Annotated in this window: 56 protein-coding genes (1 of these 56 running past the window's edge); 30 read left to right on the forward strand and 26 right to left on the reverse strand. The window is 70.2% G+C overall.

The window, feature by feature from the left end; genetic code table 11:
• Window positions 1-257 precede the first annotated feature (257 nt).
• The 3 genes from EAT49_RS03035 to EAT49_RS03045 all read right to left on the reverse strand — a co-directional run bounded on the left by EAT49_RS03035 (window position 258) and on the right by EAT49_RS03045 (window position 2,192).
• Window positions 258-503, reverse strand: coding sequence for an HP1242/YdcH family protein (locus tag EAT49_RS03035; protein WP_123640830.1), 246 nt, complete (start codon window positions 501-503; stop codon window positions 258-260).
• 67 nt (window positions 504-570) lie between these two features.
• Window positions 571-1,458: a DMT family transporter gene (locus EAT49_RS03040; protein WP_123640831.1), complete on the reverse strand. Its 888-nt coding sequence runs from the start codon at window positions 1,456-1,458 to the stop codon at window positions 571-573.
• A complete protein-coding gene (locus EAT49_RS03045) occupies window positions 1,455-2,192 on the reverse strand; it encodes a glutamine amidotransferase (RefSeq protein WP_123640832.1) in 738 nt (245 codons plus the stop codon). The genes EAT49_RS03040 and EAT49_RS03045 overlap by 4 nt, the downstream gene beginning before the upstream one ends.
• Before the next feature lie 225 nt (window positions 2,193-2,417).
• On the opposite strand from EAT49_RS03045, the gene EAT49_RS03050 reads away from it, so the two are divergent.
• The gene (locus tag EAT49_RS03050; RefSeq protein ID WP_123640833.1) at window positions 2,418-3,167 is read left to right on the forward strand and encodes a YebC/PmpR family DNA-binding transcriptional regulator; all 750 of its coding nucleotides are present in this window, start codon (window positions 2,418-2,420) and stop codon (window positions 3,165-3,167) included.
• A gap of 3 nt (window positions 3,168-3,170) precedes the next feature.
• Here EAT49_RS03050 and EAT49_RS03055 read toward each other — a convergent pair whose 3' ends face one another.
• Window positions 3,171-4,280: a zinc ABC transporter substrate-binding protein gene (locus tag EAT49_RS03055; protein ID WP_123640834.1), complete on the reverse strand. Its 1,110-nt coding sequence runs from the start codon at window positions 4,278-4,280 to the stop codon at window positions 3,171-3,173.
• An 86-nt stretch (window positions 4,281-4,366) separates the two neighbouring features.
• On the opposite strand from EAT49_RS03055, the gene EAT49_RS03060 reads away from it, so the two are divergent.
• The 10 genes from EAT49_RS03060 to EAT49_RS03105 all read left to right on the forward strand — a co-directional run bounded on the left by EAT49_RS03060 (window position 4,367) and on the right by EAT49_RS03105 (window position 15,235).
• On the forward strand, window positions 4,367-4,867 hold the full coding sequence (locus tag EAT49_RS03060) for a Fur family transcriptional regulator (protein ID WP_123640835.1): 501 nt from the start codon (window positions 4,367-4,369) through the stop codon (window positions 4,865-4,867).
• Window positions 4,864-5,661: an ATP-binding cassette domain-containing protein gene (locus tag EAT49_RS03065; protein WP_123640836.1), complete on the forward strand. Its 798-nt coding sequence runs from the start codon at window positions 4,864-4,866 to the stop codon at window positions 5,659-5,661. The genes EAT49_RS03060 and EAT49_RS03065 overlap by 4 nt, the downstream gene beginning before the upstream one ends.
• Window positions 5,658-6,452, forward strand: coding sequence for a metal ABC transporter permease (locus tag EAT49_RS03070; RefSeq protein ID WP_123640837.1), 795 nt, complete (start codon window positions 5,658-5,660; stop codon window positions 6,450-6,452). Before EAT49_RS03065 ends, EAT49_RS03070 begins: the two co-directional genes overlap by 4 nt.
• Window positions 6,453-6,665: 213 nt before the next feature.
• Window positions 6,666-7,484 (forward strand): TIGR00282 family metallophosphoesterase, encoded by an 819-nt coding sequence (locus tag EAT49_RS03075; protein ID WP_123640838.1) that lies wholly within the window; start codon window positions 6,666-6,668, stop codon window positions 7,482-7,484.
• On the forward strand, window positions 7,481-8,425 hold the full coding sequence (locus EAT49_RS03080; protein WP_123640839.1) for a DMT family transporter: 945 nt from the start codon (window positions 7,481-7,483) through the stop codon (window positions 8,423-8,425). The genes EAT49_RS03075 and EAT49_RS03080 overlap by 4 nt, the downstream gene beginning before the upstream one ends.
• Window positions 8,422-10,203 (forward strand): SLC13 family permease, encoded by a 1,782-nt coding sequence (locus tag EAT49_RS03085; RefSeq protein ID WP_123640840.1) that lies wholly within the window; start codon window positions 8,422-8,424, stop codon window positions 10,201-10,203. Before EAT49_RS03080 ends, EAT49_RS03085 begins: the two co-directional genes overlap by 4 nt.
• Window positions 10,204-10,292: 89 nt before the next feature.
• Window positions 10,293-12,182, forward strand: coding sequence for a DNA primase (gene dnaG / locus EAT49_RS03090; protein ID WP_123640841.1), 1,890 nt, complete (start codon window positions 10,293-10,295; stop codon window positions 12,180-12,182).
• 113 nt (window positions 12,183-12,295) lie between these two features.
• On the forward strand, window positions 12,296-14,281 hold the full coding sequence (gene rpoD, locus EAT49_RS03095; RefSeq protein WP_123640842.1) for an RNA polymerase sigma factor RpoD: 1,986 nt from the start codon (window positions 12,296-12,298) through the stop codon (window positions 14,279-14,281).
• A gap of 90 nt (window positions 14,282-14,371) precedes the next feature.
• Entirely contained in the window at window positions 14,372-14,644 is a 273-nt protein-coding gene (locus EAT49_RS03100) for an HlyU family transcriptional regulator (protein ID WP_123640843.1), read from the forward strand.
• A gap of 39 nt (window positions 14,645-14,683) precedes the next feature.
• Complete coding sequence (locus EAT49_RS03105; protein ID WP_123640844.1) at window positions 14,684-15,235, forward strand: dihydrofolate reductase family protein; 552 nt, start codon at window positions 14,684-14,686, stop codon at window positions 15,233-15,235.
• A 21-nt stretch (window positions 15,236-15,256) separates the two neighbouring features.
• On the opposite strand, the gene EAT49_RS03110 is transcribed toward EAT49_RS03105, so the two are convergent.
• Window positions 15,257-15,460, reverse strand: coding sequence for a dodecin family protein (locus EAT49_RS03110; protein ID WP_123640845.1), 204 nt, complete (start codon window positions 15,458-15,460; stop codon window positions 15,257-15,259).
• A gap of 39 nt (window positions 15,461-15,499) precedes the next feature.
• Entirely contained in the window at window positions 15,500-15,718 is a 219-nt protein-coding gene (locus EAT49_RS03115) for a DUF378 domain-containing protein (RefSeq protein WP_123640846.1), read from the reverse strand.
• Window positions 15,719-15,955: 237 nt separating this feature from the next.
• Here EAT49_RS03115 and EAT49_RS03120 point away from each other — a divergent pair, with 237 nt between their 5' ends.
• The 4 genes from EAT49_RS03120 to ribD all read left to right on the forward strand — a co-directional run bounded on the left by EAT49_RS03120 (window position 15,956) and on the right by ribD (window position 18,426).
• Complete coding sequence (locus EAT49_RS03120) at window positions 15,956-16,225, forward strand: hypothetical protein (protein WP_123640847.1); 270 nt, start codon at window positions 15,956-15,958, stop codon at window positions 16,223-16,225.
• Window positions 16,226-16,261: 36 nt separating this feature from the next.
• Window positions 16,262-16,672: a secondary thiamine-phosphate synthase enzyme YjbQ gene (locus EAT49_RS03125; protein WP_123640848.1), complete on the forward strand. Its 411-nt coding sequence runs from the start codon at window positions 16,262-16,264 to the stop codon at window positions 16,670-16,672.
• 172 nt (window positions 16,673-16,844) lie between these two features.
• Complete coding sequence (nrdR, locus tag EAT49_RS03130) at window positions 16,845-17,312, forward strand: transcriptional regulator NrdR (protein WP_123640849.1); 468 nt, start codon at window positions 16,845-16,847, stop codon at window positions 17,310-17,312.
• Window positions 17,313-17,316: 4 nt separating this feature from the next.
• The gene (gene ribD / locus EAT49_RS03135) at window positions 17,317-18,426 is read left to right on the forward strand and encodes a bifunctional diaminohydroxyphosphoribosylaminopyrimidine deaminase/5-amino-6-(5-phosphoribosylamino)uracil reductase RibD (RefSeq protein WP_281274711.1); all 1,110 of its coding nucleotides are present in this window, start codon (window positions 17,317-17,319) and stop codon (window positions 18,424-18,426) included.
• A 120-nt stretch (window positions 18,427-18,546) separates the two neighbouring features.
• Here ribD and EAT49_RS03140 read toward each other — a convergent pair whose 3' ends face one another.
• The gene (locus EAT49_RS03140; protein ID WP_123640850.1) at window positions 18,547-19,284 is read right to left on the reverse strand and encodes a Bax inhibitor-1/YccA family protein; all 738 of its coding nucleotides are present in this window, start codon (window positions 19,282-19,284) and stop codon (window positions 18,547-18,549) included.
• Window positions 19,285-19,477: 193 nt separating this feature from the next.
• Here EAT49_RS03140 and EAT49_RS03145 point away from each other — a divergent pair, with 193 nt between their 5' ends.
• Window positions 19,478-20,590 carry a pyridoxal phosphate-dependent aminotransferase gene (locus EAT49_RS03145; protein WP_123640851.1) on the forward strand — a complete coding sequence of 371 codons (1,113 nt, stop codon included), beginning with the start codon at window positions 19,478-19,480 and terminating at the stop codon, window positions 20,588-20,590.
• A gap of 56 nt (window positions 20,591-20,646) precedes the next feature.
• Entirely contained in the window at window positions 20,647-20,862 is a 216-nt protein-coding gene (locus EAT49_RS03150; protein ID WP_123640852.1) for a hypothetical protein, read from the forward strand.
• Here the strand turns inward: EAT49_RS03150 and EAT49_RS03155 are convergent.
• A complete protein-coding gene (locus EAT49_RS03155; protein ID WP_123640853.1) occupies window positions 20,834-22,039 on the reverse strand; it encodes a pyridoxal-phosphate-dependent aminotransferase family protein in 1,206 nt (401 codons plus the stop codon). The two genes, EAT49_RS03150 and EAT49_RS03155, sit on opposite strands and share 29 nt — an antisense overlap.
• Window positions 22,040-22,186: 147 nt before the next feature.
• A complete protein-coding gene (locus EAT49_RS03160; protein WP_123640854.1) occupies window positions 22,187-22,804 on the reverse strand; it encodes an inner membrane-spanning protein YciB in 618 nt (205 codons plus the stop codon).
• 94 nt (window positions 22,805-22,898) lie between these two features.
• Here EAT49_RS03160 and EAT49_RS03165 point away from each other — a divergent pair, with 94 nt between their 5' ends.
• Window positions 22,899-23,393 (forward strand): MgtC/SapB family protein, encoded by a 495-nt coding sequence (locus tag EAT49_RS03165; RefSeq protein WP_246003748.1) that lies wholly within the window; start codon window positions 22,899-22,901, stop codon window positions 23,391-23,393.
• Here the strand turns inward: EAT49_RS03165 and ftsY are convergent.
• Window positions 23,390-24,472 carry a signal recognition particle-docking protein FtsY gene (gene ftsY / locus EAT49_RS03170; RefSeq protein WP_123640856.1) on the reverse strand — a complete coding sequence of 361 codons (1,083 nt, stop codon included), beginning with the start codon at window positions 24,470-24,472 and terminating at the stop codon, window positions 23,390-23,392. The two genes, EAT49_RS03165 and ftsY, sit on opposite strands and share 4 nt — an antisense overlap.
• 127 nt (window positions 24,473-24,599) lie before the next feature.
• Between ftsY and EAT49_RS03175 the strand changes: the two genes are divergently transcribed.
• Window positions 24,600-25,649 carry an alkane 1-monooxygenase gene (locus EAT49_RS03175; protein WP_342773815.1) on the forward strand — a complete coding sequence of 350 codons (1,050 nt, stop codon included), beginning with the start codon at window positions 24,600-24,602 and terminating at the stop codon, window positions 25,647-25,649.
• A gap of 47 nt (window positions 25,650-25,696) precedes the next feature.
• A complete protein-coding gene (locus EAT49_RS03180) occupies window positions 25,697-26,101 on the forward strand; it encodes a hypothetical protein (protein ID WP_123640858.1) in 405 nt (134 codons plus the stop codon).
• A gap of 10 nt (window positions 26,102-26,111) precedes the next feature.
• On the opposite strand, the gene xseA is transcribed toward EAT49_RS03180, so the two are convergent.
• Complete coding sequence (xseA, locus tag EAT49_RS03185) at window positions 26,112-27,656, reverse strand: exodeoxyribonuclease VII large subunit (protein ID WP_123640859.1); 1,545 nt, start codon at window positions 27,654-27,656, stop codon at window positions 26,112-26,114.
• A 77-nt stretch (window positions 27,657-27,733) separates the two neighbouring features.
• On the opposite strand from xseA, the gene purD reads away from it, so the two are divergent.
• Window positions 27,734-28,996: a phosphoribosylamine--glycine ligase gene (purD, locus tag EAT49_RS03190; RefSeq protein WP_123640860.1), complete on the forward strand. Its 1,263-nt coding sequence runs from the start codon at window positions 27,734-27,736 to the stop codon at window positions 28,994-28,996.
• 114 nt (window positions 28,997-29,110) lie between these two features.
• Here the strand turns inward: purD and EAT49_RS03195 are convergent, their stop codons facing one another.
• Window positions 29,111-29,464, reverse strand: coding sequence for a potassium channel family protein (locus tag EAT49_RS03195; protein WP_123640861.1), 354 nt, complete (start codon window positions 29,462-29,464; stop codon window positions 29,111-29,113).
• A gap of 61 nt (window positions 29,465-29,525) precedes the next feature.
• Window positions 29,526-30,044 (reverse strand): HdeD family acid-resistance protein, encoded by a 519-nt coding sequence (locus tag EAT49_RS03200; RefSeq protein WP_123640862.1) that lies wholly within the window; start codon window positions 30,042-30,044, stop codon window positions 29,526-29,528.
• Between the two features lie 304 nt (window positions 30,045-30,348).
• Between EAT49_RS03200 and EAT49_RS03205 the strand changes: the two genes are divergently transcribed.
• Both EAT49_RS03205 and cls read left to right on the forward strand, forming a co-directional pair.
• Window positions 30,349-30,837, forward strand: a complete 489-nt coding sequence (locus EAT49_RS03205) for a phage holin family protein (RefSeq protein ID WP_123640863.1) — start codon at window positions 30,349-30,351, stop codon at window positions 30,835-30,837.
• Window positions 30,838-30,895: 58 nt separating this feature from the next.
• Window positions 30,896-32,305 carry a cardiolipin synthase gene (gene cls, locus EAT49_RS03210; protein ID WP_123640864.1) on the forward strand — a complete coding sequence of 470 codons (1,410 nt, stop codon included), beginning with the start codon at window positions 30,896-30,898 and terminating at the stop codon, window positions 32,303-32,305.
• Window positions 32,306-32,309: 4 nt separating this feature from the next.
• Here cls and EAT49_RS03215 read toward each other — a convergent pair whose 3' ends face one another.
• From EAT49_RS03215 to EAT49_RS03245, 7 genes are all read right to left on the reverse strand, one after another.
• Window positions 32,310-33,989, reverse strand: a complete 1,680-nt coding sequence (locus EAT49_RS03215; protein ID WP_123640865.1) for an alpha/beta hydrolase — start codon at window positions 33,987-33,989, stop codon at window positions 32,310-32,312.
• A 244-nt stretch (window positions 33,990-34,233) separates the two neighbouring features.
• The gene (locus tag EAT49_RS03220; protein WP_123640866.1) at window positions 34,234-34,707 is read right to left on the reverse strand and encodes a hypothetical protein; all 474 of its coding nucleotides are present in this window, start codon (window positions 34,705-34,707) and stop codon (window positions 34,234-34,236) included.
• Between the two features lie 479 nt (window positions 34,708-35,186).
• Complete coding sequence (locus tag EAT49_RS03225) at window positions 35,187-35,696, reverse strand: CarD family transcriptional regulator (RefSeq protein ID WP_123640867.1); 510 nt, start codon at window positions 35,694-35,696, stop codon at window positions 35,187-35,189.
• A 191-nt stretch (window positions 35,697-35,887) separates the two neighbouring features.
• Window positions 35,888-36,223 (reverse strand): ferredoxin FdxA, encoded by a 336-nt coding sequence (gene fdxA / locus EAT49_RS03230; protein ID WP_123640868.1) that lies wholly within the window; start codon window positions 36,221-36,223, stop codon window positions 35,888-35,890.
• A 52-nt stretch (window positions 36,224-36,275) separates the two neighbouring features.
• On the reverse strand, window positions 36,276-36,668 hold the full coding sequence (locus EAT49_RS03235; RefSeq protein WP_123640869.1) for an RNA-binding S4 domain-containing protein: 393 nt from the start codon (window positions 36,666-36,668) through the stop codon (window positions 36,276-36,278).
• Window positions 36,669-36,675: 7 nt separating this feature from the next.
• Entirely contained in the window at window positions 36,676-39,576 is a 2,901-nt protein-coding gene (locus tag EAT49_RS03240) for a helicase-related protein (RefSeq protein WP_123640870.1), read from the reverse strand.
• A 36-nt stretch (window positions 39,577-39,612) separates the two neighbouring features.
• Complete coding sequence (locus EAT49_RS03245; protein WP_246003749.1) at window positions 39,613-40,161, reverse strand: tetratricopeptide repeat protein; 549 nt, start codon at window positions 40,159-40,161, stop codon at window positions 39,613-39,615.
• Between the two features lie 94 nt (window positions 40,162-40,255).
• Here EAT49_RS03245 and EAT49_RS03250 point away from each other — a divergent pair, with 94 nt between their 5' ends.
• The 7 genes from EAT49_RS03250 (at window position 40,256) to ptsP (ending at window position 48,821) form a co-directional block, all read left to right on the forward strand.
• On the forward strand, window positions 40,256-40,546 hold the full coding sequence (locus tag EAT49_RS03250) for an SCP2 sterol-binding domain-containing protein (protein ID WP_123640872.1): 291 nt from the start codon (window positions 40,256-40,258) through the stop codon (window positions 40,544-40,546).
• Window positions 40,527-41,483 carry an alpha/beta fold hydrolase gene (locus EAT49_RS03255; RefSeq protein ID WP_246003750.1) on the forward strand — a complete coding sequence of 319 codons (957 nt, stop codon included), beginning with the start codon at window positions 40,527-40,529 and terminating at the stop codon, window positions 41,481-41,483. Before EAT49_RS03250 ends, EAT49_RS03255 begins: the two co-directional genes overlap by 20 nt.
• A 74-nt stretch (window positions 41,484-41,557) precedes the next feature.
• On the forward strand, window positions 41,558-42,625 hold the full coding sequence (locus tag EAT49_RS03260; protein ID WP_123640874.1) for a ligase-associated DNA damage response exonuclease: 1,068 nt from the start codon (window positions 41,558-41,560) through the stop codon (window positions 42,623-42,625).
• A 3-nt stretch (window positions 42,626-42,628) separates the two neighbouring features.
• Window positions 42,629-44,218 (forward strand): ATP-dependent DNA ligase, encoded by a 1,590-nt coding sequence (locus tag EAT49_RS03265; protein ID WP_123640875.1) that lies wholly within the window; start codon window positions 42,629-42,631, stop codon window positions 44,216-44,218.
• 226 nt (window positions 44,219-44,444) lie between these two features.
• On the forward strand, window positions 44,445-45,689 hold the full coding sequence (locus tag EAT49_RS03270) for an aspartate kinase (protein ID WP_123640876.1): 1,245 nt from the start codon (window positions 44,445-44,447) through the stop codon (window positions 45,687-45,689).
• 147 nt (window positions 45,690-45,836) lie between these two features.
• Window positions 45,837-46,289, forward strand: a complete 453-nt coding sequence (locus EAT49_RS03275) for a hypothetical protein (RefSeq protein ID WP_123640877.1) — start codon at window positions 45,837-45,839, stop codon at window positions 46,287-46,289.
• A 279-nt stretch (window positions 46,290-46,568) separates the two neighbouring features.
• Window positions 46,569-48,821, forward strand: coding sequence for a phosphoenolpyruvate--protein phosphotransferase (gene ptsP / locus EAT49_RS03280; RefSeq protein ID WP_123640878.1), 2,253 nt, complete (start codon window positions 46,569-46,571; stop codon window positions 48,819-48,821).
• Between the two features lie 80 nt (window positions 48,822-48,901).
• Here ptsP and EAT49_RS03285 read toward each other — a convergent pair whose 3' ends face one another.
• The 6 genes in view from EAT49_RS03285 to EAT49_RS03310 are tightly spaced (at most 4 nt apart) and all read right to left on the reverse strand, a layout consistent with a single transcriptional unit that may run on beyond the window.
• Window positions 48,902-49,453, reverse strand: coding sequence for a sarcosine oxidase subunit gamma (locus EAT49_RS03285; protein ID WP_185020622.1), 552 nt, complete (start codon window positions 49,451-49,453; stop codon window positions 48,902-48,904).
• Window positions 49,446-52,358, reverse strand: a complete 2,913-nt coding sequence (locus EAT49_RS03290; RefSeq protein WP_123640880.1) for a sarcosine oxidase subunit alpha family protein — start codon at window positions 52,356-52,358, stop codon at window positions 49,446-49,448. Before EAT49_RS03290 ends, EAT49_RS03285 begins: the two co-directional genes overlap by 8 nt.
• Window positions 52,355-52,603: a sarcosine oxidase subunit delta gene (locus tag EAT49_RS03295; protein ID WP_123640881.1), complete on the reverse strand. Its 249-nt coding sequence runs from the start codon at window positions 52,601-52,603 to the stop codon at window positions 52,355-52,357. Before EAT49_RS03295 ends, EAT49_RS03290 begins: the two co-directional genes overlap by 4 nt.
• Before the next feature lie 4 nt (window positions 52,604-52,607).
• A complete protein-coding gene (locus EAT49_RS03300) occupies window positions 52,608-53,078 on the reverse strand; it encodes a hypothetical protein (RefSeq protein ID WP_123640882.1) in 471 nt (156 codons plus the stop codon).
• Window positions 53,075-53,572 carry a hypothetical protein gene (locus tag EAT49_RS03305; protein WP_123640883.1) on the reverse strand — a complete coding sequence of 166 codons (498 nt, stop codon included), beginning with the start codon at window positions 53,570-53,572 and terminating at the stop codon, window positions 53,075-53,077. Before EAT49_RS03305 ends, EAT49_RS03300 begins: the two co-directional genes overlap by 4 nt.
• Window positions 53,550-54,689, reverse strand: the 3' portion of a protein-coding gene (locus EAT49_RS03310) for a sarcosine oxidase subunit beta family protein (RefSeq protein WP_123640884.1). It continues 114 nt past the right edge of the window; the window shows 1,140 of its 1,254 coding nt (coding positions 115-1,254); the start codon falls outside the window, past its right edge; the stop codon is at window positions 53,550-53,552. The genes EAT49_RS03305 and EAT49_RS03310 overlap by 23 nt, the downstream gene beginning before the upstream one ends.

A 54,689-nucleotide genomic window follows, 5' to 3' on the forward strand; every position in this document is an offset into this window, starting at 1 on the left:
CGGCGGCATGGCGGCCACCCTCGCGGCGGGGCTGATGTTCGCCCTGCGCCCGCTCGCCGCCCGCCCGGCGCGCGTGCTGCGGGCGCGGGAGTAGAGGGGTTTCGGCGCCTGCGGCGCCGATCCGCGGGGGGGGGGGGGCCCCCCCCCCCCCCCCGCCCGCCCCCCCCCCCCCCCCGCCGCCCGGCCCGCCCCGGGGGGGGGGGGGGGGGGGGCCCCCCCCCCCCCCCGGGTCGCCGGGCGCAGCCCGGCGAAACACCTCAGGCCGGCGCCTCCGCCAGCATCGCCGCGATCTCGTCCTTGAGCCGCATCCGCTCCCGCCGCATCTCGGTCATGTGCTGGTCCGAGGTGGGCTCCACGTCCGTCTCCGCCCGGTGCACCGCGCGGTTGATCTCGTGATAGCGGTCCGAGAGCGTGGCGAAATGGGCGTTCGTCTCCTTCAGGCGGCGCATCTCCTCGATCTTGGACGGGAACTCCTCCGCCAGTTCGTGCGGGGTGTGCGACATGTCTCTCTCCTCTCGGGGTTCTTTCGCTCACCCTCGCATCCCGCGCGGCACCGCTCCTTGACCGGGATCAAATCGCCGGGGGTGACCGTCCCGACGTCACCCGCGCCCGCGCCTCGCGCCAGGTGAGGGCAAGAACCGCGCCCATGATCACCGCACCGCCCGCAAGGACCCAAGGGTCCACCGGCTCGGCAAAGAGCAGGACCCCGAGGATCACCGCCCAGACGAGCTGCAGGAAGGTCACGGGCTGCGTCGCCGTCAGCGGCGCCGCAGCGAAGGCGCGCGTCATCGCGTAATGCCCCGCGCTCGCAAAGACCGCGACCGCGGAAAGCCAGGCCAGATCCGCCCTTCCCGGGGTGACCCATGCGACCGCCGCCAGCGGCGCCAGCCCGATCGTGACCGTCACCGACAGGACGGCCACGATCACCAGCGCGGGCACCTCTCCCGACAGCCTCTTGGCGAGCATGTAGCTCGCCGCGAAGAAGAGCGCGGTGACCAGCATCGCCCCGTGCCCGGGATCGAGCGCCCGCACCCCCGGACGCAGGATCAGCAGCGCGCCCAGAAGCGCCACGACCACGGCGATCAACCGCCGCCGCGGCAGCCCCTCCCCCATCAGCAGCGCCGCGCCGAAGGTGACGAGGACCGGCGTCAGGTAGTTCATCGCCGTGACCTCGGCGATGGTGATCCGCGTCATGGCGTAGAACCAGCAGGCCACCGCCACCGTGTGCAACGTGCCCCTCAGCGCGAAGAGCCGCGCCTGCCGGGCGGTGATCCCCGCCCGCCGCACCGCGCCGATGGCGGGCAGAAAGAACACGAGCCCCATCAGGTAGCGCAGGAACGCCGCCTGGGGCGCGGGGATATCGTCGCCCACATGCTTGACGATGGCGGTGACCGCCACGAAGCACAGCCCCGTCAGCGCCATCCACAGGATGCCCGCGACGGGGCGGCCCACGGTCATCCGTAGCGTTCGACGAAGCGCGCGAGGATGCGCTCGGGCACCTCCACCCGGGCCGCGCGGCACATGGCGATCAGGTCCTCCGCCGTCTCGGGCGGGAAATAGCCGCGGTCCTTGTAGATACGGATGCGCGTCTCGAAGCCCGCCGCATCCGCCTCGGGATGGAACTGCGTGGCATAGACGTGGCGTCCCGCCCGCATCATCTGCACCGGGCAGGCATCCGAGGCGACGAGATGCACCGCGCCCCTCGGCAGCGCCTGCACGGCCTCCTTGTGGCCGACGAAGGCCTCCCACTCCGCGGGCAGCCCCGCCAGCAGCGGATCGGACGTCCCCTCCTCCGTCAGCCGGCAGGCGGAGGTCCCCACCGCCTCGCCATAGCGCGCCTTCGACACCTCTCCTCCCAGCGCATGGGCCAGAATGCCGATCCCGTAGCAGCAGCCCAGAAAGGGATGATCACGCTCCAGGATCTCGGGCATCAGCCCCAGACAGGTGGCCTCGATCAGCGCCTCTGCCGGGCTCTTCGCTCCGGGCGGATCGCTGACACAGCCGGGCCCGCCGCCGACGATCACCCCCGCCGTATCGGCAAGCCTCAGCCCCTCCGGCAACGGTTCGGTATCGAGCCGCACCCGGATGGTGTCCGCCTCCCTGAGCCCCCCCTTGGCGAGGATCGCGGCAAACTCGTCGTCCGCCGCCTCCCGTTCGGGCCGCAGCTGCAGGATCAGGAAGGGCTTCGGCATCGGGCTCTGGCTTTGGCGGAGGCCTCCCGGACTTAGCCAAGCCCGCCCGCACAGGCAACGCCCCCGAGCGCAGCCCTCGGGTGGGTGCGCGAACCACCTCCCCCGCCCGCTCCGTTCCGGCCGGACCGGGCCCGGAAAAGCGCGCCCGTCCTCTCGAACCCACCGGTTGCCCCCGCCCCGGACGCTGGCCTATATGCGCTCCGATCAAGTGACGAGGGACCGACCATGGCCGGCCATTCCAAATGGGCGAACATCCAGCACCGCAAGGGGCGGCAGGACGCCGCGCGCTCCAAGCTCTTCTCGAAGCTCTCCAAGGAGATCACCGTCGCGGCCAAGATGGGCGATCCGGACCCCGACAAGAACCCCCGCCTGCGCATGGCCGTGAAGGAGGCCAAGGCCTCCTCGGTGCCGAAGGACGTGATCGAACGCGCGATCAAGAAGGCCATGGGCGGCGACGCCGAGACCTATGAGGAGATCCGCTACGAGGGCTACGGTCCCGGGGGCGTGGCGGTGATCGTCGAGGCGATGACCGACAACCGCAACCGGACCGCCTCCACGGTGCGCTCGACCTTCGGCAAGAACGGCGGCAACCTGGGCGAAACCGGGTCGGTGGGGTTCATGTTCGAGCGCAAGGGCCAGGTGATCTATCCGGCCGGCGCGGGTTCGGCCGACGACGTCATGATGGCCGCCATCGAGGCCGGCGCCGAGGACGTGGAATCGGGCGAGGACGGCCACGTCATCTGGTGCGCCGACAACGATCTCGGAGAGGTCTCCTCCGCCCTCGAAGCGCAGTTGGGCGAATCGGAGACGACGAAGCTGGTGTGGCGCCCCGTCACCACCGCCGAGGTCGATCTCGAGGGTCTTACGAAGCTGATGAAGCTCGTGGAGGCGCTCGAGGATGACGACGACATCCAGAGCGTCACCACCAACTTCGAGGCCTCCGACGATGTCATGGAGGCCTATGCCGGCGCCTGATCCTCAGGCGCCGGAAAGGCAGTCCGACATGGCGCGGGCCATGCTGCGCAGCAATTCGGGATAGAAGTCCGGTCCCGGCGCGATCTCGGACCCCAGCGGATCGACGATCGCCACGCGCACCTCGTCTCCCAGGATCGCGGGAACGATGGAGCCGTCGAACTGCGGTTCGATGAAGGCGCAGACCAGCCCCGCCTCGGCAAGCCCGTCCCGCAGCTCCAGGGCGCGTCTGGCGCTCGGGTCGGACGCGTCCGAGGCAGCTACCGCGCCGAGGGCCGGGATATCGAAGGCCTCCTCGAAATAGCCATAGGCGTCGTGAAAGACGACGTATGCCCGCCCCCGGACCGGCGCAAGCAGCGCCTCGGCCTCCGCCCGGGCCGCCTCGATCTCGGCCACCGCGGCCTCGGCATTGGCCGCATAGAGCGCCGCGTTCTCCGGATCGGCCGCGCTCAGCTCCTCCGAGATGGCCGCCGCCCAGACCGCGGCATTGGCAGGGGAGAGCCAGCCATGGGGATCGACCCCGCCGGCATGGTCATGCCCGTGGTCGTGAGAATGATCTTCATGCCCGGCGTCCTCGTGGCCGTGGTCGTCGTGCGCGTGATCCTCCTGCCCGGCCTGCTCATGAGCATGATCGTCATGCCCGTGTTCCTCGTCGCCATGATCCGCGTGGCCGTGGTCGCCGTGCGCCGCCTCACCGTGGCCATGGTCGTCGCCATGGGAATGGCCCCCCGCCGCCCCGCCGAAGAGCGCCTCTTCCCGCATGTCGAGATGCAGCGTGCCGGGCGCCTCCATCAGCTCCAGCTTCACCGCCCCGGGCGCCAGCGCCTCGGCGGCTTCCTCCACGGCGGGCGCAAGGCCCATGCCCACGCTGAACACGAACTCCGCCTCGGACAGGGCCCGCGCCTGCGAAGGTCTGAGCGACACACCATGGGGCGACACGCCGGGTTCGAGCAGCAGATCCGGCGTTCCTGCGCCCTGCATGACCCGGGCGACGAGGCTGTGGACCGGGGCGATATCCGCGATCACCCGCGGGGCGTCGGCAGCAGCGGAAAGCGGCAGGGCGAAGGTACCGGCCAGCAGGACGGCGCGGAGGACGGCAAGTCGGGAACGGCGCATTCTCGATCCATGTTATAATGTAACAGACCGCAGCTTGCTAATCGCCATGTGATAACATATCAACCCCGAAACGACCGGAGAGCCGCATGGACGCCATCGGATTCCAGCGCCACGACCACCAGAGCTGCATTTCCGGCGCCGTCGCCGCCGCCGATGCCCGCTGCGCCGAGGCGGGACTGAACCTCACGCCCGTGCGCCGCCGCGTGCTCGAGATCCTGCTCGAGCGCCACCGCGCGCTCGGCGCCTACGAGGTGCTGGAGGTGCTGCGGCAGGAAGGTCTCGGCGCGCAGCCGCCCGTCGCCTACCGGGCGCTCGAGTTCCTGACCACGAACGGCTTCGCACACAGGATCGAGCGGCTTTCGGCCTTCGTCGCCTGCGCCCATCCCCACGAGGACCATGTGCCGGCCTTCCTGATCTGCCGCAGCTGCGACCGCGTGGCCGAGGCCACCGCCGACCCGATGAAAGGCCTCCTTGGAGAGGCCGCGCGGGCCACCGGCTTCACCGTGGAACGCGCCGTGGTCGAGGCCGAGGGCCTCTGCCCCTCCTGCCTCGCCGCAGGCGGCAGCCCGGGCGCGGCGCCCGCGTGACCTCCCCGGCCCCGCTCATCGACATCCGGGAGCTGTCTCTCCGCCTCGGCGGCAAGCCGGTGCTGTCGGGCATAGACCTCGCCATCCGCCGCGGCGAGATCGTCACGCTCGTGGGGCCGAACGGCTCGGGCAAGACCAGCCTCCTGCGGACGGTGCTGGGCGCACTGACCCCGGACCGCGGCACGGTGCGCCGGGCCCCCGGGCTGCGCATCGGCTACGTGCCCCAGAAACTGCGCATCGACAGCACCCTGCCGCTCACAGTGGACCGATTCATGGCCCTGCCCCGCCCCGCGCCCGCGGCCCGCGTCGCCGAAGCGCTTGAGCGGGCGGGCGCCGCGCGGCTCGCCCGGCACCAGATCGCGGACCTCTCGGGCGGGGAACTCCAGCGCGTGCTCTTCGCCCGCGCCCTTCTGCCGGACCCGGACCTGCTGATCCTCGACGAGGCCACCCGCGGCCTCGACCAGCCCGGATCGGCCGATTTCTACCGCCGCATCGCGGACTGGCGCGACACGCGCGGCGCCTCGGTCCTGATGGTGAGCCACGAGCTTCATGTCGTCATGGCAGCCTCCGACCGGGTGATCTGCCTAAATGGCCACATCTGCTGCGAAGGCGCGCCCGAACATGTCGCCCAGGCCGAGGAATACCGCGCCCTCTTCGGCACAGGCACAGGCGGCGCGCTCGCGCTCTACCGCCACGAGCACGACCATTCCCATGGACCGGGCCACGACCACGGCCATGGCCCCCACTCTCCCGCCGAGGGCACTGCGCGGCGACGGACCGAACCCGCCGAATGACCCTTCTGGACGACTTCCTCGTGCGCTCGGCCCTCGCCGGCGTGGGCACTGCGCTCGCCGCCGCGCCTCTCGGCTGCTTCGTCGTCTGGCGGCGCATGGCCTATTTCGGCGACGCGACCGCCCATGCGGCGATCCTCGGCGTGGCGCTGTCGCTGGCGCTTGGCCTGCCCATCGCGCTCGGCGTGCTGGTGGCAGCGCTGGCCATGGCCGGCGCGCTGACACGGCTTGCCCACCCCACGCTCGGCGCGGACGCGACGCTGGCGGTTCTCGCCTACAGCGCGCTGGCGATCGGGCTCGTTGCGGTGTCGCTCACCGGCGGAGTGCGGATCGACCTCGAGGCCTATCTCTTCGGCGACATCCTCGCGGTGAGCCGGGGCGACCTCGCGCTGATCTGGGGCGGGGCCGCGGTGATCGCGGGGCTTCTTGCCTGGCGCTGGCAGGCGCTCCTGACCGCGACGCTCGACCCTGATCTCGCCCGAGCCGCGGGCGTGGACCCGCGCCGCGAGGAGGCGGTGCTGACGCTCGCCACGGCGATCCTGGTGGCGCTCTCGATCAAGGTGGTGGGCGCGCTGCTGATCGTGTCGCTGCTGATCATACCGGCCGCAGCGGCGCGGCCCTTTGCCAGGACACCCGAGGGCATGGCGACGACGGCGGCCGGCATCGGGGCGCTGGCCGCCATCGCGGGGCTGGGCCTTTCGCTGGAGGCCGACACGCCGACGGGCCCGTCGATCGTCGCCGCGGCGGCCCTGGCCTTCGCAGTCTCCACGGTCATGCGTCGCCGGGCGGGCTGAGCCTGCGCGGACGCCGAACCGGCCGGCGCATCGGCACGACCTCTGAGCCGCCACGATCTTCTAGAAGATCGTGCCGCAGCAATGATCTTCTAGAAGATCATTGTGCCCGAATATTAACGTCGCCTTATCAAGGACCTGTCACCGGCGGCATTTCCGCGCCTGGCGCGCATCCCCTCTTTGCCCGCCCCACTCCGCCTGCTACCTCACACCGTCATGCGCATCCTCTTTCTGGGCGACGTCATGGGCCGCTCCGGCCGTACCGCGCTCGCCGACCGACTTCCCCGCCTCAAGGCCGACTGGCGGCTCGATTTCGTCGTGGTGAACGGCGAGAACGCAACGAACGGTGCGGGCCTCTCCGCCGATCACGCGCGCGCTCTCCTCGCCGCGGGCGCCGACGCGATCACCCTGGGCGATCATGCCTTCGACCAGAAGGACATGCTCCAGTTCTGCGAGACCGAGCCGCGCATCCTGCGACCGCTGAACTACTCGAAGGTGGCCCCCGGCAAGGGCGCGCGGGTGTTCGACGCCCCCGGAGGCCGCCGGATCCTCGTCGCGCAGGTGCTGGGACAGGTGTTCATGAAACGCCCCTTCGACGATCCGTTCTCCGCGCTCGAGCCGGTGCTGAAGGCCCATCCCCCGGGCGGCCTCGTCCAGGCGGCGCTGATCGACGTGCATTGCGAGGCCACCTCCGAGAAGATGGGGATCGGTCATTTCTGCGACGGACGTGCCAGCGTCGTGGTGGGCACCCATACCCATGTGCCCACCGCGGATGCGATGATCCTGCCCGGCGGCACCGCCTACCTCAGCGATGCCGGGATGTGCGGCGACTACGACAGCGTCATCGGGATGCAGAAGGACGAGCCGATGCGCCGCTTCATCACCGGAATGCCCAAGGGCCGGTTCGAACCCGCCGCGGGCGAGGCGACGCTCTCGGGCCTCTATGTGGAGACGGACGACCGCACCGGCCGCGCCACACGCGTGGCTCCCGTGCGGCAGGGGGGGCGCCTCGCCCCCGCCGGACCCGCGCCATGACGGACAAGGCGGGCCTGCTCGCCATCCTGGTTGCGCTCGGCGCGGGATGGGGCCTGACCACGCCGCTGATCAAGATTGCCGTCTCCACGGGCTACGGCCATTTCGGTCTCGTCTTCTGGCAGTTGGCTCTCGGCGCGGCGCTGCTCGGCGGCATCCTCGTGGCCCGGGGCCGGCTTCCGCGGCTCACCCCCGGCACGATGACATTCTGCACGATGATCGCCGTTCTCGGAACCATCGTGCCGAATTCCGCCAGCTACCGCTCGGCGGTGGAGCTGCCGGGCGGGATCATGGCCATCGTGATCTCCACAGTGCCGATGTTCGCCTTTCCCATCGCGCTCTCGCTGGGGATGGACCGTTTCTCGGCCCTGCGTTTCGCCGGCCTTGCCCTCGGTCTTGCCGGCGTCGCGCTGATCGCCCTGCCCGAGGCGAGCCTGCCCGACCCCGCCATGGCGCCCTGGCTTCTCGTCGCGCTGGTCGCGCCCTTCTGTTACGCGGTGGAGGGCAACGTGGTCGCGCGCTGGGGCACCTGGGGGATGGGGCCCGTTCAGGTGCTCTTCGGTGCCTCACTGATCGGCGCGTTCCTCGCCCTGCCGCTGGCGCTGGCCACCGGGCAGGCCTTCGTGCCGGCCTTTCCGCCCGGTCCCGCCGATGCGGCCCTGCTGGCGATCGGGGTGATCCATGCGACGGTCTATGCCACCTATGTCTGGCTCGTGGGCCGGGCCGGGTCGGTCTTCGCGGCGCAGGTCTCCTATCTGGTGACCGGATTCGGCGTGGTCTGGTCCATGGTCCTTCTGGGCGAACGCTACGCGTTCTGGATCTGGCTCGCCCTCGCGCTGATGCTTGCTGGCATCGCCCTCGTGCAGCCGCGCCGGAGCGTGCCGCTTGCACCGCCAGCACCGGCGGTCCAAGGTGCGCTTCGGGCTGACGACGGGACCACATGATCGAGTTACTGCAGGTCTCCGCAACCGGAGAGGCGCTCATCACGCTCGGGATCGTCGTGCTGATGTTCACGGCCTTCCTGCGCGAGGCCTATCCACCCGAGGTCGTGGCCATAGCCGGAGCGGCGCTCATGCTCGTGGCGGGCGTCCTGCCCTACGACGCGGCGCTCGACGTGCTCTCGAACCCGGCGCCCTGGACCATCGCGGCGATGTTCGTGGTGATGGGCGCGCTGGTGCGCACGGGCTCCCTCGACGCCCTGACCTCCTTCGCCCAGAGCCATGCCAAGCGCAACCCGCGCGCCGCCATCGCGGGCATTCTCGCATCCGTCTTTCTCGGCTCGGCGATCATGAACAACACGCCGGTGGTCGTGGTGATGATCCCGGTCATCGTGCAGCTCAGCCGGACCCTCGGCCGCCCGGCCTCCAAATACCTGATCCCGCTCAGCTATGCCGCAATCATGGGCGGCACGCTCACGCTGATCGGCACCTCCACGAACCTCCTCGTGGACGGTGTCGCCCGCAGCCAGGGTCTCGAGCCCTTCTCGATCTTCGAGATCACGCCTCTCGGACTGATCGTCTGCGCCTGGGGCATGGTCTACCTGCGCTTCATCGCGCCACGCCTTCTGCCTGACCGCGACAGCATGGCCACGCTGCTCTCGGACCGCTCGCGGATGCGCTTCTTCACCGAGGCGGTGATCCCGCCCGACTCGAACCTCATCGGCCGCGAGGTCACCGGCGTGCAGCTCTTCAAGCGCGAGGGCGTGCGGCTCATCGACGTGGTCCGCGGCGATCTCTCGCTCCGGCGCAACCTCAAGGGCGTCACGCTCCAGGTAGGCGACCGCGTGGTGCTCCGCACCGCCATGACCGAGCTCCTGAGCCTCCAGCGCAACAAGTCCCTGCGCCGGGTCGATCAGGTCTCGGCGGTGGAGACGACGACTGTCGAGGTGCTCATCACCCCGGGCTGCAAGATGGTGGGCCGTACGCTCGGCACCCTGCGCCTGCGCCGCCGCTTCGGGGTCTATGTCCTCGCCGTGCACCGGCGGAACCAGAACATCGGCCGCGCCATCGACGATCTCGTCGTCCGGGTCGGCGACACGCTCCTCCTCGAGGGCTCGCCCGACGACATCCAGCGCCTGGCCGTCGAGATGGGACTGGTCGACGTCTCCCAGCCCTCGGCGCGCGCCTACCGCCGCTCCCATGCGCCCATCGCCATCGGCGCACTCGTCGGCATCGTGGCGCTGGCGGCGCTCGGCGTGGCGCCGATCCTCGCCCTTGCCGTGATCGCCGTGGCCATCGTGCTGGTGACGGGCTGCATCGACGCCGACGAGGCCTTCGAATTCGTCGAGGGCCGCCTTCTTGCGCTGATCTTCGCCATGCTCGCCGTGGGCGCTGCCCTCGATCAGTCCGGCGCCGTGGTCCTGATCGCAGACGGGCTCTCTCCCTGGCTCCAGACCCTGCCGCCCTTCGTGGTGGTCTTCGCCATCTACCTGCTCTCCACGACCCTGACCGAGGTGGTGTCGAACAATGCCGTCGCCGTCGTCATGACCCCCATCGCCATCGGCATCGGCACCGCCCTCGGCATCGACCCCCGCCCGCTCGTGGTGGCGGTGATGTTCGCCTCCTCCGCGGCCTTCGCCACCCCTATCGGCTACCAGACCAACACGCTGGTCTACGGGCCTGGCGGCTACAAGTTCACCGATTTCCTCCGGGTCGGCGTGCCGCTGAACCTGTCGCTCGCGGTCATCGTCTCCGCCGCGATCCCCTTCATCTGGCCGCTCTGACCGGCACCTCCCGCAATATCCTGTGAATGGTCCCGGGGATAACCCGTCGCGCGCGTGGACAGCGCCGTCCGCGGGGGCGATAAGGAAGCATGTCCCTGCCCCCCGGATTCCTCGACGAGCTGCGCAGCCGGCTGAGCCTCGGCCAGGTCGTGGGCCGCAAGGTCCTGTGGGACAGCCGCAAGTCGAACCAGGCCAAGGGTGATCTCTGGGCGCCCTGCCCGTTCCACCAGGAAAAGACCGCCTCCTTCCACGTCGACGACCGCAAGGGCTACTACTACTGCTTCGGCTGTCACGCGAAGGGCGATGCCATCTCCTTCGTCCGCGAGACCGAGAACGTCGATTTCATCGAGGCCGTGCGCATACTCGCGGGCGAGGCCGGGATGCAGATGCCCGAACGCGATCCCGAGGCGGGCCGAGAGGCCGACCGCCGCGCGGGCCTCGCCGAGGTCATGGAGGAGGCGCTCAAGTTCTACCGCCTCCAGCTCCGGACCGCCGCCGCCGCCGAGGCCCGCGCCTATCTCGACCGCCGGGGCCTCTCGCCCGAGGCCCAGGCCCGCTGGGACATCGGCTTTGCGCCCCCGGGCTGGCAGGGCCTGGGCGATCATCTTCGCGCAAAAGGCATTCCCGACGACACGCTGATCGAGGCCGGGCTCGCCAAACGCTCGGATCGCGGCGGCAAGCCCTATGACGTCTTCCGCGACCGCATCCTCTTCCCGATCCGAGACCCCCGGGGACGCGTCATCGCCTTCGGCGGCCGGGCGATGGACCCGGGCGACGGCGCCAAATACCTCAACTCCCCCGAGACGCCCCTCTTCGACAAGTCGCGCACCCTCTACAACCACGGCCCCGCGCGCACCGCCGCGGGCAAGGGCCAGCCGCTGATCGTGGCCGAAGGCTACATGGACGTGATCGCCCTCGCCGAACACGGCTTCGAGGCCGCCGTCGCGCCACTCGGGACCGCGGTGACCGAACATCACCTGATGCACCTCTGGCGCATGGCCGACGAGCCGGTGATCGCCCTCGACGGCGACACCGCCGGCATCCGCGCCGCCCACCGCGCGCTCGACCTCGCCCTGCCGCTGCTCGCGCCGGGCAAGACCCTGCGCTTCGTGTTGCTGCCGGAGGGACAGGACCCCGACGACCTGCTGCGCGCGCGCGGCACCCCCGCCATGCAGGAGCTTGTCGATACCGCCCGCCCCCTGATCTCGCTCCTGTGGCAGCGCGAGGTGGAGGCCCGTCCCCTCGACACGCCCGAACGCCGCGCGGCCTTCGACAAGGCGCTGGCCACCCGCACCGCGACGATCCGCGACGCTTCCGTGCGCCGGCACTACGAGGACGAGATCCGCCGCCTGCGCTGGGACCTCTTCCGCGCCTCCCCGGGCAAGGGCGCGCGCCGCCGCGCGACCCCTCCCCCTGCGAAGACCTCCGCCCTCGCCCGCGGCGGCCTCTCCGAGGAGGCGCTGCGCGAGACGGTGATCCTTGCCATCCTCGCCGCCACGCCCGCCGTCATGGATGATTTCGCCGCCGATCTCGAAGGTCTCGCCTTCTCCGACCCCGCTCGCGCCGCCATCGCGCACGACCTCATGACGGGGGCGGCGCCCGCGGACCTGCGCGACCGCCTCGCCGCCCATCCGCAGATCGCGATCTGCCCCGCCATCCGCCGCGCCGGCGATCTCGAGACCGCGCGCCTCTGCCTCAGCGAGGAACTGGCGAAACTCGCCGCCTCCCGCGGTCACGCGGTCGAGATCGCCGAGGCCGAGGCAGACCTTGCGGGCGAGGGGGCGGGGGAATATCTGACTCGGCGTCTGGCCCTGTCGGGCCGCGCACGGGACCGCGCGGGTCGGGCCGGATTCGCCGAGGATCGCACGGCTTATGAGCGGGCGGATAACGGGGCTCTCGTGGACCGTGACGAAAGGGCCCGATTCGCCGCGCTTCTGACGGAAATCGGCTTTGAAAAACCGGGCGGTGAGACTACCTGACATCAAGGCACACGGCAGAGAAAAAGCCCGGGGCATCTTGCGAATCATCCTCCGCGCCCCTTGATTCGGAAAAATCGCCTGACGCCGGCCCGCCGGCAGATCGAGGAGCTTACATGGCCGCCAAAGACACCGACGAGAGCAAGGAAGACGATCAGGACGGCGAAATGTCCCTCGACATGAGCCAGACCGCCGTCAAGAAGATGATCTCGGAAGCCCGCGAACGGGGCTACATCACCTATGATCAGCTGAATTCCGTGCTCCCGCCCGATCAGGTCTCCTCCGACCAGATCGAGGACGTGATGTCGATGCTCTCCGAAATGGGCATTCAGGTCACCGAAGAGGAAGAGAGCGAGGAATCCGAGGATGACAGCCGGTCCCGCGACCTCGTCACCAAGGAGGGCGCGCGCGACATCGCGGTCTCCTCCGGAGAGACCGAGAAGCTCGACCGCACCGACGATCCCGTCCGCATGTACCTGCGCGAGATGGGCTCGGTCGAATTGCTGTCCCGCGAGGGCGAGATCGCGATCGCCAAGCGCATCGAGGCCGGTCGCAACACGATGATCCTCGGGCTTTGCGAAAGCCCGCTGACCTTCCAGGCCATCACGATCTGGCGCGAGGAGCTGATGTCCGAGGACATTCTCCTGCGCGACGTGATCGACCTCGAGACGACCTTCGGCAACCAGCTCGGCGACGAGACGGGCGACGCCCCCGTCGTCGCGCCCAGCTCCGACTCGGCGCCCTCCGGCCGCAACGACGAAGGCCCGGAACTCGATGCCGACGGCAACCCGATCCACAAGGACGAGGACGACGACGAGGACGACGGCGCGAACCTCTCCCTCGCAGCGATGGAATCGGCGCTGAAGCCCAGGGTTCTCGAGACGCTCGACCGCATCGCAGAGGATTTCTCCGAACTCTCGGAAATGCAGGACGCGCGGATGTCCGCGACCCTGAACGAGGACGGCTCCTTCACCGAGGCCGACGAGCAGCGCTACCAGAAGCTGCGGGGCGAGATCGTCGAACTCGTCAACTCCCTGCACCTGCACAACAACCGCATCGAGGCGCTGATCGACCAGCTTTACGGCATCAACCGCCGGATCATGGCGATCGACAGCTCCATGGTGAAGCTGGCAGACCAGGCCCGGATCAACCGGCGCGAATTCATCGAAAGCTACCGCGGCTACGAGCTCGATCCGACCTGGATGGACCGCATGGCCCAGAACCCCGGCCGCGCCTGGGGGGCCTTCATCGAGAAATCCGCCGGCAAGGTCGAGGACCTGCGCGCCGAGATGGCCCAGGTGGGCCAGTATGTCGGCGTCGACATCTCCGAATTCCGCCGCATCGTGCAGCAGGTCCAGAAGGGCGAGAAAGAGGCCCGCCAGGCCAAGAAGGAAATGGTCGAGGCCAACCTCCGCCTCGTCATCTCCATCGCCAAGAAATACACGAACCGCGGCCTCCAGTTCCTTGATCTCATTCAGGAAGGCAACATCGGCCTGATGAAGGCCGTGGACAAGTTCGAATACCGCCGCGGCTACAAGTTCTCCACCTACGCGACATGGTGGATCCGGCAGGCCATCACCCGCTCCATCGCGGACCAGGCCCGCACGATCCGCATCCCGGTGCACATGATCGAGACGATCAACAAGCTCGTCCGCACCGGCCGCCAGATGCTCCACGAGATCGGCCGCGAGCCGACGCCCGAGGAACTGGCCGAGAAGCTCCAGATGCCTCTCGAGAAGGTCCGCAAGGTGATGAAGATCGCCAAGGAGCCGATCTCCCTCGAAACGCCCATCGGCGACGAGGAAGACAGCCAGCTCGGCGATTTCATCGAGGACAAGAACGCCGTCCTGCCGCTCGACAGCGCGATCCAGGAGAACCTCAAGGAGACGACCACCCGCGTTCTCGCTTCCCTTACCCCGCGCGAGGAGCGGGTCCTGCGCATGCGCTTCGGCATCGGCATGAACACCGACCACACGCTCGAGGAAGTGGGCCAGCAGTTCTCCGTCACCCGCGAGCGTATCCGCCAGATCGAGGCCAAGGCCCTGCGCAAGCTCAAGCACCCCAGCCGCTCGCGCAAGCTGCGGTCCTTCCTCGACCAATAGCACCGGCGTCCGGCCCGCCCGGGCCGGTCGACGCACCGCACAGGACAGACCCCGCGCCTTTGCGGCGCCACAGGAGAGAGAGAACCGCCCATGTCGCTCTGGTCCCGCCTGTTCGGCAGCTCAAGCGCGTCCCAAGGCCCCGAGCCGACCGAGCATGACGGCTTTCTCATCTACCCCGAGCCCGTCCGCGAAGGCACCAAGTGGCGCATCGCCGCCCGCATCGAAAAGGCCATGGGTGACGAGATCAGGCGGCACGACATGGTGCGCGCCGACCTGCTCGACAGCCAGGACGAGGCGGTCGAGGCGACCCTTCGCAAGGCCCGCCAGATGATCGACGAACAGGGCGCGGGCATCTTCCACTGATCCGGGACCCCGGTGCCCGTGCCATACCGAAGGCTCTCCATGCGCCCTCGCTTCACTCTTGTCGTGGTCACGAGCCGTGACGGCTTCATCGGCCGCACCCCCACGGAGTCGCCCCACACATGGGCCTCCCCCGAGGAGCAGCGCCTGTTCCTGTCGGAGGTCGCCGCCGCCGACTGGGCCGTCATGGGCCGCCGCACCCATGAGGCCGCCGACCGGCCCGACAGGCGCCGCATCGTCTTTTCCGGTGCCGCGGGCGCCGGCGACTGGCGCAGGCCCGGTCAGCTCTGGCTCGATCCGGCCACGCTGGCACCCGCCGATCTGGAGGCTCTGGTGTCGGACGTGCACCCGCTCAAGGCCGGGCTGATCCTGGGCGGCACCCGGGTCCATGACTGGTTCCTCGCCCATGACGCCATCGACGAGGTCCATCTGACGGTCGAGCCCTTGACCTTCGACACCGGCCTGCCGCTCTTCGGCGCTCACCGCGGCGATCCGCGCAGCCTCCTGCCGGCGCTCGGGTTCACCAGCACGGGCGAGACGCCCCTCAACCCGGGCGGCACCGCCTATTCGGTCTGGACCCCGGCGCGGTCCTGACCGCGCCGGGGCTGCCGTGGCTCAGTCGTCAAGCACGAAGGTCACGGCGAGGTTGACGCGGTAGGCCGCGACCTTGCCGTCGGACACCTCGACATTGCTGTCCTTCACCCAGGCGCTGGTGATGTTGCGCAGGGTCTTCGAGGCCCGCTCGATGCCGTGCGTGACGGCATCGTCGAAACTCGTGCTCGATGTGGCGGAAATCTCCGTGACTCGTGCAACGGACATGGTGTGTCTCCCTTGGTTTCGCTTGCAGTGACGCCGCGATCAAGTCGTGTGGCGGGTCCGGTCGTGGTCCATCAGCGGCTTCAGAAGCGCGAAGCCATAGATCGCGGCGAGGCCGACGAGGATGTAGACGAGAGTCGTCAGCCAGGTATCGACGCCGAAGAGCGCCGAAACGAGATTGAGATCGAAGAGCCCGACAAGGCCCCAGTTCAGCCCGCCCCCGATGATCAGGATCAGGGCGGTGATGGTCAGCGCTTTCATGTGCTGCTCCTTGCCAGATCTCTTGGAACGACATCGCGGCAGGAGCGCCGACGTTCCGCTCCGGCCGGCCGAAATGAGGCATGGCGGACTCACCTGCGGGAAATCTCGGCCCGGATCCGCCGTTCACTGACCCTGGGGTGCCCGGACGCGGTATGCTGATCGTCAGGGCGGTGAGGTACCGTCCGGCGGCACCATCACGCAGAGCAGCGCCGCAAACCCACAAGAGGACCGAAGTCCATGGAACCCACCAAGACCCCGCTCACCGAAGAGCAGAAACTGCGGCGCCGGGCTGGCCGCACCCTCGCGCGCGCCATGTTCGTCGAGCGCATCAAGGAAACCCGTCCGGAGCTCACCGCCGAGGAGCGCAAGGAAGCCTGGAAGGCGGAAGGCAAGGCCGAGACTCGTCGCGCCATGCGCTATCTGCGCAAGCTTCACGGCTCGGGCATCGGCCTCACCGTTGTCGCCGCCGATGCGGCCGGGACGGACGCCGACGAAGCCGCCGCCTGACCGGAGAGGGGCCGGCCCGTCCGGCCCCGACTTTCCATGCAGACCACGTTCGAATTCCGCACCGATGGCCCGGGCCTCACCGACATCACCGCCGGCATCGCGGCGTGGATTCCGCCCGGGGCCGAGGGACTCCTGACCCTCTTCATCCGCCACACGTCCTGTTCGCTCCTGATCCAGGAGAACGCCGACCCCGACGTGCAACGCGACCTCCTCGCCTGGCTCGGCCGGTTCATCCCGCCTTCCGACGACCCCGCCATGAGCTACCTGCGCCATACCGCCGAGGGCCCGGATGATATGCCGGCCCATCTGAAGGCGGCCGTGCTGCCGGTCAGCTTGCAGATTCCCGTTCAGAGCGGGCGGATGCGGCTGGGAACTTGGCAATCCGTTTACCTTTTCGAACATCGGACCCGTCCGCGCAGCCGCGAAGTCGCCGCACATCTCGCCTGACGGCGCGTCGTCTCATTGCGGCTGAGTCTCCCGCGCCACGGCCGCGGCCTCAGGATGTTGGGGCGCCTCGTGCCCCCTACCCAAGCGCTGCCACCCTCCCTATAGTTCTCGGCAAGAAGGGCCGAACGCCCCCAAGAGGCGGAATGCCCAGAGGCAGAGAAGGGGACCCCGCATGCGCTGTCCGTTTTGCGGCAATGTCGATACACAGGTGAAGGACTCGCGTCCCGCCGAGGACCATGTGGCGATCCGCAGGCGGCGCTTCTGTCCGGCCTGCGGCGGCCGCTTCACCACCTATGAACGCGTCCAGCTCCGCGACCTCGTCGTGGTCAAGTCGAGCGGCCGGCGCGAGGATTTCGACCGCGACAAGCTCGAACGCTCGATCCGCATCGCCCTGCAGAAGCGTCCCATCGAGCCCGAGCGCATGGACCAGATGATCTCCGGCATCGTCCGCCGGCTGGAAAGCATGGGCGAGACCGACATCCCCTCCAAGGTCATCGGCGAGATCGTGATGGAAAGCCTCGCCCGGATCGACACCGTGGCCTATGTGCGCTTCGCCAGCGTCTACAAGAACTTCCAGGCCGCCGACGATTTCGACAAGTTCGTCAGCGAGTTGCGTCCGAACGCCGCCGACGGGCGCTGAGGGGGTGACGCCGGAGGACGACCTGCGCTTCATGGGCGCGGCGCTCGCCCTCGGCCGCCGCGGCCTCGGCCGCACCTGGCCCAATCCTGCCGTGGGCTGCGTGCTGGTGCGGGACGGACGCATCCTCGCGCGCGCCCGCACGGCCGATGGCGGCCGCCCCCATGCCGAAACGCAGGCCCTGACCCGCACCGACGCCCGCGGCGCCACCGCCTATGTGACGCTGGAGCCCTGCGCCCACGAGGGTGCGACGCCCTCCTGCGCCGCGGAACTGACGAAGGCCGGCATCGCCCGCGCCGTGATCGCCTGCCGCGATCCCGATCCCCGAACCTCCGGAGAGGGGATCGCACGCCTGCGCGCCGCGAACATCCCCGTCACCGAGGGCATCCGCCGCGCCGAGGCCGAGGCGGACCTCGCGGGCTACCTTCTCAGCCGCACCCGGGGTCGCCCGCGCGTGACGCTGAAGCTCGCGGCCTCTCTCGACGGACGCATCGCCACCGCCTCCGGCGAGAGCCGCTGGATCACCGCGCCCCCCGCCCGCCGCCTCGTGCACGCGCTCCGCGCCCGCCACGACGCCGTGATGGTGGGCGCGGGCACCGCCCGCACCGACGATCCGCTCCTCACCGTCCGCGACATCGGCCACGACCGCCAGCCGGTCCGCGTGGTCCTGTCGCGCCGCCTCGACCTGCCCTTCCCCAGTGCCCTCACCGCCACGCTCGACGCGGCGCCCCTCTGGCTTTGCCACGGCCCCGAGGCCACCGAGGAGGCCCGCGCGCGCTGGTCCTCCGACCCTCGCGTCCACCTCCTCGAATGCGCCACCGAGGGCCGCCAGCTTTCCCCCGCCGCGGTCCTTTCCGCCCTGGGGACGGCGGGCCTCACGTCCGTCTTCTGCGAAGGCGGCGGCAGCCTCGCCGCGTCCCTCCTCGAGGCCGGCCTCGTCGACGAACTCGTCTGCTTCACCGCGGGCACCGCCCTCGGCGCCGAAGGCACGCCCATGATCGGCGCCCTGGGCCTCGACAGCCTCGCCGCCGCCCCCCGCTTCACCCTCCACGAGACCCGCGCCATCGGGCCGGACGTTCTCCATGTCTGGCGCCGTCTCCCCCTCTTTTCTGGCTGAAAATATCCGGGAGGGGGAATTGGCGCCGCAGGCGCCAAGGGGGAGGGCAAGGCCCTCCCCGACCCCACAAAAAAAGAGGCGGCCCGAAGGCCGCCCCCGCTGGATCCGATGATCCTGCCGTTACTCGCGATTGCCGAGAAGCTGCAGCAGGAACATGAACATGTTGATGAAGTCGAGGTAGAGCGCCAGGGCGCCCATGATCGCGGCCTTGCCCAGCCACTCCTGATCCCCCTGGGCGGCGTGCTGGAGGTAGGTGTTCTTGATGTTCTGCGTGTCATAGGCCGTCAGACCCGCGAAGATCAGCACCCCGAGGATCGAGATCGCGAAGTAGAGCGCGGGCGATCCGAGGAATATGTTGATGATCGAGGCCACGATCAGACCGATCACGCCCATGATCAGGAACGCGCCCCAGCCGGAGATGTCCTTCTTCGTGGTGTAACCCCAGAGCGACAGGCCCGCGAAGGCGATCGAGGTCACGAGGAACACCTGCGCGATCGAGAAGCCCGTGAAGGCCACGAAGATCCACGACAGCGACAAGCCCATCACCGCCGCGAAGGCGTAGAAGAAGAGCTGCGCGCCGGCCGCGGACAGCCGGTTGATGGCGGCCGAGAACGCGAACACCATGATCAGCGGTGCGAACATGATCACCCAGCCGAGGATGTTCGGCCGCAGCGTCGCCGGATCGCGGAACACGCTCAGAAGCTCGGGCGACGTCCCCACGGCCCAGGCCACGGCGAACGTCAGGAGCATGCCTACGGACATCGTGCCGTAGACCTTGTTCATATGGGCCTTCAGGCCCTCGTCGATAGCCGCGGTACGAACACCCGCTGCCGTGCGCATGGTCTGATATTCAGCCATTGAAACCTCCAGAAGTCCCTCCAGTCGACAGGTTACCCCGCCCGGGGCTCCCTCGCTGCTGTATATTGGAAAGCCCTACCACGGATTCAAGAAAATCCCGCGTGAGGTCATCCGAATCCGACCGAAACGGGCGGGATTGTCGCGGCCCCGGGCAGAGATTGAACTTCCCCGCGCCGCCGGGCACCCTCCGCCCATGACGGATGACCCCAGACTGACCCCCCTCGCGGCGTCGCTGCCGCCCTCCGTGCCCTTCGTCGGCCCCGAGGAGCTCGAACGCCGCCGCGGCGCGCCCTTCCGCGCCCGGCTCGGCGCCAACGAAAGCACCTTCGGTCCCTCGCCCCGCGCCGTGGAGGCCATGGCCCGCGCCGCTTCCGAGGGCTGGAAATACGGTGATTCCACCTCCCACGACCTGCGCGCCGCCATCGCGCGCCACCACGGCGTCGACGCCGCCCATGTCCTCGTGGGAGAGGGCATCGACGGGCTCCTCGGTCTTCTCGTGCGCCTCGTCGTCACCCACGAAACACCCGTGGTCACCTCCGCCGGCGCCTATCCCACGTTCAACTACCACGTCGCAGGCTTCGGCGGCGCGCTCCACACCGTCCCCTTCCGGAACGACCACGAGGATCCCGAGGCGCTCGCCGCCAAGACGCGAGAGACCGGCGCCCGCCTCGTCTACATCTCCAATCCCGACAACCCGATGGGAAGCTGGCACGACGCCGCCACCATCGCTGCCCTTGCCGAGGCCCTTCCCGAGGGCGCGCTGCTGATCCTCGACGAGGCCTATGCCGATTTCGCGCCGCCCGAGGCGATCCCGCCGATGACGCCCGAGGACCCCCGCGTGATCCGGATGCGCACCTTTTCCAAGGCCCACGGCCTTGCGGGTCTGCGCGTCGGCTATGCCATCGGCCCCGCGCCGCTCATCGCCGCCTTCGACCGTGTGCGGAACCATTTCGGCATGACGCGGCCGGGCCAGGCGGGCGCCCTCGCCGCGCTCGAGGATCGCGACTGGCTCGCCTCCGTGGTGGCGCAGGTAGCCGCGGCCCGCGCCCGCATCTCTGACATCGCCGCCGGCTCCGGCCTCTCCGCCCTGCCCTCGGCCACCAATTTCGTGGCCGTGGATTGCGGCGGAGACGGCACCCTCTCCCGCGCCGTGCTCGACGAACTCGCCACGCGCGGCGTCTTCGTGCGGATGCCGGGGGTGGCGCCCCTCGACCGCTGCATCCGGATCAGTTGCGGCCGCCCCGAAGACCTCGACGTGCTCGAGGAGGTGTTCCCCGCCAGCCTCGCGGCTGCAAGAAATCGTTAGTCGACCTTCGAGGACGGCAGGCTAAACTCTGCGGCAGTCCTGTCAGGAGAAACGCCATGGACGAGGGTCCGAAGCGGGCGCCGGACTATACCACGGCCTTTCTGGTCACCACCGGCGGCATCCTCTTGATGGGGTTCTTCACCCTCGCCGCCATCGCGGGCACCATCGCCGTCGCCCTCGGCGTCGCCGCCGTGGACCTCGTGATCCGGTTTCTCGACTGGCGCCGCTCGGCGGCGCGCGCCGTCACTCCGCCGCGCGACGAAGCGGGCTGACGGCCTCCGCCACCACCTGCGCCGCCGCCCGTCCCGCGCCCGCGCCATGGGGGATGCCCAGCGCCAGCAGCCCGGCCTCGATCACGCCCACGACGCCCAGCGCCATATGGGCATTCACATGCCCCATGTGGCCGATGCGGAAGTAGTCGTCCCGCGGCTCGCGGCCGATCGCAAGGCCCAGCGTGACTCCCAGCGTCTCCGAACACCAGCGCCGGAGCCGCTCGCCCTCGCCCCCCGGCAGATGCACCGAGGTGACGGCCCGCGACCGCGCCGAGGGATCCGCCACGTTGAGCCGCATCGCCCCGCCCTGCCCCCAGGCCTCGACGGCCGCCCAGTAGGCGCGCGCCAGTGTGTCATGCCGGGCCCAGATGCCCTCCATCCCCTCGGCCTTGAGCATGTCCAGCGCCTGGCGCAGCGCGAAGAGGTGGTGCGTCGGCGCGGTGCCGCAGAAGTGCTGGTAGTAGAACTCCGGCGCGCTCCTCGGCCGCCAGTCCCAGTAGGAGCTTGGCGACACCCGCGCGCGCGCCTCCGCCGCGCGGGGCCCGAACCAGACGAAGGCCATGCCGGGCGGCGTCATCAGGCCCTTCTGGCTGCCCGACACCATCACATCGGCGCCCCAGGCGTCCATCTCGAACCGGTCCGCCGCCAGCGAGGCGATGCAGTCCATCATCAGGAGCGCAGGATGGCCCGCCGCGTCCCGCGCCGCCGCGAGGGCCGCGGTGTCCGACAGGATGCCCGTCGAGGTATCGACATGGCAGCACAGAACCGCCCGGATGACATGGGTGCGATCCGCCCGGAGCGCCTCTTCCAGCCGCGCGGGGTCGGCGGGCGCGGTCATGCCGAAGTCTATCAGCTCCACCTCGATCCCCAGCCTGCGCGCCATCTCGGCCCAGCCGTGGCCGAACTGCCCCGATGCGAGGACGAGCACCGTCTCTCCTGGCCGCACCGTGTTGGCCAGCGCCGCTTCCCAGGCCCCGTGCCCGTTGGCGGCATACATCGCCACCTCGTGCGCGGTCCGCGCCACCCACTTCAGGTCCCGCACCAGAGTCGCCGTCGTCTCCACGAGGTCCCCCTCGTAGATGTTCGGCGCGGGCCGGTGCATCGCCGCAAGCACCTCGTCCGGCATGACGGAGGGGCCCGGGATGGCAAGGTAATGACGACCGTGATGGAGGGACATGGGTGCAGGCTCCTGCTGCGGGCATGTGCCCGGTCTTAGTCCCGCCCGCGGGCCGCGGCAAGCCGCGTGGACTTGCGCGACAGTTAGCGCTATCACTTTGTGAAACACGGGCTTAGACCCCCGTCCACGTGTGGACGCTCCGAAATCCTAGCTCTGCTCCCCGCCCTCGGGAGGCTCCTTGAGGTAGCCCTGCAGCGCCACGATCTGCCACCAAAGGAACACCATCAGCGCCGCCGGAAAGGCGAAAGTCTCGAGCTTGACCCACAGATCGGTCGACTGCGTCCGCCAGATCACCTCGTTCGCCACCGCCAGCCCCGCCAGAAACGCCGCCAGCCGCCGCGTCAGGATCATCCAGCCCTCATGGGCCATCGGCAGCAATTCCCCGATCACCCACTCCAGCCAGGATTGCCCCCGCGCCAGCCCGATCCCCAGGAGACCGGCCATTATTCCGTAGACGATCGTCGTCTTCATCTTGAAGAACCGCTCGTCGTTGAACCACGCGGTCAGCCCGCCGAAGAAGATCACCATGAAGGCGGTGAAGATCTGCATCCGACTCAGCTTGCCCGTGAGCGCCCAGAGCACGCCCATCGCCGCGAGCAGAATCGGCACGAAGATCAGCGTGGCCACGATGAAGCCGGAATACTCCACCCCCCCGAAGGTGAAGCTGTCGTCCCTCAGCCGCAGGTAGACGAGGAAGAACAGGATCGTGGGCCCGAGTTCGAGCACCTGCTTCAGGACGGGATGGATCGGTCGTGGATCAGCCATGCCCCCCACATAACGACAGGTCGCGAGGATGCCAGCCCCAACCGCCGCCGGAACCGCCGGATCGGCCTCGCGTTCGACCGGCGGAGGTGCCCGCGTGCTCGATGCCCTGAAGACCGACCTGCTGAGCGGGTTCAACGAAGTGTCCCCCGTCGTCTCCGCAGCGCGCCTTGTCGCGGCCCTCGTGCTCGGCGCGCTGATCGGGCTGGAGCGCGAGATCAAGGGCAAGCCGGCGGGCCTCAGGACCCATGTCCTCGTCAGCGCGGGCGCCGCGCTCTTCGTGATCGTCGGTCTCGAACTCGGCGATCTCACCTTCGGGGAAAATGGCTCCCACAGCATCGACCCGCTGCGTCTGATCGAGGCCGTGACCGCGGGCGTGGCCTTTCTGGCGGCGGGTCTGATCTTCACCTCGGGCGGCAAGGTCCGCAACATCACCACAGGTGCGGCGCTCTGGCTTTCGGGCGCGATCGGACTCGCCTGCGGCGCGGGCGAGGTTCCGCTCGCCGCCATGGCCACAGTGCTGGTGCTGATCGTGATCTCCGTGCTGGGCTGGCTCGAAACCCGGACCGGCCTCAACGACGGGCAGGACTAGGCGTCGAGCCCCACCAGAGCCGCTGCAAATTCCTCGGGATCGAAGGGCGCGAGATCGTCGATCTGCTCGCCCACGCCGATCGCATGGATCGGCAGTCCGAAGGTATCGGCGAGCGCCACCAGCACGCCGCCCTTCGCCGTTCCGTCGAGCTTCGTCATCACGAGGCCCGATACATCGGCCATCTGCCGGAAGGTCTTCACCTGGCTGATCGCGTTCTGGCCGGTCGTGGCGTCCAGCACCAACAGCGTGTTGTGCGGCGCCTCGGGGTCCTTCTTCTTCAGGACGCGCACGATCTTGGCCAGCTCCTCCATGAGGTCGGCCCGGTTCTGCAGCCGCCCCGCGGTGTCGATCATCAGAAGGTCCGCACCCTCCGCCTGGGCCTTCGTCAGCGCATCGAACGCGAGGCTCGCCGGGTCCGATCCCTCGGGCGCGGTCAGCACCGGCACACCCGCACGCTCGCCCCAGATCTGGAGCTGTTCCACCGCGGCAGCGCGGAACGTGTCGCCCGCCGCGATCACCACGGACTTGCCCGCCGCGCGGAACTGGCTGGCCAGCTTGCCGATGGTCGTCGTCTTGCCCGATCCGTTCACGCCCACGACGAGCACCACCTGCGGCGTCACCGGGTAAAGCGGCAGGGGTCGCGCAACGGGCTCCATGATCGCGGCGATCTCGGCGGCCAGCGCCTCCTTGATCTCGCGCGTCGAGACCCTGCGGCCATAGCGCCCCTCGGCGAGGTTCGCCGCCACGCGCACCGAGGTGTCGACCCCCATGTCCGCCGTGATCAGCAACTCCTCGAGGCTTTCCAGCATCTCGTCGTCCAGCACGCGGCGCGGCGCCGCGGCCTCCCCCCGTCCCACGAGCCGCGCGAGAAGCCCCGGCCCGCCCTCTTCCTCCGCGGCGGGCAACAGCGGTGCGACCGGCGCGGGCGCCGGAGTGGCGTGCTGCGGTGCGGGGGGCGCCTCCTCCGCCGCGTCGGGCGGCGCCTCCTCCGCCGCGTCGGAGACGATGGCCTCCAGCCCGTCCTCGAGTTTCGAGGAGGATTTGAAGAGCCGGTCCTTCAGCTTGCGGAAAAACGCCATTCTCAGCCTCGTATGGTTCGGACCGAGGTAACCCCCGCCGCGCCGATTTGAAAGGGCCGCTCTGCCGCGCTTCTGCCCGTTCCCGGCCATGTTCGCGCACGGAATACATGCTAGCCTCGCGCCGATGATGACGCCGCTGCCCCTCTTCGCCGCTGCCGCGGCCATGCCCCTGCCGCTGATCGCCGCGGCGGCCCTCTGGGGCGGGCCATGGGCGGGACTCGCGGTTCTCTACATCACGCTCCTCGCCTTCGTGCTGGACGAGGCCGTGGCGCGCACCCTGCCGGCCCTGCCGGACGCCGAGGAATTTCCCGTGGCCGACGGGCTGTCCGCCCTGCTCGCCTCAGGTCATCTCGGCCTTCTCTTCCTGTCCGTCGCCGCCCTCTCCGGCGACGCGCTGGAGCCCGTCGAAAAGGCGCTGCTCTTCTCGGCGACGGGCCTCTGCCTCGGCCAGATCGGCAATGCCAACGCCCATGAGCTGATCCACCGCGGCAGCCGCGGGCTGCGCGGGCTCGGCGTCGCCGTCTACTCCGCGCTCCTCTTCGGCCACCACGCCTCCGCCCATCCGCTGGTGCATCATGTGCACGTCGCCACCCTCCGCGATCCGAACTCGGCCCGCCCGGGCGAAAGCTACTGGCGCTTCCTGCCGCGGGCCTGGATCGGCTCTTTCCGCGCGGGCCTCCGGGCGGAAACCGCGCGCCGCACGAGAGCCGGCAAACCGGCGTGGCGCCACCCCTACATTCTCTATTCGGGCGGTGCGCTGGCCGCCCTCGGCCTCTCTGCGCTCATCGGCGGATGGGGCGGGATCGCCGCGCATATCGCTCTCGCGGGCTTCGCGAGCAGCCAGCTTCTCCTGTCTGACTATGTGCAGCACTACGGACTCCAGCGCGCCACCGGCCCGGACGGCAAGCCCGAGCCCGTGGGGCCGCAGCACAGCTGGAACGCCCCCCATCCCCTCACCTCCGCCATGCTGCTGAACGCGCCGCGCCATTCGGATCACCACGCCCATCCCCGCCGCGCCTATCCGGCCCTGACCCTGCCCGAGCGCGGCCCCATGCTGCCGCGCAGCCTGCCCGTGATGGCCTGCATCGCGCTCTGGCCCGGCGCGTGGCGGCGGCTCATGGACCGCCGCGCCGCCCGCTGGCGCGCGCGCCCCGTGTCCCCCCTCACGGCGGCGTGACGGGCCGGGTCTGGCATCGCTCGGCCGCCTCGGGCAGTCTCTCTGCCATGAAGTTCTTCCGCAGCGTCACAGGGACCCTCGCCCTCCTGATCTCCGCCGGTGCTGCAGGGGCGGAGACCCCCATGACCGCCGAGGAGTTCGAATCCCATGTCGAGGGCCGGACCCTCACCTTCGAGGCCAACGGCCAGCCCTATGGCATCGAGCGCTACATGGACGACCGCCGTGTGCTCTGGTCCGTCTTCGACGACCATTGCGCGATCGGCAGCTGGTATCCCGAGGGCGAAGCAATATGCTTCATCTACGACACCGCGCCGGACGATCCGCAATGCTGGTTCGTCTACCTCGAGGGCGACCGCCTCAGGACCGTGCTCGTCGACGACCCGTTCGGAACACCGCTCTACGAGGCGCGGGAGAGCACAGAGGACATGATCTGCCCGAACTTCGGGTCCTGACCCGCCGCCGTCAGAACAGAGAGCCCTGTTCCGGCGGCTCCTCCGCGCTCCGCGACCTCTGCCGCGATCCCGCGCCGGGACTCATCCGTCCATCGGCGAATTCGATCTCCAGCAGCTTCGACTGTCGCGCCTCCGCGGCTCTCGTGACCACCGCGCCGTCCCCGCGCACCACCGCATAGCCGCGCGCCAGCGTCGCGCGATAGCTCAGGGTCTCCAGAAGGCGGTCCACCGAGCCGAGCCGCTCCCGCCGTGTCCGGCCCTCCGCGACGGCCACCCGTGCGAGCCTGTCGCACAGTCCGTCCAGCGCCCGACGCTCCTGTCCCAGCATGGCCTGCAGCCGCTCCGGCCGAAGCCGCATCTCGCATTTGGCGAAATCGCGTCTCTGCGCCGCGACACCGCGTGCAAGTGCCGGTCCGAGCCGCGCCGCCTCGCGCATCAGGCGCCGCCGCGCCTCCATCGCCCGGCCGCTCACGACCGAAGGCCGCAAGGCGCCCGCCGCCTCTCCCAGCCGGACCCGCCGGGCGGAGACCACCGCCCGCAGCGCCGCGGGCAGGCGCCCCTCGAGACCGTCGAGCCGATGACGCGCGGGCTCCACCAGGGCCTGCGGCCGACCCAGCCCCCGCGCGAGATCCCGCAGCCGCTGGCGTCTCGCCTGCAGCCCCTGTTCCACCGCCCGCACCGACCGCGCGCCGAAATTCTCGACCCCGGCCAGCAGTTCCAGCCGCACCGGCACCGCGATCTCCGCCGCCGCCGTTGGCGTCGGCGCACGCCGGTCGGCGACGAAATCCAGCAGCGTGGTGTCCGTCTCGTGGCCCACCGCGGAAATCAGCGGGATCGCGCTTGCCGCCGCGGCCCGCGCAACGACCTCCTCGTTGAACCCCCAGAGATCCTCGATCGACCCGCCCCCGCGCGCCACGATCAGAAGGTCGGGCCTCGGCAGCGCGCCCCCCGGCGCCAGCGCGTTGAACCCCGCGATGGCCCGCGCCACCTCCCCGGCGCAGGATGGCCCCTGCACCGCGACCGGCCAGACCAGCACCTTGCGTGGAAAGCGGTCCCTCAGCCGGTGCAGGATGTCACGGATCACCGCCCCGGTGGGCGAGGTCACCACCCCGATAACCTCTGGCAGGTAGGGTAGCACTTTTTTGCGCTCCGCGGCGAAAAGTCCCTCCTTCTCGAGCGCCGCCTTGCGCTTTTCGAACATGGCCATCAGCGCGCCCACGCCCGCGACGGTCACCTGCTCGGCGTTGAGGTTGTATTTCGACTGCCCGCCATAGGCCGTCATCCGGCCCGTCACCACGACTTCCATTCCCTCCTCGGGGATCACCGACAGGCCCTCGACCTGGCCGCGCCAGGTGGTGCAGGCCAGAACGTTGCGGTCGTCCTTGACATCGAAATAAAGATGCCCCGACCGCGCACGCACCACGCGCCCGACCTCGCCCCGGACCCTAATGCGTCCGAAGGCGTCCTCGAGCGTGCGCTTCACCGCTCCCGACACCTCGGAGACGGAGTATTCCGGCAGGTTTCCTCCCGGCGCGGGATCGTCGATCAGGTCCACGGGCGGCCCCCTTGTCCTTGGCGGACCCCGACCCTAGAACGCGCGGACGGCTGGGAAAAGAGACGAAGGCGGGACCGGTGAACATCCTCATCCTCGGATCGGGCGGCCGCGAGCACGCCATCGCCTGGGCGGTCCTGCAGAACCCCAAATGCGACAGGCTGATCGTGGCACCGGGCAATGCGGGGATCGCCGAGATCGCCGAGACCCCCGACCTGGACATCCTCGACGGCGACGCCGTAGCGCAATTCGCCGTGGAGAACGCCGTGGACCTGACCATCGTCGGCCCCGAGGCGCCGCTTGCAGCCGGTGTGGCCGACCGCCTGCGCGACGCGGGCCTGCCGGTGCTGGGTCCCTCGGCCGCCGCCGCCCGGCTCGAGGCCTCCAAGGGCTTTACCAAGGCGATCTGCGACGCGGCGGGCGCGCCCACGGCGGCCTATGCCAAATTCCAGAACCTCGCCGAGGCCCGCGCCCATATTGCCCGGGTCGGCGCGCCCATCGTTGTCAAGGCCGACGGCCTCGCAGCGGGCAAGGGCGTCGTCGTGGCCGAAACCGAGGACGAGGCGCTCGAGGCGCTCGAGGCGATGTTCGGCGGCGCCTTCGGGGCCGCCGGCGCCGAGGTGGTGATCGAGGAGGTTCTGCGGGGCGAAGAGGCGAGCTTCTTCTGCCTTGTCGACGGCGAGACGGTGCTGCCCATCGGGACCGCCCAGGACCACAAGCGCGCGGGCGACGGCGACACCGGCCCCAACACCGGCGGCATGGGCGCCTATTCCCCCGCTCCCGTCCTGACCGATGTCGTGGCCGAACGCGCGCTTGCCGAGATCATCCGCCCCACCATGGCGGTTCTCGCGCGGCAGGGTACGCCCTTCAGCGGCATCCTCTACGCCGGGCTGATGATCGAGGACGGCGCGCCGCGGCTCGTGGAATACAACGTGCGCCTCGGCGATCCGGAGGCCCAGGTGCTGATGATGCGCCTCGGGGCCCAGGCGCTCGACCTGTTTCAGGCCTGCGCAGAGGGCCGCCTCTCCGAGGTCTCCCCGCACTGGGCGGACGACCACGCGCTGACGGTGGTCCTTGCCGCCCGCGGCTATCCCGGACCCTATGCGAAAGACACCGAGATCCGCGGCCTTGACGCGCTTGCGGGCGACAGTCGGCAGATGCTCTTCCATTCGGGGACGAGGGCCGCCGAGGGCAGGACCCTCTCCGCCGGAGGTCGTGTCCTTTCCGCCACCGGCCGGGGCGCCACCCTCGCCGAGGCCCGCGACCGGGCATATGCGCTCGCCCGCGCCGTGGACTGGCCCGAAGGCTTCCACCGCGCCGACATCGGCTGGCGCGCTCTCTGAGGCAGGCCGTCCGTCATGCCCTCGGGGATCGGCGAGGTCGTCGGCAAGCGCCGCACTTCTGTCCCGGAACACGACGGACCCCCACCCGAACGCCGCAGCTCGACGCCGCCGGGATCAACCGCCGTTTCCGTCACGGTCGCCACCCGGGCTCAGGTCTTGTTCCCTGCGGGCAATCAGCGCCTCTGCCACAGCGGTCGCCGCGGCGACGAAGACACCGAGCCCGACGAGGATATAAACCATGCAGAAGATCCTGCCCGCCACCGTCTCCGGCACGACATCGCCATAGCCCACTGTCGAGATCGTCGCCACGGCGAAGAAGGCGGCTTGCAGGAGGCTCCAGTCCTCCAGCAGCCAGAACACGACCGTGGCCAGCGCGATCAAGGCGAAGGTGAACGCCAAGAGGCTGCGCACCTTCGCGCTGGAAAACGCATCCGCAAGACCGCGGAAAAGAGAGGTCATCGCGCTCATGCCGGGTCAATCGGCGGGATGTCCGCCCAGCCGGCCTTCTGCAGGGGCCGGCCGGGCCGGTTCATGCGGTGCCTGGCCTTCGGGCGGCCATCCCGAAGGAGATGAGCGACACGCCGGTGGACAGCAGTTCCACCCCGAGCAGAAGGCCGAGGGTCACGACGGCCGATCCGGGGAAATTGGTGAAGATCATGAACGCGAGGATCAGCGACAGCACGCCGCTGACTGCGAGGGGCCAGAACTGGCCGAGACCTAGGGCGAAGGACATGCCGATCTTGATCACGCCTCCGACGAGGAACAGGATCGCGACCAGCAGGGTCAGCGACAGGACCCCGGCGAGCGGTTCGCTCAGAAGATTCGTGCCGAGCAGCAGGAAGACGACCCCCATGATCGCGTAGAGGATCTTTGCCCCCCATCCCTCGCCGCGGAACGCGGCCACTATCTGCAGCACTCCGATCAGGATGAAGAACCATCCGGCGAGCGCGGTGGCCGTAAGGGTCGCCGCGAGCGGATTGAACAGGGCCATGAAGCCCCCGATGAAGGCGATGAGGCCCGTGATGATGGATACGATGGGACGATCCATGACTCGCTTCCCTCCTCGATTGCGCCGGGTGTCGGACCCCGGGGTTCTGTGCCCCGTCTCTCCCGCAAGAGGCGGTCGACGGACGGGGCAGGCGATGCCCGTCTCGCCGGGGTTCTGATCCCGCGGCGACCGGCGCACCCGATGCAAGGATTGGACGAGCGCGGCCCCTGCGGCAAGACGCAGGGTCACCCACCTGCCACGAATGCCCCCGGCCGCGTCCCGGGCGCCTCGGGCCGGCGGCCATTGCCCTGCCACGGGTGCGCGGCTAGCCTCTGGAAAATGGGGTAAAACGGGGAGATCCGACATGATTCGGCTCTTGATTTCGACCGCCGCCTACCTGATCGCGAATGCCGTGGGTCTGTTGGTCGCGGTCCTGCTTCTGCCCGGGTTCACGATCGATTTCCTCGCCTTCGTCGTTGCCGTGCTGATCTTCTCCCTCGTGCAGACGATCGCGGGCCCGCTGGTGACGAAGATGTCGATGAAACACATGCCGCAGCTTCTGGGAGGGATCGCGCTCATCACCATCTTCGTCGGCCTCCTCGTGACCGCGTTCATCATGCCCTCCATGGAGATCGGCGGCATCTCCAACCTGCTGGCCGCCACGCTCTTGGTCTGGCTGGGCAGCCTCCTCGCCTCGATCCTGCTGCCGATCTATGTCTTCAAGCAGCTTTCCGAGAGGAACAGGGATACGCGGGCCGCCACCGAAGAGGCGACGGCGCGGGCCAATGCCGCGGCCGAGCGGGCGGAGCGCGCCGCGCAGCAGGCCGGCAAGCCGCCGGGGAGCGGGACCTGATACCGCGGATTCTGGCTGAAGACATGATGAGAAGACCCGATCGGCGGGGGGCGGCCTGATGTGGACCGCCCTCCTCGTGGCCCTCGTCCTTGCGCTGCAGGCGGCGGCGGTCTGGTGTGCCTGGCGGGCCATCGCCTCGGCCCGGACGCCGCAGGGAGCGGTGGGATGGGTCGTCGTGCTGCTGGCCGCGCCCTATATCGGGGTGATCCTCTACCTCTTTCTCGGGCACCACCGCTACCGCGGCTACCTGATCTCGCGGCGCGACAGCGAGCGGGTGATACAGGCGCTCCGGGACCATGCGCAGAACAACGCTCCGGAAAGCCGGCCGACCCTTGATCCCGGGCCCTTCGAGAAGATCGCCGCCCTTCCTGCCGTCCGGGGCAACGGCTTCCGATCGTTGATCGACGGCAAGGAGACCTTCGACGCCATCTTCTCCGCCATCGACGCCGCGGAAAGCTACGTCCTCGTGCAGTTCTACATCGTCCGGGACGACGGCCTCGGCCGAGCCTTCCGCGACCGTCTGATCGCCGCCGCCGGGCGCGGGGTCAAGGTGCGGTTCATGGCGGATGCCGTCGGCAGCTACGGACTTCCCGACAGCTATTACAGGACGCTGTCGCGGGCCGGTGTCGAGATCGCCCATCCGCGGGAGGGGCGCCGTCCGCGCTGGCGCTTCCAGATCAATTTCCGCAACCATCGCAAGACCGTGGTGGTGGACGGCCGCGTCGGCTTCACCGGCGGGCTGAACGTCGGCGACGAATACATGGGCCTCGACCCCGCCTTCGGGAACTGGCGCGACACCCATGTGGAGCTGAGCGGTCCCATCGTGGCGCAGCTTCAGCTCATCTTCGCCGAGGACTGGCACTGGGCGAAGCACGAGGTGATCCTCGACGCGCTCGACTGGACGCCGCCCCACGCCGCCGGGAACATGACCGCCCTGCTGGTGCCCACCGGGCCCGCCGACGCGATGGAGACCGGCGCGCTCTTCTTCATCTCCGCCATCGTCGCCGCGAAGACACGGGTCTGGATCGCCTCACCCTACCTCGTGCCCGATACGGATGTGCTGTCGGCGCTGAAGCAGGCCGCCCTGCGCGGGGTGGAGGTGCGCATCCTCGTGCCCGAGGTGATCGACCACCAGATCCCCTGGCTCGCCGCCTTCGCCTATTTCGACGAACTGCGACGCGCCGGGGTGGAGATCTGGCGCTATACCGACGGGTTCATGCATTCGAAGGTCGTGCTGGTGGACGACACCCTCGCGGCCATCGGGACGACCAATCTCGACAACCGCTCGTTCCGGCTGAACTTCGAGGCCATGGCGGTCGCCTTCGACATCCGCGCGGCGGAAGAGGTCGAGGCGTTCCTCGTCCGGGACTTCGCCCGCGCCTACCAGCTGGACAAGACCCTGCCCGAGCAGCGGGCGCGGATCCGCCTTGGCGCGCCCGTGGCCCGGCTCTTCGCGCCGGTGCTCTGACAGCTCACCAGGGCGGCGGACGGGCATCGAAGACGGCGCGCAGGGCCTCGGCCCGCTCCGCCGACCAGCCCGGCGGATCGGTCAGCGCGGCCCAGGCGTCGATATAGTCGTCGTCGACGTAGAAATGGCCGTAGCCCTCCACCCCCAGCGCTGCAGTCATGTCGAGCGCGGTCTGGAAGGCGGTCACCAGCGGGAACCAGCGCATTTCGGGCGCCACGTCCGGCGCGCGCGGCTCCTCGGTCAGCCAGTCCGGCGCGCGCCAGATCGTGGCGAAGTCGAAATTCACGATGGGATCGCTGCCGTAATGCAGGAACACCAGCCGGATCGGCCCCCAGGGCGCCGCGGCTTGTTCGTAGGTGTTCTCCTGGTTCGAGACCCGCACGAGCGAGCCGTTGCCGTAGACCGGCCGCCACGCCGGGCTGCCTGTCTCCCGGTCCCGGCGGATGCCGGCCCAGACCGGGCTCAGGAAGGGCGATCCGGCCCAGAAGGCGCCGTCGATCGGGTCGGCCAGCATGTCCGCGAAGGGCAGCGTCGCCTGACTGTTGAGCGCGCCCTGGCTCAGCCCGTGGATATAGAGCCGGGGGCGGTCGTTCTCGGGCAGCGCGGTCCAGTGGTCGTGAACCACGTCGAAGAGCGCGCGGGCCTGGTCGAAGCCGTACTCGACGTTTGTCAGGATCGACAGCACCGAGGTCAGGTAGGAATACTGCGCGGCCACATGGGCGGTGTCGCCGTTCCACATGAAATCGACCACGTCGTGGCTGCCGGGGTCCATCCAGCCGGTGCCCACCGGGGTGGTGACGATGAGGATCTCGCGCTCGAACCCGCCCTGGCGGATCAGCTCCTCCAGCGCCAGCTCGGCGCGCGCGCGGGCGGTGTCGGCGGAGGTGCGTCCGACGTAGACCCGCACCGGGCGCAGGGCCTCCGCGCCGGTGAAGGCGGCGATCTCCGCGGGATCGGGCGTCCGCGCGACGAAGTCGCGGCCGCGGTTGCCGAGTTCCTCCCAGGTCACCAGCGACGCCTCCGAGCCGGTCATCATCGGGTCGGCCGGCGGCTCGCTTCCCTCGTCGAAGGTCTCCTCGATCGCGGCGAAAAGGCCGTCGGCCACGGTCATGACCTGCCGGATCACCACGCCGTTCAGCAGAGCCCAGAGCAGCCAGAGCGCCAGAACGGCGCCCAGGACCGGACCGGTCCGGCCCGGCATGATGCGCGCCAGCGCGTGACCCGCGCGCCGCGCGGCCAGAGGAACCACGCTGCCGAGGCCCCAGAGCAGGGTGAAGACGACAAGGGCGACGAGGCCGACGGTCAGGGGATGGGCGGTGCCCACGGGCTCCAGCTCCATCACCCGGCGGGTGGCGTTCTGCCAGTCCGCCGCGCGCCAGAGGCCGTAGAGCGCGAGCGCCAGGGTGAGCGCGAAGAAGGCGAAGCGCACTTCCCGGTCCTCGCCCGGCTCCGGCAGCGGCAGGAGCAGCGCGCGCCCCCAGATCCAGACCGCCAGGGCGCCGAGGCCGTAGCCGGCCGCGGCGGACAGCCCGGAAAGCACGCCCTGCATCAGCGGCGCGCGGGGGATCATGGAAGGGGTCAGCGAGGCCACGAAGAAGACCGCCGCGACGGTCAGCCCGAAGGCGGAGAGGCGCCAGTAGCGAGGCTCCGCCCCGGTTCCGGGGGCGCCGTCGAAAGTGGTCATCCGTGGCTCCCCCTCGCCGACCGCATCCGTTGGCCGAACGGTGGGGCACGCCCTGCCGCTTCGTCAAGCCGTGGATGGACCGGAGAGGGGAGCGAGGAGTCCCGCACCGGCGCGGGCCCTGCCGCCGGTCCTGCCGGGGCGTCCACACGTGGACGGAGGGTCATCTCATTGATCTGAAAAAAAATTCCTGCAACGGGATTTCGGGACGACGGGTCAGGAATTTCTTCGGATTTCCGTGCCTGGCTCAGCCGCCCGGCGCGGGGTCGGGTGCCGGTTCGGAGTCGGGTCGCACCACCTCCACCAGATCGGCGGTGAGGCCCCGCAGTTCGGCGAAGGCCGCGGTCATGGCGCGGTCGATCAGCGGATCGGGGTCGATGCTGAGATCCTGAAGCGCGCCGCGAAGGCGCGCCATCTCCGCCTCGATCCCGGCCAGCCGCTCGGCCACCTGGTCCGCCGACCCGGTCTCCGAGGCTTCGAGACCGACGCGCAGGTCCGCGACATCGGCGCGCGCGCCCGCGATTTCGGCGGTCAGCGCCTCGATGCCCTCCCTGAGCGGCGTGACGGTTCCAGCCGCCACCGCCATCTGTTCGGACACCCGTTCCGCCGTCGACAGCACGTTCCACGCAAGCCAGAGACAGAGGGCCAGAAGGATCAGCGTGGCGTTGAGAAGGGCAAGGAAGAGATTCTTCGCCGTGCGGCCAAGGCTTCGGTCCGCCATCGTCCTCTCCGCCGTTTACCCTAGGGCAAGCCTGTCACAGGGCCCCGGTCCGGGCAAGGCCGCCAGGCCGCGTCCCGCGCCAGAACCCGCGTGGCGAGAGCGGGGGAGACGATGACCGTGAGGACGGCGCCCGCCACGAGCGCCGCGCCGCACCAACCCCGGCATGGCACCGCTCGCGACCGCCAGCGCCGAGCTCGCCAGGGCCGATGACCACGCCGAACAGGAGTTCGAGCACCACCGCAGAGGGGCAAGCTCGAGGACCGCGGGCAGGAACGCAGCAAGGGCCACGACACCCGACACGATCACGACTCCGATTGCGCCCGCGCCGTCGCCACGACCCGACCTGCCCCCTTGCCCTGTCCCTGGGGAAGGAGACCGCTGCGCAGCGTTGTGGACACGGCGTAATCCGGAAAAGCCCCCGGAACGACACAGCCGCGGGCAGGACCCGCGGCTGTGCAGTCTCGTGGACCGTCGGCCGGTCAGGCGGCGCGCGACACCAGCACTTCGCCGATCTCGCGGGCGGCGGCGGTCTCGTCGTTGCCGGCCACCGCGGCGATTTCCCGGGTCAGACGCTCCAGCGCCGCCTCGTAGAGCTGGCGTTCGGAATAGCTCTGCTCGCGCTGGTCGTCGGCGCGGTGCAGGTCGCGCACCACCTCGGCAATGGCGATGAGATCGCCCGAGTTGATCTTCTGTTCGTATTCCTGCGCCCGGCGCGACCACATGGCCTTCTTGACCTTGGCCTTGCCGCGCAGGGTCTTCATGGCATGGGCCACCACATCGGGCGACGAGAGCGAGCGCATGCCCACCTCCTCGGCCTTGTGTGTGGGCACGCGAAGGGTCATCTTGTCCTTCTCGAAGGAGATGACGAAGAGTTCCAGCTCGAAGCCCGCGACCTCCTGCTTCTCGATCGACACGATTTGCCCGACGCCGTGCGCGGGGTAGACCACGTAATCATTGGGCGAGAAATCGGTCTTCTTGGTCTTGGTCATGGCGGGTCCTTCCGAAAACGCCCCCGGGCCGCGAGACCACAGAAAACCGCCGGTGACCATGGCCTCCGTCGGTTCGTGCGACATGTCTCGGGATCAGGAATCCAGCAGCATTGAGCGGGAGCATACCATATTCGGGGCGCCTGCGAAAGCACCCTTGCGCATCTCCCCCGTCCGGGCCGTCTGCTGCCGCCTCAGCCGCCCTCGCCGGGCTTCTCGGAGAAGAGCTCCATCTTGCCGGGCTTGCCGTCCATTTCCTCGGCGGTGGGCAGCGGGTCCTTCCGCGTGATGATCACGGGCCAGGCCTCGGCATACTTTCGGTTGAACTCGACCCATTTCTCCATGTCCGGCTCGGTGTCCGGACGGATCGCATCGGCCGGACACTCGGGCTCGCAGACGCCGCAGTCGATGCATTCGTCGGGATGGATCACCAGCATGTTCTCGCCCTCGTAGAAGCAATCCACGGGGCACACCTCGACGCAGTCGGTGTATTTGCAGGCGATGCAGTTGTCGTTGACGATATAGGTCATGAAGTCGCCTAAACTTGAGTCAAAGGGGTGGTAAGTGAAGTTGACGGTGGCTTCAACCACCCTCGGCGTCGCCCCGACCCAGGTGCTTCGACAGGTCGCGGCGGTCCTTCGCCGAGGGCCGCCCGCCCCCGTCGAAGCGCGGCGCCGGGGCCGCCGGCGGGCCCCGGTCCGGCGCGGCCGTGGTCAGGTCCTCGTAGAGGGCGCGCGCCTCGGGGGCGGGTCCCCGCCGCGTGCCGAGCGCGAGGATGCGCACGACGCGCACCGCGTCACCCTGGGGGAAGGTGAGCACGTCGCCCGGCCCCACCGCGCGCGCGGGCTTCGAGACGGGCGAGCCGTCCACCCGGACCCTGCCTCCCGACACGATGGCGGCCGCGAGGCCCCGGGTCTTGAAGAACCGGGCCTGCCAGAGCCACTTGTCGAGGCGCAGCGTGGGGCGGGGCTCCACCCGCGCCTCAGTTGGTCTTGAACCCCGCCAGAGCCGCGGCGAAGGGATTGTCGGGGTCGATCCGCTTGTCCGGCTTCGGCGGCGCGGCGGTCACCGTGCGCGGGCCCTTGTCGGCGCCCTTCGGGCCGCGGCCCTTCTGTCCCTTGCCGCCCTTCGGCCCCTGCGCGGCCTTCGACGGACGTCCCTTCTGGCCTTCGCGGCGCGGGCCGCGGTCGCGTTTCGGCGCCCAGGTGAAGGTGTAGAACACCTCCATCTCCGCGGGCGCCTCGGCCCCGAGTTCGTCGGGCGTCGTGGGCGGGATCTCGGGCGGCAGGTCCGGGTCCGGCACGCCGGGGGGCACCTCGGGCAGGTCGGGCTCGGGCGGGGCGGGCGGCACCTCGGGATCGGGCGCGTCGGGCGGCGTCTCCGGCGGGCCCTCGGGCGGGATGCCCGGCGGGGGCTGCCCCGGCGGGGGTTCGGGCGGAGGCTCTGGCACCTGCGCGTCGGGCGCCTCTGCGGTCTCGGGCGTCGGAGCCGCGGCGGCCGCGGGCGCGGTCTTCACCTTGACCCGCTCGCCCTTCTCGGCCCGGTAGCCCAGACCCTCCATCAGCCCGGCGAACTGCTCCAGCGTCAGGCCGGTGATCGACAGCATGTCCGCCGTCGCCTCGAACCCGCCGCGGCTGTCGCGGTCGCGCAGCATGTCGGCCAGACGCTCCAGCATGTCGATCCGGATCGCCCGGTCGCCCGCGGCGCGATAGCCCGACATGGTCCAGACCCCCGGTTCCGCCCCGCGAGAGGCGGGCACGGTGACAAGGCCCGGGGGCGGCGCCTCCGGGAAATTGTCGAACCCCTTCGCCAGCGACCACAGCACCAGCCGCAGCCGAGTCGGCGCGGGCTTCAGCAAGAGCGGCTGGAACACGGTGAACTGCCCGAAGCGCACGCCATGGCGCCGCAGCGCGCCCCGCGCGTCCTGGTCCAGCGCCTTGACCTCGGCGGCGACATCGCCTCGCGGCAGGATGCCGAACGCCTCGACCATGCGGAAGGCGAACCCCTTCGCGAGCCCCTGCAACGCGGAGTCGTCCCGCAGTTTCAGGAGCGGCTCGAAGTCCTTGGCAAGCTTGCGGTCGATGAAATGCTGGAGCCGCCGCGCCACCTTCTGGGCCACGGCCTCGGCCACCTCCTCGTCGACGAAGGCCTGCACCTGCGGCCGCAGCGGATCGTCGCCCCGCACCAGCTTGCCCACGGCAAGGCCGCCCCACATCAGGCCGCCCTGCTCGGTGAAATCGAGCTCGGTGTCGGGCGCGTTGTAGAAGCGATCCGCCATCAGGTGGAAATGCGGGGCAAGCGCCTGGTGACTGGCCTGACGGACGGTCTTGTCCTCGTCGGCCGCACCGGTCCTGTCCTGGCGAAAGCGGAAGCCTTCGAGCCGCCCGACGAACTGACCTTCGACGGTCACCTCGCCCTTGTCGTTCACCTCGGCCAAGAGGCCCTCCTTCTGCTTGAGCCGGCGCATCAGCACGCTCGTGCGCCGGTCCACAAATCTTTGGGTCAGAGCGCCGTGGAGCGCATCGGACAACCGGTCTTCTACAGCGCGCGTCTCCTCGCGCCAACGGGATTCGTCCTCGCACCAGCCCCGGCGCTGCGCGACGTAGGTCCATGTGCGGATATACGCCAGCCGCTTCGAGATCGTGTCGATGTCGCCGTCCGTCCGGTCGATCCGCGCCACCTGCCTCGCCATCCACGCATCGGGCACCCGCCCCGTCTGGTGCAGGAATCCGAAGATATCGCGCAGGAGACCCGCATGTTCCGCGTGACTGATGCCCCGGAAATCCGGGATCCGGCAGACATCCCACAGGAGCCGAACCGAAGCCGCGTCCGAGGCCCGCGCCGCCACCTCGGCATCCGCCGCCAGCGCCTTCAGCGCCCCGAGGTCGTCCGCCTCGCGCATCCGGCTGAGCCAGGGATCGTCGGTGCGCTCCTCGAGCGAGGCGATCAGCGCGTCGAGCCGTCCGAACCGCAGCCGCGCGTTGCGCCAGTGCAGCTTCCTGACCGGGGCGAAGCTGTGGCTGGTGATCGCCTCCACCACGCCCTCGTCGATCTCCCCCGCCTCGCCGGTGACGCCGAATGTCCCGTCGTTCATGTGCCGCCCCGCGCGCCCCGCGATCTGCGCCAGCTCGTGCGGCATGAGCGGCCGCATCCGCCGACCGTCGAACTTCACGAGGCTGGAGAAGGCGACGTGGTCGATATCGAGGTTGAGCCCCATGCCGATGGCGTCGGTGGCCACGAGGTAATCGACCTCGCCGGACTGGTACATCTCCACCTGCGCATTGCGCGTGCGCGGGCTGAGCGCCCCCATCACCACCGCCGCCCCGCCCTTCTGACGGCGCAGGAGCTCGGCGATGGCATACACATTTTCAACCGAGAACCCCACGATTGCCGACCGTGGCGGCATCCGGCTTGTCTTTTTCGAACCTGAATACCTCAGCTCGCTGAATCTTTCCCGGCGCATGAACTGCACACCCGGCACTTTCGCCGCGATCGCCCCGCGCATGGTCTCGGACCCGAGGAACATCGTCTCGTTCAGTCCGCGCGCGTTCAGCAGCCGGTCGGTGAAGACATGGCCCCGCTCGGGATCGGCACAGAGCTGGATCTCGTCGATGGCGAGGAACTCGCAGCCGATCCCCTCGGGCATCGCCTCCGTGGTGCAGACCCAGTACTGCGTCCGCTCCGGCACGATCCGCTCCTCGCCCGTGACCAGTGCCACGACGGAGGGCCCGCGCTGCGCCTTCACCCTCTCGTAGACCTCGCGCGCCAGAAGCCGCAGCGGCAGGCCGATGATGCCCGTGCGATGCGCCAGCATCCGCTCGATCGCATGGTGCGTCTTGCCGGTGTTGGTGGGCCCCAGAAGGGCGGTGATGCGGGACTGCATGGTCTCCGTCCCCGAGGACCGGACGCCGCGGTGCCGTCAGAGCGGCAGGCCGTCCAGTCTCAGCGTCAGTCTGTTCCGGGCCTCGGCTACATCCTCCATGAAGGGATGTATAGCGAGAATCCGGTCCATGACCTCGATCGAGGTCTCCTCCTCCCCGATCTGCTCCATGATGATGGCAAGGCCCCGCATGGCGCCGAAATGGCGCGGGTTGAGGACCAGCGTCTCGCGGATGTCGTCCAGCGCCGGTCCGAAGGCTTCGGCCATGAAATAGGCGGTTGCCCGCCCGTGCCAGGCTTCGGCGAACCCCGGGGCGTGGTCGATCGCGGCGGTGAAATGCTCGATCGCCGCGTGCGCGTCGCCCGCCTCCAGCGCATCGCGCCCGCGCTGCCACAGGAGGTCGATCGCCGGCGAGCCGCTCTTCGACCATTCGGTCGCGATCCGCGCCTCGATGCGGCGCGCCTCCTCGGCGCTCGAAGCGGCGGCAAGCCGCTCGAACATCTCGTCGACCGTTTCCGCGGTCGCCGGTGCGCCCATGCAGAGGATTACCGCGCAGGACGCGACGACTTGTTTGATGACATCGTTCATGCTCGTCATATCTCCCAATGTAGAGGACAGGCGGCCCGGCACCAGCCCCCGCTCGTCACGGAACGGCGACGTGAACAAGACGCGAGGACGCAACATGAGCGACGTGGTGGCCGAGGCGGTGAGCCGGCTGAACGAGAAGATGGGCGGCGAGGGCTTCGACGGCACCGCCAAGTTCGTGATCGAGGACGAGGGCGCGCTGATGATCGACCGCGCGGGCGCCCGTGCGGGCGACGAGGAGGCGGACGTGACCCTGACCTCCGATACCGAGACCTTCCGGGCGATCCTCGACGGCGAGCAGAACCCGACCGCGGCCTACATGACCGGCAAGCTGAAGCTCGACGGGGACATGGGCGCCGCGATGCGCCTTGCCGCCATCCTCGGCTGAGGTGGAGCCCGCGCCCCTCTTCACCGAGGTCGCGGACGCCCCCCCCGGCGGTGCGGCGCACTGGGTGACGGCGCCGGACGGGCTGCGGCTGCGGGTCGGGCACTGGCCGCACCCGCGCGCCCGCGGCACCGTTCTGATCTTCCCGGGCCGGACGGAATACATCGAGAAATATGGCCGCGACGCCGGCGCGCTCGCCGAACGCGGCTATGCGGCGGCGGCCATCGACTGGCGCGGCCAGGGCATTTCCGCGCGCATGCAACCCGACCGGCTGCTCGGCCATGTGAACCGCTTTGCCGACTACCAGGCCGATGCCGACGCCCTGATGGCCTATGCCGAGGCCGTGGGCCTGCCCCGGCCCTACCTGCTCCTCGCCCATTCCATGGGCGGCTGCATCGGGCTCCGGGCGCTGATGCGCGGCTACGCCACGCCGCGGGCGGTCTTTTCCGCGCCGATGTGGGGCATCCGGATGCAGGCGCTGAAGCGCTCGGCGGCCTGGGGCCTCTCGGCGCTGTCGAAGCCCCTGCGCTTCTCGCATCTGCTGGCGCCGGGGCAGAGCTCGGCGCCCTATGTCCTCGGCGCCGATCCCGCCGACAACACGCTGACCACGGACCCCGACATGCTGGCCTGGATGAAGCACCAGATCGAGCGCCATACCGATCTCGCGCTGGGCGGTCCGTCCCTCCACTGGCTGCACGAGGCGCTCAGCGAGACGCGCGCCCTGGCCCGGATGCCTGCGCCGGAGGTTCCCACACTCACCTTCCTCGGCAGCGAGGAGGCCATCGTCGATCCCGCGCGCATCACCGCCCGCATGGCGCGCTGGCCCGGCGGACGCCTCGTCACGCTAGAAGGCGCGCAGCACGAGGTGCTGATGGAGACGCCCGCGATCCGCACGAAGGTTCTCGACGCCATCGCGGCCCATTTCGCCGAAACGGTCTGATCCTCATCTGGCCGGAAATACTCCCTTCGGGAGACCGGCTGGCAGGATGCGCCCCGCCGGCCTACCTCTCGGACATGAGCGTCCTGACCTTCACCGACCGCGGCATCTACTGCCCGGCGGGGGATTTCCACATCGACCCCTGGCGCCCGGCGGACCGCGCGCTGATCACCCATGCCCATTCCGACCATGCGCGCTGGGGCATGGGGCGCTACCTCGCCACGCCGCGCACCGCGGCGGTGATGCGCCACCGGCTGGGCGAGATCGAGGTCTCGACGATCCCCTACGGCGAGACCCGCCGGATCGACGGGGCGCGCGTCTCCTTCCATCCCGCGGGCCACGTTCCGGGGTCGGCGCAGATCCGGGTCGAGGTCGGCGGGGAGGTCTGGGTCGTCTCGGGCGATTACAAGACCGCGGAGGACGGGCTCAGCGAACCCTTCGAGCCGGTGCGCTGCCATGCCTTCGTCAGCGAATGCACCTTCGGCCTGCCGGTATTCAACTGGACCCCGCTCGAGGCGCTGCGCGCGGAGATCAACGGCTGGTGGGCGGCGAATGCCGCGGCCGGCCGCCCCTCGATCCTCGGGGCCTACAGCCTCGGCAAGGCCCAGCGCCTGCTGACCGATCTCGACCCCTCCATCGGCCCGATCCTGACCCACAGCGCCGTCGAGAACGTGAACGAGGTCCTGCGCGCCGAAGGCATCGCGCTGCCGGACACGATCCGCCTCGCCCCGGACATGACCGCGAAGGACCATCCGGGTGCGATGATCCTCGCGCCGCCCTCGGCCCTGGGAGGGGCCTGGCCGAAGGGGTTCCGCGGCGCCTCCACCGCCTTCGCCTCGGGCTGGATGGCCCTGCGCGGCGTGCGCCGCAGGCGCGCCGCCGACCGCGGCTTCGTCGTGTCCGACCATGCCGACTGGGAGGGCCTCAACGCCGCCATCGCGGCGACCGGGGCGGAGCGCATCTTCGTCACCCATGGCTATACCTCCGTCTTCCGCCGCTGGCTCGAGACCCGCGGCTACGACGCCGCCGTCGTGGAGACGGATTACGAGGGCGAGAGCCTCGATGCCGCCGCCGAGAGCGGAGCCGAGGCCGGGTCAGGCGACGGGGCCGGAGCCCGAGGCGGCACCGGCGACACGGCGGCCTGACCGATGCAGGACTTCGCCCGCCTCTTCACCGCCCTCGACCAGTCCACGAAGACCACCGTCAAGGTGGCGGCCCTCGCGGAGTTCTTCCGCACGGCGGAGGACGCCGACAAGCTCTGGTGCGTGGCGCTCTTCTCGGGCCGCCGCCCGCGCCGGGTCATCACCACGACGACGCTGCGGGAATGGGCGGCGGAGCGGGCGGGCATCCCGCTCTGGCTCTTCGAGGAGAGCTATCCGGTCGTGGGCGACCTCGCCGAGACGATCAGCCTCGTGCTGCCGCCGCCCGACCGGACGGACGACCGCCCCCTCAACCACTGGATCGCGCGCCTTGCGGAGCTGTCGATGGCCGGAGAGGCGGAGCGCAAGTCCGGCATCCTCGCGGCCTGGGACGGGATGGAGCGGACCGAGCGGCTCCTCTTCACCAAGCTCCTGACGGGAGGGTTCCGCCTCGGCGTGAGCCAGAAGCTGATGACCCGCGCGCTGGCGCAGGCCACGGGCCGGGACGAGGCGGAGCTGACCCACCGCCTGATGGGCGCATGGACGCCGGGGAGCGTCACCTGGGAAAGCCTGATCGAGGCGTCCGATCCCACCGCGGACCTGAGCCGGCCCTACCCCTTCTACCTCGCCTACCAGCGCGAGGAGACCGACGATCTCGGTCCCGCCTCCGACTGGTTCGCGGAGCGCAAGTGGGACGGCATCCGCGGCCAGCTCGTGCTGCGCGGCGGCGAGCATCACCTCTGGTCCCGGGGCGAGGAACTGATGACGGACCGCTTCCCGGAATTCGCGCGCCTGCGGGACTGGCTGCCCCCGGGCACGGTGATCGACGGCGAGGTCCTTGCCTTCGCGGGCGAGCGACCGCTTCCCTTCAACGCCCTGCAGAAGCGCATCGGCCGCAAGACCGTGCCGAAGAAGCTGCTGGAGGAGAGCCCCGTCATCCTGATGGCCTACGACCTCCTGGAGGAGCACGGCACCGACATCCGCCCGCTGCCCTTCACCGAGCGGCGGGCGCGCCTCGCTGCGCTCGTCGCGACGGTGCCCGCCGACGCGCCGGTCCGCCTCTCCGCGGATGTCTCGGCGGAGGACTGGGACGTCCTGGCGGCGACCCGCGCCGAGAGCCGCGACCATGCCGCCGAGGGGCTGATGCTCAAGCGCCGGTCCTCGCCCTATCTTTCGGGCCGCAAGAAGGGCGACTGGTGGAAATGGAAGGTCGATCCCCTGACCATCGACGCGGTGATGATCTACGCCCAGTCGGGCTCGGGACGCCGGGCCAACCTCTTCACCGACTTCACCTTCGCGGTGCGCGACGGCGCCGATCTCGTGCCGTTCACCAAGGCCTATTCGGGCCTCACCGACGCCGAGTTCCGCCAGATCACCGCCTGGGTGCGCAAGAACACGCTGCAGCGCTTCGGCCCGGTGCGGCAGGTGACGCCCGAACATGTCTTCGAGATCGCCTTCGAGGGCATCCAGGAAAGTCCGCGCCACAAGTCGGGTGTCGCGCTGCGCTTTCCCCGCATGGCGCGCTGGCGCCGCGACAAGCCCGCGAGCGAGATCAACACGCTTTCCGACCTGCGCGAGATGCTGGCGACCTACGGCTGAGGAGCGCCTTCGGCGCGCTGCCCGGAGCCCGGCCCCGCCCGAGGCGGAACCGGGCGGCGGGGGGGGCGCTGCCCCCCGCGGCGAAAGCCCGGGGGCTTTCGCCGCTCCCCCCGGGATATTTCGGGCCAGAAAAATGCAGGGGTGGCGGCGACGTCGCGGGAGGCGCTTGCAGGGCCATGCCCCGCGCCGTAAGAGCCGGAGCGATTTTCGGGGCGCGCGAGGGGCGATGTCCATACTTGTGATGAAATTCGGCGGCACCTCCGTCGCCACTCCGGACCGCATCCGGCGGGCCGCCAAGCGCGTGGGCGTCGAGGTCGCCAAGGGCCATGACGTCATCGTCATCGTCTCGGCCATGGCCGGCAAGACCAACGAGCTCGTGGGCTGGGTGCGCGAGACCTCGCCGCTCTACGACGCGCGCGAATACGACGCCGTCGTCTCCTCGGGCGAGAACGTCACCGCGGGGCTGATGGCGCTGACGCTCCAGGAGATGGATATTCCCGCGCGGTCCTGGCAGGGCTGGCAGGTGCCCCTGAAGACGAGTTCCGCCCACGGCGCCGCGCGGATCGAGGAAATCCCGACCGAGAACATCCTCGGTCGCTTCGCCCAGGGGATGAAGGTGGCGGTCGTGGCGGGCTTTCAGGGGATCAGCCCCGAGGGGCGGATCACCACCCTCGGGCGGGGCGGGTCCGACACCACCGCCGTCGCCTTTGCCGCCGCCTTCGGCGCGGTGCGCTGCGACATCTACACCGACGTGGACGGGGTCTACACCACCGATCCGCGGATCACGAAGAAGGCGCGCAAGCTCGACCGCATCGCCTTCGAGGAGATGCTGGAACTGGCCTCGCTGGGCGCCAAGGTGCTGCAGACGCGCTCGGTCGAGCTGGCCATGCGCTACAAGGTGCGCCTGCGCGTGCTGTCGAGCTTCGAGGAGATGGACGACGCGGCGGGCACGCTCGTCTGCGACGAGGAGGATATCGTGGAAAGCAATGTTGTGGCCGGTGTGGCCTTCAGCCGCGACGAGGCGAAGATGACGCTGATTTCCGTGGCCGACCGGCCCGGCATCGCCGCGGCGATCTTCGGCCCGCTGGCGCAGGCGGGGGTGAACGTGGACATGATCGTCCAGAACATCTCCGAGGACGGGCGGACGGACATGACCTTCTCCTGCCCCGTGGAGGAGGTGCCGCGGGCCGAGAAGGCCATGTCCGAGGCCAAGGCCAGGGGCGAGATCAACTACCACGACCTCGTGGCCGATACCGAGGTCTGCAAGGTCTCCGTGGTGGGCATCGGCATGCGCAGCCACGCCGGGGTCGCCGCGCAGATGTTCGCGGCGCTGAAATCCGAGAACATCAACATCAAGGTGATCACCACCTCCGAGATCAAGATCTCGGTGCTGATCGACCGCAAGTACCTCGAACTCGCGGTGCAGGCGCTGCACGACGCCTTCGGGCTGGAGAAGGCCCCCGCCGGGTAGCCGCCGGGGGCCGCTCCGGAGCCGTGCCGGCTGCGGCAGCCACGCAACGGATCGGGCTTTCGTGCGTTGAGAGGGATCGTCGGGCAGGTCCGGCCGCGCTGCGGCCGGCGCGCTGTCCGATCCCGAACACCGAACGGAGAGACCGCCATGACCCGCAGTACCGGCCACCTGCTCGCCGCGACCGCCCTGTCCCTGCTCCTTGCCGCTCCGGCCGCGGCCCAGAACCTCGGAGGGGATCCGAACCGGGACGAAGGCTCCGGCGCCGTCGCGGAAAAGGGCTATACCGCCCGCGACGTCATGGACGCCATGCGCGAGGGGGTCGACGATCCCGCCGCGGCCTTCCAGGGGGACACCGGCGATCTCGAGGTCGTCGTCGTGCGGCTTTCGGAGCTCGAGGGCACGGAAGAGGAGATGGCGGAGCTCGACGCGGTTCTGACCGACAGCGCCCGCGAGTTCGTCGAATACCACCGGCAGGTCGTCGAGAACGAGGCGGTGTCGAGGGGGATCGACGAGGTCGGATACACCGCCGAGGATGTCGTCGCCCTCTGGCAGGGCGACGAGCAGATCGTGCTCATCGTCGACGACGGCGGGTCCGACTGACCGGGGCCTCGCGTCCGGCGGCCCCTCCGCTCCCGGCGCCGATGGATGGAGGACCGGCGCACGGGGGGGCCTTGGCCGGCCCTGGTGCCCGGGCCGAGGACAGCGGCGGCCCTGCCGCCCTGTGAGGTCCGGACGGACGGGGGCGCCGGACGATGGTCGGGCCGGTCATCGCTGCGGCGCCGGGGCCGTCGGTCCCGGGCCGGTCCGTCGCTTTGCCCGTTTCCCTTCCCCGTCGCCATCCCCTATACCTCTGCTTCGGGCGGCCCGGGGTGGAGAGCCATGAGCGTGGAGTTCGAAAGCGAAAGCCGCAAGCTTCTCGGGCGGTTGCGCGACGCGATGGCGGAGGATGCCGCGGGCCAGGCGCGGCTCGACAAGATCGTGCAGCTGATCGGCCACTCGATGGGGGCGGAGGTCTGCTCCATCTACCTGTTCCGCGATCCCGAGACGCTCGAGCTCTGCGCCACCGAGGGGCTGAAGCCCGAGGCGGTGCACCAGACGCGGATGCGGCTGGGCGAGGGTCTGGTGGGCCGGGTGGCGCGGGCCAAGCGGCTGATCAACACGCCCGACGCGCCCGCCGAGCGCGGCTTCCGCTACATGCCCGAGACCGGGGAGGAGCGGTATTCCAGCTTCTGCGGCGTCCCGATCCAGCGGCTCGGGGAGGTGCTGGGCGTGCTCGTGGTGCAGACGAAGGACAAGCGCGAGTTCACCCCCGACGAGGTCTATGCGCTGGAGGTGGTGGCCATGGTCATCGCCGAGATGACGGAACTCGGCGCCTTCGTCGGCGAAGGGGCCGCGCTCTCGCCCCGGCACCGCCAGCCGGTGATGTTCCGCGGCGTGGTGGCCCAGGAGGGCGCCGTCGAAGGACGGGTCTACCTGCACGAGCCGCGCGTGGTGGTCACCAACCCGGTTTCCGACGACCCGGCGCGGGAACGCACGCGCCTGACCGAGGCGATCGAGCGGCTGCGCACCACGGTCGACGACCTTCTCGAGTCGAGCCGCAGCGTGGACGAGGAGCAGAAGCAGGTCTTCGAGGCCTACCGGATGTTCGCCAATTCCCGCTCCTGGCTGAGGCGGATGGAGGCCGACATCGCGGGCGGTCTCACCGCCGAGGCCGCGGTGGAGAAGGAGCAGTCCCTCGCGCGGACGCGCATGTCCCAGGCGACCGACCCCTACCTGCGCGACCGGCTCCACGACCTCGATGACCTCTCGAACCGGCTGTTGCGGCTCCTGACGGGACAGGGCGCGGAGACGGGGGCCGAGATGCCCGAGAATCCCGTTCTCGTCGCGCGCAACATCGGGCCGGGCGACCTTCTCGACTACGGCAAGACCCTGCGCGGCATCGTGCTCGAGGAGGGCTCGGTCGGTTCCCACGCCACCATCGTGGCCCGCGCCTGGGCGATCCCGCTGGTGATCCGCGCCTCGGGCATCACCACCGAGGCGCTGAACGGCGACCCGATCCTCGTGGACGGCGAGCAGGGCGTCGTGCACCTGCGCCCCGACGAGACGGTGCAGGCGGCCTTTGCCGACAAGATCGCCATGAAGGCCCGCGCACAGGAGCGCTATGCCTCGATCCGCGACCTGCCCGCAGAGGCGAAATGCGGCACCCATGTCGGGCTGCACATGAACGCGGGCCTGATGGCGGACCTCCCGTCGCTGCCCACGTCCGGGGCCGAGGGCGTGGGCCTCTTCCGGACCGAGCTGCAGTTCCTCATCCGCAACCAGATGCCGCGCCGGGCGGAGCTCTCCGCGCTCTACGCGCGGGTCATGGACGCGGCGAAGGGCAGGCGTGTGGCCTTCCGCACGCTCGACATCGGGTCGGACAAGGTGCTGCCCTACATGAAGCCGAACGACGAGCCGAACCCCGCCCTGGGCTGGCGCGCGATCCGCGTGGGACTCGACAAGCCCGGCGTTCTGCGGATGCAGCTTCAGGCGCTGATCCGCGCGGCCAACGGCCGGCCGCTTACGGTGATGTTTCCCTTCATCGCGCAGCTGTCCGAGTTCCGCGACGCGCGCGCCGAGCTCGACAAGGCGCTGGAGCGCGAGCGCATCCTCGGTCGCCCCCTGCCCGAAACGGTCGAGGTCGGCGCCATGCTCGAGACGCCGAGCCTCGGGTTCAGCCCCGACGTGCTGTACGAGGAGGTCGATTTCCTCTCCGTGGGCGGCAACGATCTCAAGCAGTTCTTCTTCGCCGCCGACCGCGAGAACGAGCGCGTCCGCCGCCGCTACGACACGCTGAACGTCTCGTTCCTGCGGTTCCTCCAGCAGGTGATCGACCGCTGCAATGCCTATGGCACCCCCCTCAGTTTCTGCGGCGAGGACGCGGGCCGCCCGGTGGAGGCGCTCTGCCTCGCCGCCATTGGGTTCCGGACGCTGTCGATGCGCCCCGCCTCCATCGGCCCGGTGAAGCACCTCCTCCGCCGCTGCCACCTGGGCGAGGTCCGTGCGGTGATCGAGGAGGCCGCCGCACGCGGCGACCAGTCGGTGCGGCCGGCCGTGACGGAGCTTCTGGCCCGGGAAGGCTGGGGGCTCTGACGCGTCCGGCGGGGGAAACGGCCGCGGCGCCCCGCCCCGCCGGGGTCGGAAGCCCTTGCGCGCTGCCGTGACGGTGCGCTTCAGCGGTTTCGCATCGCCTCGCGCGCCGCGACGTTCCGCGCCGCCCGTTCGAGCTCATGCACGAGACTCCGCGCCATCGAGCGCATCCCCACGATCCGCAGGGCCTCGCCCCGGGCCCACAGCGTCGCGGTCATGTGCCCCACCAGGGTCGCCGCGACGGAGCCCTCGCCGAACGCGACGGGGTCGAGGTCCAGAGGCACCAGCCGGGCCAGGACGGCGCGCGCATCCGCACCCGAGACGGCCACCACGGCCACGCCGTCCGACTGGTCGATCACGGCGGCGCCGGGCAGGTCGGGCGCCGGGACGCCCACCAGAAGCGCCCGCCCCGGCCCGACCGACAGCAGCGCGGCCTCTCCGGACCCGGTCGCTCGCCCCGGATCGGGCCAGTCGAGGGCGAGCTCCGCCCTCAGCCTGTCGCGCGTCTCTCCGACGCTTGCCCGATAGGGCGCGATCAGTGTCACAGGCCCGGGATCGACGGCCATTGCCGTGACCTGCCCCCAGGACAGGGGCAGCAGCCCGCCAAACGGGTCCCGCGCCAGAAGCCTAGCCACGCATCCGCCCTCCCCCGGGATCGTAGGCACAGGGCCGCGTGACATCGCAGAGCGTCATCACATGGCGCATGTGATCCACCGCGATGACCCTCTCCCCCAGCCGTTCCGCGCCGTTCCTCAGAAAGCCGAGGCCCAGAGCCATGCCCAGAGTGGCCGAATGGCAGGCCGAGGAGACATGGCCCAGCGCCGTCTCCCGCTTCGGCACCTCGCCCACGTCGAAGAGGTAGGCTCCCGCCACCAGCGGCTCTCCGGCGATCACCGGGCGCAGGCCCACCAGCCGCGGCCTTTCCGGGTCTGTCAGCCCCGGCCTCTGCGCCGCGGCGCGGCCGACGAAATCCTTCGCCCCGGACAGCATCCCCTCCATCCCGAGGTCCTGCGCCGTGGCGCGCCCGTCGATCTCCGCATGGGTCAGGAACCCCTTCTCGATCCTGAGCACGTTCAGCGCCTCGATCCCGTAGGGTCCGCCGCCCAGCCCCTCGGCCAGCGCCACGAGCTGCCGCCAGAGCGCATCGCCGAAGCGCGCGGGCACGGCGATCTCGTAGCCCTCCTCGCCGGAGAACGAGATCCGGAAGAGCCGTCCCGCCACGCCCGCGACGGAGACCTCCGCCGTCCCCATGAAGGCCAGTTCCGGCGGCCCGTCGAGAAGCGCCCCCAGAAGCGTCCGCGCCGTCGGCCCGGCGACGGCGAACTGCGCCCAGTGCTCGGTGACCGAGGCCGAGACCACGTCGAGATCGGGCCGCAGCACCTGCGCGACATAGTCGAGATGCCGCATCACCTGCCCCGCCGCCGCCGTTGTGGTGGTGATCAGATACCGCCCCGGCCCGAGGCAGGCCGCCGTGCCGTCGTCCATGACGAAGCCGTCCTCGCGCAGCATCAGACCGTAACGCACGCGTCCCGGCTTCAGCGTGGAGAACGTGCCCGTGTAGACATGGTCGAGGAATGCCCCCGCATCGGGGCCGCTCACCTCGATCTTGCCCAGCGTCGAGACATCGGTGACCCCGACCGCCTGCCGCACCATGCGCACCTCCCGGTCGCAGGCCTCCTGCCAGCCGGTCTCTCCGGGAGCCGGGAAATGGCTCGGCCGGTACCAGAGCCCGGCCTCGATCATCGGCGCGCCCCGCGCCTCGGCCGCCTCGTGGGACGGGGCGAGGCGCTCGGGGGCGAAGCCCCTGCCCTCTCCGCCTGCGCCCATCGCGGCGATGGAGACCGGCACGAAAGGCGGGCGGAAGGTCGTCGTTCCCGTTTCGGGGATCGTCCGCCCGGTCAGCTCCGCCAGCACCGCCAGCGCCGCCACGTTGGAGGTCTTGCCCTGGTCCGGCGCCATGCCCTGCGTCGTGTAGCGCTTCATGTGCTCGACGGACCGGAAATTCTCCCGCGCCGCGAGCGCGATGTCCTTCACCGTCACGTCGTTCTGCAGATCGAGCCAGGCCCGCCCCTTGCCCGGCACATGCCAGAGCGGTGCGACACGACAGGGATCGTCCTCCGCCCCGGGCACCTCCACCGCGCCGCAGGCAAGGCCCAGCGCTTCCAGCGCCTCCCGCGCCCGCGCCGCCCCGTCCTCGAGGCAGCCCCGGGTGGAGAACACGCCCCGCGCCGCGCCCGCGACGCTCAATCCCGGCACGCCGCCCTCGGCGGGAACGAAGCACAGGGCCTCCGGTGCCCAGACCGGCCTTGCCCCCATGTGGCAGGTCAGATGCACGGAGGGGTTCCACCCGCCAGAGACCGCCAGGCAATCGGTCCTCTGCCGCAACGTGCCGCCCTCGTGCACGATCTCGATCGAGGTCAGCCCCGTCCGGCCCGCCGTCCCGGTGACCCTGCCCCCGCGCCAGACCGGGAAATCGCCGCTCTCCGGCGCGTCGAATCGCGCGTCCGCCACGCCCGCGATCCGCACCCCGGCGGCGGCGAGATCCCGCGCCGTGCGCCAGCCGTCGTCCGTCGCCGTGAACAGCGTCACCGCCCGCCCCGGCGCCACCCCCCAGCGCGTGACATAGCTGCGCACCGCCGAGGCCGTCATCACCCCGGGCCGGTCGTTCCCCGGGAACGCGACGGGACGCTCCAGCGCCCCCGCGCAGAGGATCGCCCGCCGCGCGACGATGCGCCAGAAGCACTCCCTCGGCAGGTCCGGCGCCGCGGGGCGATGCAGCGCGACCCGCTCGAGCGCGCCATAGGTGCCCTGGTCATAGGCCCCCGTCACGGTGGTGCGCGGCATCAGCGTGACATTGGACATCGCGGCAAGCTCGTCCACCACCCCCGCCGCCCAGAGATGCCCCGGCAGGCCCCCGATCTCCCAGGTCTCCGACAGGCACCGCCCGCCCATGTCCCGGTCCTCGTCCGCCAGGATCACCCTTGCCCCGGCCCGCGCCGCGACCCTCGCCGCCATCAGCCCGGCGGGCCCCGCACCGATCACCAGCAGATCGCAGAAGGCGAATGCCTTCTCGCAGACCTCCCCGTCCACCTCCCCGGAGAGCGCGCCGAGCCCCGCCGCCCTCCGGATCGCTGGCTCGTAGACTTTCTCCCAGAAGGCGCGCGGCCACATGAAGGTCTTGTAGTAGAAGCCCGCCCCCAGCATGGGCCACAGAAGGTCGTTGACCGCGAGAAGGTCCCTCTGCACCGAGGGCCAGGCGTTCTGGCTCGTGGCCTCGAGCCCGTCGTAGACCTCCTGCACCGTCGCGCGCACATTGGGCACCCGCGCCGCGCCGGTGCCGACCGTCACCAGCGCGTTCGGCTCCTCGGACCCCGCCGTGAAGATGCCCCTCGGCCGGTGGTACTTGAACGACCGCCCGACCACCCGGATCCGGTTCGCGATCAGCGTGGCCGCCAGCGGCTCCCCCTCCCGGGCGCGCAGGCGCCGCCCGTCGAACCGCACCCGCACCTCGCGGCCGTCGTGCCGGCCTCCGAGCCTCATCGCGCGTCCCGCGCCGCGACCGAGCCCGCGACGGCATGGCTGACCGTGTCGCGCGTCACCGCCGCCCATGTCCCGCAGGGCTCGTGGTACCACAGGTCCCGCGTCTCCCCCGCCGGGTTCTCCCGCAGGTGCAGATAGGCGTCCCACGCCGCACCCCAGTCACCCCCGGGCGGCGTCAGACAGGCCCCCTTGTAGGTGAACTCCCGCCGGTCACGCTCACCGCAATGGGGACAGGAGAGCCGCATCGGCTCAGCCGTCGCAGGAGGTCAGCGTCACGGTGGTCAGCGGCACCGCATCCGAGCCCTGGAACCGGATCGTCAGCGAATTGCCCAGCGCGAAGAAGGCCCGCGCCGTCTCCTCGGCGCAAAGCCCCGACCGGAGCGCGTCGGCGAAGATCGGGCCGATCTCGGACCGCTCCTCCTCGAGCATCTCGCCCGCGGGCGTGGGCACGGCGATATCCGCCGTCACCGCGGGGCCGTTCGCCTCGGCCGAGAGGATGCGGACCCCGCCGGTGTCGCTCCCGACCCGGGCGTTGAGCCCCCGGGCGAATTCCTGCGCCACCTGAACCGAGGTGTCCGCGGGGCTCGCGACAGCCGCCGAAGGCGCCATCCCGGCGGGAGTCGCCGGGCCCCGGTCGGCGGCGAACAGGCCTCCCTGCTGGCCGCAGCCGGCCAGCGTCAACGCGGCAAGGGCCAGGGGGACGAACATCGGACGTATCATGACAGGTCTCCTTCTCTGTAACCGGGCAGCAGGCACGCCTCGGGATCGGCGCGGCGCAGGCTGTAACGCGTGGTCTCGCCCGAGGTCCGGGCCAGGGTCGTGGTGCCGCCGCAGCCCTCGGGCGCGCCGACGTGAAAATCCTCTGTCGAGAGCTCCAGCCCCCCGGCGTCGAGCCGGTCCACCCGGAACACGCCGCCCTCGCAGCCGGTGCAGGACAGCCCGTCCGGCCCCTCCTCGCAGAGCGCCGTCTGGCTCAGGGTCTGTCCGCCGAAGCCTTCCTCGGCCGGGCGGCCCTCCTCGGCCATCTCGGCAAGGATGCCGAGCCAGGTCTCGCCGCTCCCGGCATCGGTGAAGAGCTCCGCCGCAAGGGCCGTGACCACGGCCTCCGGCCCGAGGTCCTCCGGTCCCGCCACATAGCACCCCTCGGGTGCCGCGGCCGCGGACAGGGCCAGAAGCCCCCAGACCGGAAGGCTAGTGAAGATTGTGCTGCGCACCGGTTCCCTCCTCGTCCATCAGACCCCGCCCCGTGGCGAAGCGGTCCAGCCGGAACGCCTCGGCGGTCGGGTGCGGCCGGTCCTGCGCCAGCAGATGCGCAAAGGCGAAGCCGGAGGCCGGAACCGCCTTGAACCCGCCGTAGCACCAGCCGCAGTCGATGTAGAGCCCCCCGACCGGCGTGCGGTCGATGATCGGGCTGCCGTCCGGCGTCATGTCCATGATCCCGCCCCAGGACCGGAGCACCCTGGCCTTTCCGATCACCGGCATCAGCGTCATCGCGGCCTCCATGACATGCTCCGCCATCGGCAGGTTCCCCCGCGCCGCGTAGGAGGCATGAAAATCGAGGTCGCCCCCGAAGACAAGCCCGCCCTTGTCGGACTGGCTGATGTAGAAATGCCCCATGCCGAAGCTCACGACATGGTCGATCACGGGCTTCAGCCCCTCGGTGACGAAGGCCTGGAGAACATGGCTCTCGATCGGCAGCCTGAGCCCCGCCATGGCCGCGACCTGGCCCGACCGGCCGGCGGTCACGATCCCCACCTTCCTCGCCCGGATCGGCCCGCGCGTCGTCTGCACGCCGGTCACACCCCCGCCCTCGACGTCGATCCCGGTGACCTCGCAGTTCTGGATCAGGTCCACCCCCCGCGCATCCGCGCCGCGGGCATAGCCCCAGGCCACCGCGTCGTGCCGGGCCGTGCCGCCGCGCGGATGGTAGAGACCGCCCCGGATCGGAAACCGCACCTGCCCGAAGTCGAGATAGGGCAAGAGCTCCCGCACGCCTTCGCGGTCCAGGAGGATCGCGTCGTCGCCCTGGTTGACCATCGCATTGCCGCGCCGGGCGAAGGCATCCCGCTGACCGTCCGAGTGGAACAGGTTGATGAGCCCGCGCTGCGAATGCATCACGTTGTAGTTCAGTTCCCGTTCCAGCCCCTCCCAGAGCTTCAGCGAATGGGAATAGAACTCCGAATTGCCGGGCAGATAGTAGTTGGCGCGCACGATGGTCGTGTTCCGGCCCACGCTGCCGCCGCCGAGATAGCCCTTCTCCAGCACCGCCACGTCCCGCAGCCCGTGCACCGAGGCGAGGTAGTAGGCCGTGGCCAGCCCGTGCCCCCCGCC

This window comes from Histidinibacterium lentulum (assembly GCF_003789055.1).
GTDB classification, from domain to species: domain Bacteria; phylum Pseudomonadota; class Alphaproteobacteria; order Rhodobacterales; family Rhodobacteraceae; genus Oceanicola; species Oceanicola lentulus.

Bases quoted from the DNA above. Each gene is read 5' to 3' on its own strand.
- EAT49_RS03120 (WP_123640847.1), top strand. From the start codon at position 15,956: ATGGAACCCACCAAGACCCCGCTCACCGAAGAGCAGAAACTGCGGCGC.
- EAT49_RS03290 (WP_123640880.1), bottom strand. From the start codon at position 52,358: ATGAGGCTCGGAGGCCGGCACGACGGCCGCGAGGTGCGGGTGCGGTTC.
- nrdR (WP_123640849.1), top strand. From the start codon at position 16,845: ATGCGCTGTCCGTTTTGCGGCAATGTCGATACACAGGTGAAGGACTCG.
- EAT49_RS03295 (WP_123640881.1), bottom strand. From the start codon at position 52,603: ATGCGGCTCTCCTGTCCCCATTGCGGTGAGCGTGACCGGCGGGAGTTC.
- EAT49_RS03150 (WP_123640852.1), top strand. From the start codon at position 20,647: ATGGACGAGGGTCCGAAGCGGGCGCCGGACTATACCACGGCCTTTCTG.
- EAT49_RS03070 (WP_123640837.1), top strand. From the start codon at position 5,658: ATGACCCTTCTGGACGACTTCCTCGTGCGCTCGGCCCTCGCCGGCGTG.
- EAT49_RS03220 (WP_123640866.1), bottom strand. From the start codon at position 34,707: ATGGCGGACCGAAGCCTTGGCCGCACGGCGAAGAATCTCTTCCTTGCC.
- EAT49_RS03105 (WP_123640844.1), top strand. From the start codon at position 14,684: ATGCGCCCTCGCTTCACTCTTGTCGTGGTCACGAGCCGTGACGGCTTC.
- EAT49_RS03180 (WP_123640858.1), top strand. From the start codon at position 25,697: ATGAAGTTCTTCCGCAGCGTCACAGGGACCCTCGCCCTCCTGATCTCC.
- EAT49_RS03145 (WP_123640851.1), top strand. From the start codon at position 19,478: ATGACGGATGACCCCAGACTGACCCCCCTCGCGGCGTCGCTGCCGCCC.
- EAT49_RS03060 (WP_123640835.1), top strand. From the start codon at position 4,367: ATGGACGCCATCGGATTCCAGCGCCACGACCACCAGAGCTGCATTTCC.
- EAT49_RS03205 (WP_123640863.1), top strand. From the start codon at position 30,349: ATGATTCGGCTCTTGATTTCGACCGCCGCCTACCTGATCGCGAATGCC.
- EAT49_RS03080 (WP_123640839.1), top strand. From the start codon at position 7,481: ATGACGGACAAGGCGGGCCTGCTCGCCATCCTGGTTGCGCTCGGCGCG.
- ptsP (WP_123640878.1), top strand. From the start codon at position 46,569: ATGAGCGTGGAGTTCGAAAGCGAAAGCCGCAAGCTTCTCGGGCGGTTG.
- ftsY (WP_123640856.1), bottom strand. From the start codon at position 24,472: ATGGCGTTTTTCCGCAAGCTGAAGGACCGGCTCTTCAAATCCTCCTCG.
- EAT49_RS03200 (WP_123640862.1), bottom strand. From the start codon at position 30,044: ATGGATCGTCCCATCGTATCCATCATCACGGGCCTCATCGCCTTCATC.
- EAT49_RS03160 (WP_123640854.1), bottom strand. From the start codon at position 22,804: ATGGCTGATCCACGACCGATCCATCCCGTCCTGAAGCAGGTGCTCGAA.
- EAT49_RS03155 (WP_123640853.1), bottom strand. From the start codon at position 22,039: ATGTCCCTCCATCACGGTCGTCATTACCTTGCCATCCCGGGCCCCTCC.
- EAT49_RS03300 (WP_123640882.1), bottom strand. From the start codon at position 53,078: ATGATACGTCCGATGTTCGTCCCCCTGGCCCTTGCCGCGTTGACGCTG.
- EAT49_RS03265 (WP_123640875.1), top strand. From the start codon at position 42,629: ATGCAGGACTTCGCCCGCCTCTTCACCGCCCTCGACCAGTCCACGAAG.
- fdxA (WP_123640868.1), bottom strand. From the start codon at position 36,223: ATGACCTATATCGTCAACGACAACTGCATCGCCTGCAAATACACCGAC.
- EAT49_RS03085 (WP_123640840.1), top strand. From the start codon at position 8,422: ATGATCGAGTTACTGCAGGTCTCCGCAACCGGAGAGGCGCTCATCACG.
- EAT49_RS03040 (WP_123640831.1), bottom strand. From the start codon at position 1,458: ATGACCGTGGGCCGCCCCGTCGCGGGCATCCTGTGGATGGCGCTGACG.
- cls (WP_123640864.1), top strand. From the start codon at position 30,896: ATGTGGACCGCCCTCCTCGTGGCCCTCGTCCTTGCGCTGCAGGCGGCG.
- EAT49_RS03075 (WP_123640838.1), top strand. From the start codon at position 6,666: ATGCGCATCCTCTTTCTGGGCGACGTCATGGGCCGCTCCGGCCGTACC.
- EAT49_RS03175 (WP_342773815.1), top strand. From the start codon at position 24,600: ATGACGCCGCTGCCCCTCTTCGCCGCTGCCGCGGCCATGCCCCTGCCG.
- EAT49_RS03195 (WP_123640861.1), bottom strand. From the start codon at position 29,464: ATGAGCGCGATGACCTCTCTTTTCCGCGGTCTTGCGGATGCGTTTTCC.
- EAT49_RS03275 (WP_123640877.1), top strand. From the start codon at position 45,837: ATGACCCGCAGTACCGGCCACCTGCTCGCCGCGACCGCCCTGTCCCTG.
- EAT49_RS03250 (WP_123640872.1), top strand. From the start codon at position 40,256: ATGAGCGACGTGGTGGCCGAGGCGGTGAGCCGGCTGAACGAGAAGATG.
- EAT49_RS03260 (WP_123640874.1), top strand. From the start codon at position 41,558: ATGAGCGTCCTGACCTTCACCGACCGCGGCATCTACTGCCCGGCGGGG.
- EAT49_RS03035 (WP_123640830.1), bottom strand. From the start codon at position 503: ATGTCGCACACCCCGCACGAACTGGCGGAGGAGTTCCCGTCCAAGATC.
- EAT49_RS03215 (WP_123640865.1), bottom strand. From the start codon at position 33,989: ATGACCACTTTCGACGGCGCCCCCGGAACCGGGGCGGAGCCTCGCTAC.
- dnaG (WP_123640841.1), top strand. From the start codon at position 10,293: ATGTCCCTGCCCCCCGGATTCCTCGACGAGCTGCGCAGCCGGCTGAGC.
- EAT49_RS03140 (WP_123640850.1), bottom strand. From the start codon at position 19,284: ATGGCTGAATATCAGACCATGCGCACGGCAGCGGGTGTTCGTACCGCG.
- EAT49_RS03240 (WP_123640870.1), bottom strand. From the start codon at position 39,576: ATGCAGTCCCGCATCACCGCCCTTCTGGGGCCCACCAACACCGGCAAG.
- EAT49_RS03045 (WP_123640832.1), bottom strand. From the start codon at position 2,192: ATGCCGAAGCCCTTCCTGATCCTGCAGCTGCGGCCCGAACGGGAGGCG.
- EAT49_RS03270 (WP_123640876.1), top strand. From the start codon at position 44,445: ATGTCCATACTTGTGATGAAATTCGGCGGCACCTCCGTCGCCACTCCG.
- EAT49_RS03100 (WP_123640843.1), top strand. From the start codon at position 14,372: ATGTCGCTCTGGTCCCGCCTGTTCGGCAGCTCAAGCGCGTCCCAAGGC.
- EAT49_RS03110 (WP_123640845.1), bottom strand. From the start codon at position 15,460: ATGTCCGTTGCACGAGTCACGGAGATTTCCGCCACATCGAGCACGAGT.
- EAT49_RS03245 (WP_246003749.1), bottom strand. From the start codon at position 40,161: ATGAACGATGTCATCAAACAAGTCGTCGCGTCCTGCGCGGTAATCCTC.
- EAT49_RS03050 (WP_123640833.1), top strand. From the start codon at position 2,418: ATGGCCGGCCATTCCAAATGGGCGAACATCCAGCACCGCAAGGGGCGG.
- rpoD (WP_123640842.1), top strand. From the start codon at position 12,296: ATGGCCGCCAAAGACACCGACGAGAGCAAGGAAGACGATCAGGACGGC.
- EAT49_RS03225 (WP_123640867.1), bottom strand. From the start codon at position 35,696: ATGACCAAGACCAAGAAGACCGATTTCTCGCCCAATGATTACGTGGTC.
- EAT49_RS03055 (WP_123640834.1), bottom strand. From the start codon at position 4,280: ATGCGCCGTTCCCGACTTGCCGTCCTCCGCGCCGTCCTGCTGGCCGGT.
- EAT49_RS03125 (WP_123640848.1), top strand. From the start codon at position 16,262: ATGCAGACCACGTTCGAATTCCGCACCGATGGCCCGGGCCTCACCGAC.
- EAT49_RS03115 (WP_123640846.1), bottom strand. From the start codon at position 15,718: ATGAAAGCGCTGACCATCACCGCCCTGATCCTGATCATCGGGGGCGGG.